Source organism: Pseudoalteromonas sp. MB41, assembly GCF_020966275.1.
Lineage (GTDB): Bacteria > Pseudomonadota > Gammaproteobacteria > Enterobacterales > Alteromonadaceae > Pseudoalteromonas > Pseudoalteromonas lipolytica.
In genome coordinates this window covers 1-57,671 of the sequence record NZ_JAJJZF010000022.1, presented here as the reverse complement: position 1 = coordinate 57,671, position 57,671 = coordinate 1, and the positions used below count along the sequence as shown (strand labels likewise).

48 protein-coding genes, 1 other RNA gene and 1 pseudogene (1 of these 50 running past the window's edge) are annotated in these 57,671 nt (G+C 41.5%); 19 read left to right on the top strand and 31 right to left on the bottom strand.

Going from position 1 to position 57,671, the window contains the following annotated elements:
• Positions 1 to 906: the 5' end (the start) of a TonB-dependent receptor gene (locus LPA49_RS17460; protein ID WP_036969673.1), read on the bottom strand. Its footprint begins 1,734 nt before the window's first position; the window shows 906 of its 2,640 coding nt (coding positions 1-906); it begins with the start codon at positions 904 to 906; its stop codon lies beyond the left edge, outside the window.
• A 1,004-nt stretch (positions 907 to 1,910) separates the two neighbouring features.
• Between LPA49_RS17460 and LPA49_RS17455 the strand changes: the two genes are divergently transcribed.
• Complete coding sequence (locus LPA49_RS17455) at positions 1,911 to 2,111, top strand: hypothetical protein (RefSeq protein ID WP_075594278.1); 201 nt, start codon at positions 1,911 to 1,913, stop codon at positions 2,109 to 2,111.
• A gap of 250 nt (positions 2,112 to 2,361) precedes the next feature.
• A complete protein-coding gene (locus tag LPA49_RS17450; RefSeq protein WP_074988610.1) occupies positions 2,362 to 3,741 on the top strand; it encodes an alpha-amylase family glycosyl hydrolase in 1,380 nt (459 codons plus the stop codon).
• A gap of 369 nt (positions 3,742 to 4,110) precedes the next feature.
• Here LPA49_RS17450 and LPA49_RS17445 read toward each other — a convergent pair.
• Positions 4,111 to 4,674: pseudogene (locus LPA49_RS17445) on the bottom strand (cytochrome b); the annotation flags it as partial.
• 579 nt (positions 4,675 to 5,253) lie between these two features.
• Positions 5,254 to 5,385, bottom strand: coding sequence for a TniQ family protein (locus tag LPA49_RS17440; RefSeq protein WP_230237351.1), 132 nt, complete (start codon positions 5,383 to 5,385; stop codon positions 5,254 to 5,256).
• A 181-nt stretch (positions 5,386 to 5,566) separates the two neighbouring features.
• On the opposite strand from LPA49_RS17440, the gene LPA49_RS17435 reads away from it, so the two are divergent.
• The 3 genes from LPA49_RS17435 to LPA49_RS17425 are packed head-to-tail and all read left to right on the top strand — an operon-like array spanning position 5,567 to position 7,336.
• Complete coding sequence (locus LPA49_RS17435; RefSeq protein ID WP_230237349.1) at positions 5,567 to 5,845, top strand: hypothetical protein; 279 nt, start codon at positions 5,567 to 5,569, stop codon at positions 5,843 to 5,845.
• A 13-nt stretch (positions 5,846 to 5,858) separates the two neighbouring features.
• Entirely contained in the window at positions 5,859 to 6,515 is a 657-nt protein-coding gene (locus LPA49_RS17430) for a site-specific DNA-methyltransferase (protein ID WP_230237347.1), read from the top strand.
• 56 nt (positions 6,516 to 6,571) lie between these two features.
• A complete protein-coding gene (locus LPA49_RS17425) occupies positions 6,572 to 7,336 on the top strand; it encodes an ATP-binding protein (protein WP_175078938.1) in 765 nt (254 codons plus the stop codon).
• 2 nt (positions 7,337 to 7,338) lie between these two features.
• Here LPA49_RS17425 and LPA49_RS17420 read toward each other — a convergent pair whose 3' ends face one another.
• Positions 7,339 to 7,641: a helix-turn-helix domain-containing protein gene (locus LPA49_RS17420; RefSeq protein WP_230237345.1), complete on the bottom strand. Its 303-nt coding sequence runs from the start codon at positions 7,639 to 7,641 to the stop codon at positions 7,339 to 7,341.
• Between the two features lie 182 nt (positions 7,642 to 7,823).
• Between LPA49_RS17420 and LPA49_RS17415 the strand changes: the two genes are divergently transcribed.
• Both LPA49_RS17415 and LPA49_RS17410 read left to right on the top strand, forming a co-directional pair.
• Positions 7,824 to 9,596: an AAA family ATPase gene (locus tag LPA49_RS17415; RefSeq protein WP_230237343.1), complete on the top strand. Its 1,773-nt coding sequence runs from the start codon at positions 7,824 to 7,826 to the stop codon at positions 9,594 to 9,596.
• On the top strand, positions 9,589 to 10,815 hold the full coding sequence (locus tag LPA49_RS17410; RefSeq protein ID WP_230237341.1) for an HNH endonuclease: 1,227 nt from the start codon (positions 9,589 to 9,591) through the stop codon (positions 10,813 to 10,815). Before LPA49_RS17415 ends, LPA49_RS17410 begins: the two co-directional genes overlap by 8 nt.
• A gap of 334 nt (positions 10,816 to 11,149) precedes the next feature.
• Here the strand turns inward: LPA49_RS17410 and LPA49_RS17405 are convergent, their stop codons facing one another.
• The 3 genes from LPA49_RS17405 to LPA49_RS17395 all read right to left on the bottom strand — a co-directional run bounded on the left by LPA49_RS17405 (position 11,150) and on the right by LPA49_RS17395 (position 13,198).
• Complete coding sequence (locus tag LPA49_RS17405) at positions 11,150 to 11,647, bottom strand: zinc-ribbon domain containing protein (RefSeq protein WP_074988615.1); 498 nt, start codon at positions 11,645 to 11,647, stop codon at positions 11,150 to 11,152.
• A 454-nt stretch (positions 11,648 to 12,101) separates the two neighbouring features.
• An RNA gene (gene ffs / locus LPA49_RS17400) (signal recognition particle sRNA small type) lies at positions 12,102 to 12,198 on the bottom strand.
• A 136-nt stretch (positions 12,199 to 12,334) separates the two neighbouring features.
• Positions 12,335 to 13,198, bottom strand: a complete 864-nt coding sequence (locus LPA49_RS17395) for a DUF3014 domain-containing protein (RefSeq protein ID WP_036969689.1) — start codon at positions 13,196 to 13,198, stop codon at positions 12,335 to 12,337.
• A gap of 139 nt (positions 13,199 to 13,337) precedes the next feature.
• Between LPA49_RS17395 and LPA49_RS17390 the strand changes: the two genes are divergently transcribed.
• Positions 13,338 to 14,483, top strand: a complete 1,146-nt coding sequence (locus tag LPA49_RS17390; RefSeq protein ID WP_036971648.1) for a patatin-like phospholipase family protein — start codon at positions 13,338 to 13,340, stop codon at positions 14,481 to 14,483.
• An 8-nt stretch (positions 14,484 to 14,491) separates the two neighbouring features.
• Here the strand turns inward: LPA49_RS17390 and LPA49_RS17385 are convergent, their stop codons facing one another.
• Positions 14,492 to 16,465, bottom strand: coding sequence for a monovalent cation:proton antiporter family protein (locus tag LPA49_RS17385; protein WP_074988616.1), 1,974 nt, complete (start codon positions 16,463 to 16,465; stop codon positions 14,492 to 14,494).
• Positions 16,466 to 16,604: 139 nt separating this feature from the next.
• Between LPA49_RS17385 and LPA49_RS17380 the strand changes: the two genes are divergently transcribed.
• Complete coding sequence (locus tag LPA49_RS17380) at positions 16,605 to 17,501, top strand: GGDEF domain-containing protein (protein WP_230237339.1); 897 nt, start codon at positions 16,605 to 16,607, stop codon at positions 17,499 to 17,501.
• A gap of 51 nt (positions 17,502 to 17,552) precedes the next feature.
• Here LPA49_RS17380 and LPA49_RS17375 read toward each other — a convergent pair whose 3' ends face one another.
• The 6 genes from LPA49_RS17375 to lpxB all read right to left on the bottom strand — a co-directional run bounded on the left by LPA49_RS17375 (position 17,553) and on the right by lpxB (position 25,510).
• Complete coding sequence (locus tag LPA49_RS17375) at positions 17,553 to 17,909, bottom strand: hypothetical protein (RefSeq protein WP_036969693.1); 357 nt, start codon at positions 17,907 to 17,909, stop codon at positions 17,553 to 17,555.
• The gene (gene tilS, locus LPA49_RS17370) at positions 17,902 to 19,212 is read right to left on the bottom strand and encodes a tRNA lysidine(34) synthetase TilS (RefSeq protein ID WP_230237337.1); all 1,311 of its coding nucleotides are present in this window, start codon (positions 19,210 to 19,212) and stop codon (positions 17,902 to 17,904) included. The genes LPA49_RS17375 and tilS overlap by 8 nt, the downstream gene beginning before the upstream one ends.
• An 81-nt stretch (positions 19,213 to 19,293) precedes the next feature.
• On the bottom strand, positions 19,294 to 20,250 hold the full coding sequence (accA, locus tag LPA49_RS17365) for an acetyl-CoA carboxylase carboxyl transferase subunit alpha (protein ID WP_036969697.1): 957 nt from the start codon (positions 20,248 to 20,250) through the stop codon (positions 19,294 to 19,296).
• 16 nt (positions 20,251 to 20,266) lie between these two features.
• On the bottom strand, positions 20,267 to 23,758 hold the full coding sequence (gene dnaE / locus LPA49_RS17360) for a DNA polymerase III subunit alpha (RefSeq protein ID WP_074988618.1): 3,492 nt from the start codon (positions 23,756 to 23,758) through the stop codon (positions 20,267 to 20,269).
• Positions 23,758 to 24,363 carry a ribonuclease HII gene (rnhB, locus tag LPA49_RS17355; protein WP_075594266.1) on the bottom strand — a complete coding sequence of 202 codons (606 nt, stop codon included), beginning with the start codon at positions 24,361 to 24,363 and terminating at the stop codon, positions 23,758 to 23,760. The genes dnaE and rnhB overlap by 1 nt, the downstream gene beginning before the upstream one ends.
• The gene (lpxB, locus tag LPA49_RS17350; protein WP_036969702.1) at positions 24,353 to 25,510 is read right to left on the bottom strand and encodes a lipid-A-disaccharide synthase; all 1,158 of its coding nucleotides are present in this window, start codon (positions 25,508 to 25,510) and stop codon (positions 24,353 to 24,355) included. Before lpxB ends, rnhB begins: the two co-directional genes overlap by 11 nt.
• A gap of 423 nt (positions 25,511 to 25,933) precedes the next feature.
• Between lpxB and LPA49_RS17345 the strand changes: the two genes are divergently transcribed.
• Genes LPA49_RS17345 through cydC form a run of 5 tightly spaced genes read left to right on the top strand, consistent with a single transcriptional unit; the run spans position 25,934 to position 32,300 of the window.
• Entirely contained in the window at positions 25,934 to 27,520 is a 1,587-nt protein-coding gene (locus tag LPA49_RS17345) for a cytochrome ubiquinol oxidase subunit I (RefSeq protein WP_036969704.1), read from the top strand.
• The gene (cydB, locus tag LPA49_RS17340; RefSeq protein ID WP_206770737.1) at positions 27,517 to 28,656 is read left to right on the top strand and encodes a cytochrome d ubiquinol oxidase subunit II; all 1,140 of its coding nucleotides are present in this window, start codon (positions 27,517 to 27,519) and stop codon (positions 28,654 to 28,656) included. Before LPA49_RS17345 ends, cydB begins: the two co-directional genes overlap by 4 nt.
• 12 nt (positions 28,657 to 28,668) lie before the next feature.
• Complete coding sequence (gene cydX / locus LPA49_RS17335; RefSeq protein ID WP_036969707.1) at positions 28,669 to 28,821, top strand: cytochrome bd-I oxidase subunit CydX; 153 nt, start codon at positions 28,669 to 28,671, stop codon at positions 28,819 to 28,821.
• Positions 28,811 to 30,571 (top strand): thiol reductant ABC exporter subunit CydD, encoded by a 1,761-nt coding sequence (cydD, locus tag LPA49_RS17330; protein ID WP_230237335.1) that lies wholly within the window; start codon positions 28,811 to 28,813, stop codon positions 30,569 to 30,571. The genes cydX and cydD overlap by 11 nt, the downstream gene beginning before the upstream one ends.
• On the top strand, positions 30,564 to 32,300 hold the full coding sequence (gene cydC / locus LPA49_RS17325; RefSeq protein ID WP_199524587.1) for a thiol reductant ABC exporter subunit CydC: 1,737 nt from the start codon (positions 30,564 to 30,566) through the stop codon (positions 32,298 to 32,300). The genes cydD and cydC overlap by 8 nt, the downstream gene beginning before the upstream one ends.
• Here the strand turns inward: cydC and LPA49_RS17320 are convergent.
• From LPA49_RS17320 to rpsB, 14 genes are all read right to left on the bottom strand, one after another.
• Positions 32,297 to 32,671, bottom strand: a complete 375-nt coding sequence (locus LPA49_RS17320; RefSeq protein ID WP_143474501.1) for a septal ring lytic transglycosylase RlpA family protein — start codon at positions 32,669 to 32,671, stop codon at positions 32,297 to 32,299. The genes cydC and LPA49_RS17320 overlap by 4 nt on opposite strands.
• 103 nt (positions 32,672 to 32,774) lie before the next feature.
• The gene (gene lpxA, locus LPA49_RS17315; RefSeq protein ID WP_199524569.1) at positions 32,775 to 33,545 is read right to left on the bottom strand and encodes an acyl-ACP--UDP-N-acetylglucosamine O-acyltransferase; all 771 of its coding nucleotides are present in this window, start codon (positions 33,543 to 33,545) and stop codon (positions 32,775 to 32,777) included.
• A gap of 2 nt (positions 33,546 to 33,547) precedes the next feature.
• On the bottom strand, positions 33,548 to 34,000 hold the full coding sequence (fabZ, locus tag LPA49_RS17310; protein WP_036969715.1) for a 3-hydroxyacyl-ACP dehydratase FabZ: 453 nt from the start codon (positions 33,998 to 34,000) through the stop codon (positions 33,548 to 33,550).
• A gap of 10 nt (positions 34,001 to 34,010) precedes the next feature.
• Positions 34,011 to 35,051 (bottom strand): UDP-3-O-(3-hydroxymyristoyl)glucosamine N-acyltransferase, encoded by a 1,041-nt coding sequence (gene lpxD / locus LPA49_RS17305; RefSeq protein ID WP_230237333.1) that lies wholly within the window; start codon positions 35,049 to 35,051, stop codon positions 34,011 to 34,013.
• Positions 35,052 to 35,060: 9 nt separating this feature from the next.
• Positions 35,061 to 35,579 (bottom strand): OmpH family outer membrane protein, encoded by a 519-nt coding sequence (locus LPA49_RS17300; RefSeq protein ID WP_036969722.1) that lies wholly within the window; start codon positions 35,577 to 35,579, stop codon positions 35,061 to 35,063.
• A gap of 11 nt (positions 35,580 to 35,590) precedes the next feature.
• Positions 35,591 to 38,062, bottom strand: a complete 2,472-nt coding sequence (gene bamA, locus LPA49_RS17295; RefSeq protein ID WP_065979794.1) for an outer membrane protein assembly factor BamA — start codon at positions 38,060 to 38,062, stop codon at positions 35,591 to 35,593.
• Between the two features lie 106 nt (positions 38,063 to 38,168).
• Positions 38,169 to 39,521 carry a sigma E protease regulator RseP gene (gene rseP / locus LPA49_RS17290; RefSeq protein ID WP_036969731.1) on the bottom strand — a complete coding sequence of 451 codons (1,353 nt, stop codon included), beginning with the start codon at positions 39,519 to 39,521 and terminating at the stop codon, positions 38,169 to 38,171.
• Between the two features lies 1 nt (position 39,522).
• Complete coding sequence (gene ispC, locus LPA49_RS17285) at positions 39,523 to 40,722, bottom strand: 1-deoxy-D-xylulose-5-phosphate reductoisomerase (protein ID WP_036969732.1); 1,200 nt, start codon at positions 40,720 to 40,722, stop codon at positions 39,523 to 39,525.
• Entirely contained in the window at positions 40,719 to 41,585 is an 867-nt protein-coding gene (locus LPA49_RS17280) for a phosphatidate cytidylyltransferase (protein ID WP_036969733.1), read from the bottom strand. Before LPA49_RS17280 ends, ispC begins: the two co-directional genes overlap by 4 nt.
• 22 nt (positions 41,586 to 41,607) lie before the next feature.
• Entirely contained in the window at positions 41,608 to 42,387 is a 780-nt protein-coding gene (locus LPA49_RS17275; RefSeq protein ID WP_036969734.1) for an isoprenyl transferase, read from the bottom strand.
• Positions 42,388 to 42,445: 58 nt separating this feature from the next.
• On the bottom strand, positions 42,446 to 43,003 hold the full coding sequence (gene frr, locus LPA49_RS17270) for a ribosome recycling factor (protein ID WP_036969745.1): 558 nt from the start codon (positions 43,001 to 43,003) through the stop codon (positions 42,446 to 42,448).
• Between the two features lie 14 nt (positions 43,004 to 43,017).
• Positions 43,018 to 43,767 (bottom strand): UMP kinase, encoded by a 750-nt coding sequence (gene pyrH, locus LPA49_RS17265; protein WP_036969747.1) that lies wholly within the window; start codon positions 43,765 to 43,767, stop codon positions 43,018 to 43,020.
• Between the two features lie 153 nt (positions 43,768 to 43,920).
• On the bottom strand, positions 43,921 to 44,772 hold the full coding sequence (gene tsf, locus LPA49_RS17260) for a translation elongation factor Ts (RefSeq protein WP_036969749.1): 852 nt from the start codon (positions 44,770 to 44,772) through the stop codon (positions 43,921 to 43,923).
• Positions 44,773 to 44,877: 105 nt separating this feature from the next.
• Positions 44,878 to 45,606: a 30S ribosomal protein S2 gene (rpsB, locus tag LPA49_RS17255; protein ID WP_036969753.1), complete on the bottom strand. Its 729-nt coding sequence runs from the start codon at positions 45,604 to 45,606 to the stop codon at positions 44,878 to 44,880.
• Positions 45,607 to 45,854: 248 nt separating this feature from the next.
• On the opposite strand from rpsB, the gene map reads away from it, so the two are divergent.
• The 5 genes from map to LPA49_RS17230 all read left to right on the top strand — a co-directional run bounded on the left by map (position 45,855) and on the right by LPA49_RS17230 (position 54,550).
• Complete coding sequence (gene map / locus LPA49_RS17250; protein WP_227006846.1) at positions 45,855 to 46,664, top strand: type I methionyl aminopeptidase; 810 nt, start codon at positions 45,855 to 45,857, stop codon at positions 46,662 to 46,664.
• A 12-nt stretch (positions 46,665 to 46,676) separates the two neighbouring features.
• Entirely contained in the window at positions 46,677 to 49,295 is a 2,619-nt protein-coding gene (glnD, locus tag LPA49_RS17245) for a [protein-PII] uridylyltransferase (protein ID WP_036969758.1), read from the top strand.
• 9 nt (positions 49,296 to 49,304) lie between these two features.
• Positions 49,305 to 50,132, top strand: coding sequence for a 2,3,4,5-tetrahydropyridine-2,6-dicarboxylate N-succinyltransferase (dapD, locus tag LPA49_RS17240; protein WP_036969760.1), 828 nt, complete (start codon positions 49,305 to 49,307; stop codon positions 50,130 to 50,132).
• A gap of 240 nt (positions 50,133 to 50,372) precedes the next feature.
• On the top strand, positions 50,373 to 53,483 hold the full coding sequence (locus tag LPA49_RS17235) for an efflux RND transporter permease subunit (protein WP_118844128.1): 3,111 nt from the start codon (positions 50,373 to 50,375) through the stop codon (positions 53,481 to 53,483).
• Positions 53,480 to 54,550: an efflux RND transporter periplasmic adaptor subunit gene (locus LPA49_RS17230; protein WP_230237330.1), complete on the top strand. Its 1,071-nt coding sequence runs from the start codon at positions 53,480 to 53,482 to the stop codon at positions 54,548 to 54,550. Before LPA49_RS17235 ends, LPA49_RS17230 begins: the two co-directional genes overlap by 4 nt.
• Before the next feature lie 62 nt (positions 54,551 to 54,612).
• Here LPA49_RS17230 and LPA49_RS17225 read toward each other — a convergent pair whose 3' ends face one another.
• From LPA49_RS17225 to tnpA, 3 genes are all read right to left on the bottom strand, one after another.
• Positions 54,613 to 56,568 (bottom strand): methyl-accepting chemotaxis protein, encoded by a 1,956-nt coding sequence (locus tag LPA49_RS17225; RefSeq protein ID WP_230237328.1) that lies wholly within the window; start codon positions 56,566 to 56,568, stop codon positions 54,613 to 54,615.
• A gap of 166 nt (positions 56,569 to 56,734) precedes the next feature.
• On the bottom strand, positions 56,735 to 57,313 hold the full coding sequence (locus LPA49_RS17220; RefSeq protein WP_182396220.1) for a hypothetical protein: 579 nt from the start codon (positions 57,311 to 57,313) through the stop codon (positions 56,735 to 56,737).
• 124 nt (positions 57,314 to 57,437) lie between these two features.
• The coding region (gene tnpA / locus LPA49_RS17215) for an IS200/IS605 family transposase (RefSeq protein WP_230235610.1) at positions 57,438 to 57,671 on the bottom strand (234 nt) is incomplete at its 5' end.

The following is a 57,671-nucleotide window of genomic DNA, read 5'->3' as shown; positions in this document are numbered from 1 at the left end:
CGATGAATATAAATTGTTAAATACAAAATCCAGATTATCATTTGCAGCATATTGCAGCGTCACGGTTGCGGTGTCTAAATCACTGTCACTAGCATAACGGTTGTAACCCACAGCACCCGGATAAAACTCAGCATTGCCGTCTTGGTTTGCATCAGTACTACGGTAGCCAAAACGTACTTCTTTACTGTCACGTTGCGTCGCTGTTTCTTTGTGAATAAAACCCACATTGAAGCCAAAGTCTTGTGCTTCATTTTTCCACGAGTATAAACCCGATAAATACGGTTTTGTTTCATCAGCATTTTCAAAATGGAAAGCCTTTACTGATAACGCGGCATAATTTGCCTCGCTATCCAACGGCTTACGTGTTTTAACAACAACGGTTCCACCAATTGAGCCTTCGTCAATGTCAGCTTCAGCCGATTTATATACTTCAAGCGTATCAACAAGCTCTGCAGGTAATAACGAATAGTTAAAACCTCGTGATGGGCGCGTGATTGAGGCTGAAGCTGTCGCTGATGCCACGTTTTGCCCGTTCAACAACGTAATATTTAAATGAGGTGCAGTACCACGGATACTTACTCTGTCGCTTTCGCCACCCAAGTCTTTTTCAACCTGAACACCTGGAATACGCTGAAGTGCGTCTGCGACCGTTTGATCTGGAAACTTACCGATGTCTTCTGCAGACACAGCATCAACTACGCTATTTGAAAAGCGCTTCATATTGATACTTTTTTCAACGGAAGCCGCATACCCACGAACTTCTATTTGTTCAATGTCTTCTTTGGTGACTTTCTTTTTATCAGCTTGTTCATCGGCTGCGAAAACCGATGCTGAAGCCCCTAAAACAAGTGATGGAACGAGCGCTTTTTTAATACAAATAGCTAACGCAGAGAATTTTTTATTCATGAAACTGTAACCCTATCGTTTTTTATAAAGTGAGAGATTTTGTGACTACAAACTACATAAATGCTCTTTAGAACAACAAACGGTAACAACTTTATTGTTACATTGCGGCTACAATATTCGTAATAAACTTTAAAATCAAGATATTTTATTCTTTATATTTATTTTTTTAAAAATATAAAATTCTATAAAAGGGACTAAAAGTGTTTAGCTGAATTTTTGCCACATTATTTTTTATCCATTAATCAACGTTATAGAAAACGAGAAAAGGCTATATCGCTTAACACCCCCTGATGAATACGCCTTTATAACGCCTAAAACAGAGAAATTCGCGCTCGGGTTGCTGTTATTGGGTAACCAAAAAGTGCTGATGAGACAGTGGGTATACACACCTCCTAAAAAGAGTATGCTTAACTCATAACTCAGTAAATACAGTACACAGAAAACTGATTGCAAGGGCCGTTGTCACCATAGTACCGCCCCTTTACTTCGGCACTTATCGGCTTTCGCTCTCTGTGCTCGCCGTAATGTATAAATACCTAAACATAAACTTTAACTTTTTGTTCGATTACAAAAAGCGTTTTATCAGCCTTAAAAAATGCCCGATAACATAGTTGCAACCGCCTCTTTTAAAACGCTTGCTAGCTTACTCTGTATGCCATTCACTAAACACATAGCCATTAAATACACAAAACGTATTGAACAAATCTTTTAGTAAAAATCAAGCTAAAACAATGAGATACTAAGCTTGTTAGTTAATTCAATTAAATATGCAGCCTACCTATTACTGTTTTTAGATAAATAACAGCTTATTTTTCAATGCATTATTTTGCGAATATAAAACAGGTTTTTGAACGTTTTTTACCACTGACGCATTAACATTTAGACATAAATTGACGAGATAAAAATGATGAGCCATAGTCATTCAACCCATGCTTTAATCCAAAACAGTAAAACACTCTCAATAAGCAGTGTCATTGCATAAAAAAATAAGGAGGGAGAATGTTATGAGCCGTAAATCAAAATTAATTTACCGTATTATGTTGGCCTCTAAACTTCGTAGCCGTAACAAAGAAATTTCACTGGAAAAACTCAAACAAGATTGCTGCCTGAGCGAGTTTGAATTATTAACCATTATGAAAGAGCTTGAAATCAAACAGCTCGTCAGCTGGGATCCCAATAAATCTGCATTTTTCATCTCTGCTTAATTTCCCTAGATCACATAACGGCTATCAGTGCTTAATATTAGCTAGCCGTTTTGTTTATTGATAAAGGCACCCCTAAATAAACTTAACCATTCCAGAAAACATCAAAAAATAACTACGAAAACACAGCAAATACATCACTTAATCGATTATGTAAATTAAAAGTGAATACGTATGCACTTTATTGTTGCACCGCGATTTGAAGTATATATTTTAATCACATGCTGTTATTCAACTGTGTTTAAGGAATCACATGAATTCATTTCTGCAAAAAAGTTTACTAATACTCACACTGTGTGTGCTCACTGCCTGTACGCAAACCACGTCAACATCCCATGTTTACGAGCCAAAGCCCTATGTAAAGATCACTCACCCCGACTGGTCAAAAAATGCGGTAATGTATCAACTAAACACCCGTCAATTTACGCCCGAAGGCACCTTTAACGCAGCTAAAAAGCAGTTACCTCGTTTAAAAGAGTTAGGTGTCGACATAATCTGGTTAATGCCCGTACACCCAATTGGCGAAGAAAACCGTAAAGGCACTCTCGGCAGCCCATATTCAGTCAAAGACTACAGAAAAGTAAACCCTGAACTGGGCACCCTTGATGACTTAAAAACCTTTGTAAGTGAAGCGCATAACATGGGCATGTACGTTATTTTAGATTGGGTGGCGAATCACAGTGCATGGGATAACTGGCTGCGCTATGAGCACCCTGATTGGTACGAGCGTGACTACCAAGGACAATTTAGACCAACGCCTTGGTGGGATTGGTCTGACATAATCGACTTCGATTACTCAAAACCTGCGCTGCGTGAATACATGACAGAGTCTATGAAGTTCTGGGTAAAAGAAGTCGGTGTAGATGGCTATCGTTGTGACGTAGCCGGTTTCGTTCCCGTTGATTTTTGGAATAATGTACGTCGCGAACTCGATGAAATAAAACCCGTATTAATGCTAGCAGAATGGGAGTCTCGTGATTTACACGCTGAAGCCTTTGATATGACCTATGCGTGGTCATGGTCAGAACACATGCACAAAATAGTTAATGGCCATGCCGATGTGAGCGCTCTGTTTGTTTACTATTCTTGGAACGAAAGCGCATTCCCTGTAGAGGCTTATAGGCTTGTAGGGGTTGCCAATCACGACTCGAATGCATGGGAAGGGACTATGTTTGAAACCTACGGTGACGCACTTGAAGCGGTCATTACGTTATCGGTCGTAGGTGAAGGTTTCCCAATGATTTATAACGGTCAAGAAGCAGGAAACGATAGACGACTCGCCTTTTTTGAGCGCGATCCGATTAAGTGGCAACCCCACCCAATCGGTGATTTATATAAATCACTATTTGCACTCAAACATCGTAACGAAGCCCTGTGGAATGGCCAATTTGGTGGGCGTATGGTACACGTACCAAACACGGCTCCAAAACACGTTCTTAGCTTCGTACGCGCAAAAGGCGATGAAAAAGTCTTTGCAGTATTTAACCTATCCAAAGAACCGCAAACAGTGAACTTTAAAGAACCATTATTTATCGGTGAATATAAAGAGGCGCTATCGGGGAAAACGGTTAACTTTACCAACGACACAACGTTAAGTTTGCCCGCTTGGGGGTTTAAGGTGTTCGAAAAATAACGACCTTAGGTACATAACAGCTCTCTTAATTAAGAGGGCTGTTTTAAGGTTCAAAAACAAGGTGTTGATAAAATAAGTTTCGCTCTTTAAAACTTGGTTGTCATAGCTTCTGTTATGCCTTGGCTGTTATGCATCGCTGATTTAGCCGTGCTAAAAATAAATTAAAGCACAGCGGTTTCGCAATAAAATCAACGATAAAGTGACTAAAAAGGCCAACTATAATTTGTAAACGTTGGCAATGTAGAGCGAGCCAACGGGCCGACTTAAATGACTTATTGCATCGTTACATTAAGCTCACACGCATGAGCAGACCTTGATAATTGTGATACCAGACCTTAAAGCTCCACCATTTTGGCTTTTGTAATGTGTTTATTTTTTAGAAAACAACATACGTTTAAAAGTGTTATCTGCCAAAACATAATGGTGAAATAATGCAGCCGCAGCATGTAAGCCTATTAAGTAATACCCAACCTCACCTGCTGTTTCGTGTATTTCTTTTATGGTTTTACCAAGCTCTTTGTTTTCACTTGCCAATGGGGGGAGCTCTACACCAAAAAATGGCACAGGTTTACCTGCCATACTCAAGATTAACCAACCCGCTATCGGCATAGTAAACATAAAGACATACAGCAAAACGTGTACACATTTAGCAAGTGTACTTTGCCACTTTGCAGGCTCAGGCTGAATAGCAGGTAACGAGCCACTCGCCAAGCGCACAATTACCCTCACACACACTAAAACTAAAACAGATAAACCCAACATAAAATGCCACATTTTAAAGGCATCACGGGTTTCAGTGCCTTTTTCAAATAACTCACGTAGTTCAATACTGCCAAAAACAGTGACAATTAATATAAACATTAGCCAGTGCAAGGCAATAGAGAGTGTATTGTAATGAGTTGTTGTATTTTTAAAATTCATAATGCCTCTTTTGTAAAAAACGCATTCAGATAAGTGCTCTTTTTATGCGTAATAAATGTGCAGAATTAGCCTAGCGTATACTCATCCTTGTTTTCATGTTCTAAAACATAAAATGAGTTACTTTTAACTTTTTTGTTTACTACTTTCTTGCTTACTACTTTGCTTGCACTTAACTGTAATTTATTAAACTTAAAATAAACTTATGTATGTTATTAAAATTAAATATCGAGGATAAAAACGATAACCTAAAGTGATCGTTTTAAAAAATAACGTGCGTTTAAGAGCTATAAACAACTGAGGTGAAGCAAACAAAGGGGACGATTCAAACAAGCATTCAATGCATACAGATATGTTATAAGTACTAAGTAGCTCAAGAGGAATTGTCAGTTCATTTCGGCTCGCTGCTGCTAGGTTGCCAAATTTAAAGTTATTGCGCCGCCATGTAAGCATAAGAACATTAGCATTGTTTGTATCTGCTAATTGAGCTGCTAACTTAAGTGCTCATATTCTAAAGCTGCTCGCTTACCTAGCATGATAAACATCGACCTTGCTAAACAACCCACCTTCAGGCTCATGATCTTGCTCTGTAAGCTATTGCCATAAAATATCAGCAAGCTCACTATAGCCATCGTATGAATTCTCTCTCGCAAGCCTTGGTAAATAGCTTTCAAGCGCCTCATCTGGATAAGGTTTTGTTTGAACTAAGAAATGCATCTCCATCATAAACTAAGAAAATCTTAGTTTATGTTAAATAAATTAGATCGTTAAATCACTCGTACTTCACAAAAGTACAATATCTGATACTGTAAGGAGTATACGGCATTTCTAAAGGATGTATTAATGGCCTTTAACATCATAAAAACTCAAATTTAAAAATACAGAGCTAACTTATAAGGAGATTCTTATGGCTTGTAACTGCTGTGGCAAAGCTTTAAATAGCGGTATGGTTCAAAAAAAAGATTCATCAACTGGTCAAAAATTTAAATCATGCCCTCATTGCTCAGAGGCAAATACTTCTGAACATATATTCCATCCATATCCGGCTTCTTTTGGGATTACTCCTGCTCGTAAAACAGCTCGCAATCCTGATGGATATCAAAGTTATTGCATTGATTGTCGACGATTAAAAAAGGGCGTTGCTTCGAAAGCTTTTCACAATGGCCGCTTGTGCAGCACACTTTAACTAAAGAGACTTAATGCAAGTATATAAAGATGATGCGGTAAATTGGTTATCAACACTTTCAACCGAAAGTGTTGACCTTTTAATTACTGACCCACCCTACGAATCACTAGAAAAACATCGAAAAATAGGAACAACCACTCGCCTAAAAGTAAGTAAATCATCAAGTAATCAATGGTTCGACATATTTCCAAATAATCGTTTTGAAGAACTACTAGTTGAAATATACAGAGTACTAAAAAAAGGTTCACATTTTTATCTATTCTGCGATCAGGAAACAATGTTTTATATTAAGCCCATAGCTGAAAAAGTTGGTTTCAAGTTTTGGAAACCAATAATTTGGGATAAAGTGACTATTGGAATGGGTTACCATTACAGAGCTAGACACGAATATATTCTTTTTTTCGAGAAAGGTAAGCGCAAGTTAAATGATCTAAGCGTTCCAGATATCCTCACGTGTAAAAGAGTATACAGGGGCTACCCTACTGAAAAACCAGTTAAGTTAATTGAAACGCTTATCTCTCAAAGCAGTAATGAAAATGAAATCGTCGCTGACCCTTTTTTTGGCTCAGGAGCTACTTTAGTTGCAGCCAATAACTTAAATCGACAAGCTATCGGATGTGATATTTCAGAATCTGCTCATCAACATTTCTTTGATAGAAAAAATATATGATAAGTAATACTTCAAAATGCTTATCCACATAACACGATTAAACACGGTGCTGTCATTTGATTATTAATAAAAACTGGAATTTACAAAATGCTTTTGATGCAATTAATGCTGTTTATTATCCAGGAGGACTCCAGAGTGGACCACAAAGAAATAGAAAGATTGAAAGCTGGGGGCAGCTTGTTGGAAAAGAACAGGCTATTGCTCAATTAGACTCACTGCTTCAAGAGCATGGTACATTAAGCAAGCTTTCCAAAGCCATTAGAATGAGTCCTAGATCAATAAACCAACTTCGAAAATTTTTTGAGTCACTACCAGATCAATTTGAGCAAACAACACAATCAGAAAACTACCAATTCATTGAAGGAAAAAAGTGCCTACTTGAAGAAGATTTAACGCATGAGTTTAAAGAAGTTAAAGGGTTAAGCCCTACAAATTCCATACAGAACCAAGTAGATGAATATATAATTGCTTTTTTAAATAGTTCGGGTGGCAGCATATTTTGGGGCATATGTGACGATGGTGTTGTTAAATGCCTTAAATTAAACACTCATCAAAAGGATGAAATAAATAAAGTAATCAATGCAAAAATCAATGTCATTCAACCATCCATTGATCCCACTAAGATTAGAATTATTTTTCATTTGGTTTTAGGAGTTGAATCTGGATTTGTATTAGAAGTAAACGTTCCAAAATCTAATAACCCTAAGCTCTTTTTTAATTCTTCAGGTAAAACTTGGGTTAGAGTGAATGGTTGTAAACAAAAACTTCAAGGGTTAGCGTTGCAAGATTACATAATTGAACGCATGCAACCAAGCTTTTGATTTTATTTTTTTGATAAAACTATACCTAAGATGCTTTTTTGATCTTCTAGACTTAACTTCCCAAATTCACATATCAATTTAGCCAAAACATCTTCTTCACAATAAAAATAAGCTACTGGCACATCTAGCTCTTTAGCAATGCGTTTCATAGTTAAAAAATCTGGAGCATGTTTGCCCTTTTCGTATTGGTTCATGCGAGCACTAGCCGTGTTTGGCTCCATGCCTAACGCCATACCTAGCTGTTGCTGAGTAAGACCTGCTGCTTTTCTTGCAGATTTTAGGCGTGAAGGTGTTGGAGTTTCCATGAGAACCTTAGCAATAAATTATATTATGCTAAGATTCTCTTAGTATCTAACCCATAAGTGTACTAAGGATATTTTAGTTTCACTTAAATTTATACTTTAATCTAACTTTTTCACTTTTCTTCTTTAAAAAATGCTTAGGATCTAGCAGTCTATGTCTATCATAAAAATTGTAGCTTTCTCATATGGAACTTGTTTGTATATACATTGATGAATATAAAGGTATTAAAGATCTCTTCGTAAATCTGAATCAAAAATTCATCTGTGATTTCGATAAACCTCATATTCATGTAAAAAAACAGCATTGTAAATTTAAAGAAAAATATTATCGTGGACAAAATATAAAACTAATAATTGGCAAAAATGGGGCAGGTAAAACATCAATTTTAGAGTTTATTGAAGGAGCCTTCAACGAAATCGTTGGTATTGGTACAGCTGTTTTCTGGAATGACATTGACTCAAAGTACTATATAAAAAACAACTCTTTATCAGAAATATTCCTTAATGACAACCCTATTAATGAGTACGAATCAAACAACAGGTCTAGTCTACTTTTTATAACCAACCTTTTTGACTTAAATAAATTTACTTTCAATGAACACAGTAAAGAAAAAAAGAATGTACTAAAGTTATCTTCAAATAAATTCCTTGAAAAAAGAGTCGCAAAGAAAAAAATTCTTATGGCTGAGGTTGCTAGGGAATTAAAGTATGCTGAATATTTCAACTATAAAAAAAGTGTAATTGGAGCACCTTTATCATTTAGGTTCCACATTTACCCCTCAAGTAAAAATTACCTTGAACAAGCAGTAAATAAGCTAACTAATGAGAATGTTTCTAAATTATTGAAAAATCGTTATTTTCATCATTTAGTAATGGAGGAAGCTGATAAGAATAAAGAAAGAGCCTTAGAAAATAACGAAATAACATTCTCGATAAATAATATTTCTAGAGAGCACCAAATAACTGGGACTGTAATAAAAAAATCTTTAACCAAGTACTTACTATCAAATATAAAAAATGACAGGCATAGCGATGATGTATTTTGGTATATACACAACTTTTTGATAAGTGACTTCTTAAAAAAAGCCTCTTTAAAAATAAGTGATCCAAATGATAGGGCGTGGTTTTATATAAATATCATTTTCCTAGCTTCACATTCAAATGAAAGAGTACCTGAAATTATTAAATATCATATTGATGAAAATAACCTCCTCGATAAAAATGATGCAGTTGAAGATGTAGTTTATGAGTCCGAAAGCTTTAGAAATGAACTAGAAGAAATGACTCAATCATTACTAGATAAAAATATAAGCATACTATCTGATACCAAATATATTTATTTCGATATTGATGACAGTCATCTAATAGCTGAAATCTCTGAAAAATTTAACGATTTAAATTACTTTACTGGTGATAACTTTACATATGGTTGGTATGGTCTGAGTTCGGGTGAGGAGGCAAGATTAAAGCTACAATCTCGTATTTTCACTGGCATACAACAACTAATATCACGAGGCTATTCAAATATTCAGTTACTTGTAGATGAAATAGATGCCTACCTTCACCCAGAGTGGCAAAGAAAAGTTGTTAGTGAGGTTATTGATATAATAAACCACTTTAAAGACCACAATGGAATGAAACGAGCAACTATAAATACAATTTTGACAACACACTCTCCTATCATACTAAGTGACTTTCTACCCGATGATATAGTTTCAATTACTAAGATTGATGGCAAAATAACACAGGAAAAATCAAATGGTTTCGGCACCAGAATTAACGACTTATACCTCGATGGTATGCACTTGGATTCTACATTTGGCGAATTAGCCAGAGAAACTATCGAGCAACTATTTTTAGCTAAGAAATATAAAAAAATTAGCTCCCTTGATAGGTACCTAATAAAACAAATACCAGATAAAGACATTCAAGAAATGTTCCTGAAAAAAAATGATTAAAATTACTCCAGTAAAATGTCCAGACCTCACAGCTCAATACAAAAAGTTTGTTGTCGAAGAAAATTTGGTTCCTAATATTGATAAGCTAGCGAAGTCAATACATGATAAAGAAGTTCGCAAAAGGCTAATTACTTATTTCTCAAAAAATAAGCTAGAAAGCATTACATTTGAGGGAGCCCAAAATTTACACTTAGTTATCACTGATATTTATGAAAAATTTCCTGAGCTTTTAGAATATTACTGCCCTGAACTCTTTCTGATAAATCTTAAACTAAATTATAACTTACAAGAAATTGAAGCTTTAAACCTTACTGAGGCAAAAGAAACAGCCAAAATTAATGTTTTATTTAAAACGACATTAAAAGATCTAAGTGACTTTTTCATTAATAATCCAAGCAACTTCCTAGAGAAATCTCTTAAGATCAACCGTAGAGTCAACAGAAAAGCATCAGAAAAAAGAGATGCATTAGTAGAGTTAAGTAATTTAAAGCATGGTAAAACAAGCTTATCTAAAGGATTAAAAGTTATACCTAAATGGGTAATAGAGTTTTCAAAAGCATTTAAATACCACATTATGGCTCAAAAATTTGGTTACGAACTGATTAAAGAATTGAAAATTTCGGTGTGTCCATATTGTAATCAAGAAGACATTACCTCTATTTTTGAGAATGATGCTAGGTACCGTCCAGCATTCGATCATTTCTATCCGAAATCAAAGTTTCCATTTCTAGCAACTACACTTTCAAACTTAATTCCAGCTGGTGAACGTTGTAATGAGAGGTACAAAGCTTCAGTATCTACTTTGGGCTATGCAAACCCTTATGAAAAATCAATAGATTATCAAAAGCCTTTCTTCAAATTTAATATAGCTAACCCTAATTTTTATGATAAAAACCTTGAATTAAAAGATGTTGAAGTTGAATTGATCATAAGAGATGAGTCTATTAAGAAAAATTCTAAACTGTTTAAATTAGAAACAATTTATAACGAAGACAAATTTAAAAATGAATTTTTAAAAGTAAAAAAGAAGTATAACTTTATCAAAGAGTGTGGGGATAAGTTTCTAGACTTAGTGCACTTGAATGAGAATGATCATGAAGAAATAGACTTGCACTTTGGTATTAATATTAAAGCTTCACCCCGAAATGAAAATTTACAAGTACTCAAAGTAGATTCTCTCAACATGATTGCCAAAAGTAAAATCAAACTAAATGAATGATGGTATAGGCTATATAGTTCAGTACTACAGTGTAGATTTTCACTTCCTCAAAAACTGACTAATATGCATTCGGTCAGTAAACCCGCTATAAACGGATCTTCATCTTGGGCGCTTTCAGGTTTATAAAGTGAGTAGCGCTCAACTTCGCTTGCTGTAGTTTCTGCAACGGGCAAGATAAATAGGTTTGGTACATCAGGAAACAGTACTCCAAATGCTTGGTTGTGAGGGTTTTGTACTTTTCATTAATGCATAAGTAAATACATAAAGTACAGGTAATCAACGGCGGCTCACTGAGTTGTGTGACGCTGCAATTAGGAGCAAGTGATTTACATTGTTAGCTTTCTATATCAATATTCAGCTTGTTTTTATCTCGTATATACCCCAGCTTATAAAGCTCAATAGCTATTTGCTTGAGCTCCCTATTCTGGGGTGGCGTTCTTGCTTTTAAAGTAATAAGTTTTTGATATCGCTTATGCATAAATCGGACGCCTTGATCTTTTTTTCTACATTCAATACACCTTGTGCAGTGGGCGTCGATCCAAAATCCCAGCTCTTCAAACCAGTGCTTCTGCTCTTGCGCAAAGAAAATGAAAGGCCTGCAACATACGTCACACATTTCTTCAATGTCTACATAAATCTTGCGGGGGTAAATAGCAAAATTCTGCTTAGAAGTGTCTGCAAAAATCGCTGTTTCAGCAAAGTAATTAAGGCTTGAGTAACGCCAATGTGCACTTTCAATTGCGCATGCAGGCACTTCATCTGATGATATAACTGGGCGATCGCCATATCTTGGGTGAGTAACATAGCTCGGAATGCTATCTTTCTTCGTCATAAGCCTAGAAGTGCTAATTAAGTAGGATCAGGTTTTTCATTTTGCACATAGCCGATAACTTAATCAACATTAGCTCTATGATACGCTTTCGCAAAAGTGCCGTTTTCAATTATAGCGGTATAGTGGTTTTGATCACCCAAGATAGCTTGTTTCTTGTTTATGCCGCATCAAAGAGTTAATAAACAGCTCTACATAAGGTGAATTAGAGGGGATTTTTATACTCATCGAAAGCAGATTCAACTAAACAGCTAGATTTATTTTTTGTTTATAACTTACTGGAGGATTTAACAGGCGGTGTTTATTTTTTTTGTACATGTGAATGAGTTATTTAGTACTTAGTTAAGTTCTATTTAGTTAAGTACTACTTAGTTAGGTACAAAGCCATGTCACTTTATACTTTCAATTTATGTCATTTTTTACTTCAAACGACACCCAATAAGAATTTGGGTGGCAGTCTTACCAGCCACATCTCGGCACACACGTCACACGCTGTGGCTGCTCCCTTCCGGGCCTGACCAGGTTCACCTGCTAGTGTTGCGAGAGGACCAATAAGACTACCATTGAGGGCCTTGTTTGGCGCGGGAGGGATTATCTCTACTTTTGGCTCGTTATTCAAGGGGTATTCGAAAAAGAAAGTGCGATTGCATACTTGGTATACAATCGCACTGTATTTAGGGGCTTTTATGTTTACTTTTCAAGTTCAGCTTTTATGTTACGCAATGCTGCTTTTACTTTTTTCATATTTTCTGGGCCCATACGCAATAATTGTTTTTGCGCATCGGGTAAGTTTTCCCATTCTGAATAAGCATATTGATAAGTCACTGAGTTACGCACTAACGGCATATCACCTTTGGGTTCTGGGGTATCGAGTAGTACATCAATCGCTTCTTCAAGTGTTTGCGTAAAGGCATCACCTTGATAACCAATTTCTGCGTATGCTTCATTAATAAGCGGTTTGTATTCGTCATAAATACGAATCGCTTGTGCAGCACTTAAGCTGGTAAATAATTTTACATACGGGGTGTAACGCTCATAACTATTTGGGTCAATCGTTAAAATATCCCCTTCGATAACCATGAATGACTCTTTAGGGCGCTCAACGGGCGCATGGCTCAATGCAACTTTGCCTTTGGCTAGGTTATCAACATAAACCACACCACGGCGAATAAGATCATCGGTCACCATTAAACTCATGACTTGATCTGTTAATAATTCGTCCATACGAGCCACAACGACCTCATCACTGTCGTTTAATGTAGGCAGAGGCTTAACCTCTGGCTCAGGTTCAACAGCTCGTTGCTCTGGGCGTTCAACCGCAACAGGGTCTGGGGTTGGCTCTGTTACTTCGGGTTCCGGCGCTGGCTCGTTATATTCAGCCATTGGCGTTTCTTCGATAACAACGTCTTCGACTACTTGCGTCGGTTTGTCGTCTGGCTGTAAAAAAATAAACGCCGCAACACAGGCTACAATAATAACAATAACAACTGCAAAAATGAGATTGTTATTCCCAGGACGCTTTTCTAATTCGGTATCTGACGAATGCTCTGACATACACACTCCCTTAATATAAAAAACAGACAAAAAAACACGACAAAATTAATATTACCAGTAAGGTAAACTTTGCTTCTTCTAGCTTAAAGACTTACAGTTGATAAATAAAGTAAAGACGCACAACGATTTAAATGCAACCATGAGCAGTAAGTTAAAAAAAACACAACACTCAAAAATCGCTTTATTATTAACAGGTGGTGGTGCCCGAGCGGCTTATCAAGTGGGTGTGCTTAAAGCCATCACACAAAGTATGCCTCGTACTGCGCCTTTACCTTTTACCATTATTAATGGGACATCAGCCGGCGCAATTAATTCCGCTGCGCTTGCCTGTTATGCTTCTTGTGCTCACTTAGCAAGTAAAAAGCTTGAATGGGTATGGCGCAACTTTTCCACCTCGCAAGTTTATAAAAGTGATTTTTTAAGTGTATTTTCACACCTCACTCGCAATATTTTAACGAGCTTTCAGTCTGAACATATTAACCACCCACCCGCAAGCTTGTTAAATAATCAACCGTTAAGAAAGCTGCTTAACGAGATACTCGATTTAGCACGCATTGAGCGTAATCTTCACAAAAACTACCTTGATGCGGTATCAATCACAGCCTCTAGTTATACAACGGGTGACTCTGTGGCGTTTTTTCAGTCGTTAACCCAACAGCCTTGGCAGCGAGCCAAACGCGAGGGACAAGCGACCCGCATTAATGTTGAACACTTAATGGCATCCAGTGCCATTCCAATGGTGTTTCCAAGTGTTAATGTGTACAACCATTACTTTGGCGATGGTTCAATTCACCAATTGTCGCCGTTAAGTCCTTCTGTGCATCTAGGGGCTGAAAAAATATTTATTATTGGTGTCGATGCACCCAAAGAGTTGCACCCACCTGGTTATCAACCCCACTATCCGGGACTGTCTAATATTGCAGGTCACCTGTTAGATAGTGTTTTTACCGACACATTGCAGTCTGATTTAGAACGTTTACAGCGTATTAATCGTACGCTTGGGTTATTACCAGCGCGTGACAAGCACCAAGAACTGAAACAAATTGAAACCTGTATTATCAATCCATCGCAAAACTTTAATATGATTGCTGCGCAGTATTACGACGATATGCCATTAGCAATTAAAGTGTTGCTGCGCATGATCGGGGTGAAAAAACGTTCTCAATCAAGTTTAACGAGTTACTTGTTATTCGAAAAACGTTACACCCAAAAATTGATCGAGATTGGTTATCAAGATGGGCTTAAAAAACTGCCCGAAATACGGAAATTTTTAGAATTAGAGTAACTGACCCGTTACTCTAATCCATCAAGTAAAAAGCGTTCAACGCGCTCTACTCTGCGTGGTTTGCCTTGCAATACCAAAATATCACCGGCGAGCAATACCGTTTGCTCAGAGGGCGATTCTATTTCACGGTCTTGACGACGTAATGCACGAACTGATACTCGGCGCTGCTCAAGCTTAAGTTCGCTTATCATGTGATTCACAGCGAATGCGTGTTCAGGTAAAGCGATAACATGTAAGTACTCTAATCGGTCTGAGCTGCTTTCTTCGCTGTCGAGCTTATCACCGGTAAAAAATCCATTTAAAAACTGATAACGATTGCGGCGCTCTTTGCTCACTCTGCGAATAATACGGGTCATTGGTACACCCGACATATACAGTACGTGTGATACTAGCATTAAACTTGCTTCAAGGGTTTCTGGTACTACTTCTGTGACACCTAACTCTTTTAGGGTTTCGAGCTGAGAGTCGTCACGCATACGTACGAGTATCTTAACGGTGGGTGCAATTTGCTTTATCGCATCTACCACGACTTGCGTCTGCTCAAAGTCTGTAAACGTTATGATCACTAAACGAGCGCGTTCAACCCCTGCAGATTTTAAAATATCTTTTTGTTTTACATGACCAAATATAATTGGCTCACCTGCGGCTTTTGCTTCTTGCAATAAAATGGGATTGCTTTCTATTGCAACGTAATCAATGGCTTCGGGCTTTAAAAAGCGAGCGATTGTTTGCCCTACCCGTGAAAACCCACATATAACAACATGGTTATGATACAAGGGGCTGCTATTAGCAGGCTGTTGCCAATACTGCCCTGGCTGAGAAAGCAAACCCAAACGCTTTAGTAAAACAGGTGTTTTTTCAATAAGGTAAGGGGTCAGTGCCATAGACAACACGCCTACCGCAATTAAAAATGAGGCTTGCTCTGAGCTTATCAATAAATGCTGTGAAGCGAGTGCAATCAACACAAAGCCAAATTCGCCCATTTGCCACAGCATAATACCTGCTGCAACGGCATCTTGCTTTCGCTCGCCTATAAGCTGTGCAGAAATAGCCAGAACCGCAATTTTAAAAAATAATAAACCGACTAATACCGCAATGATCCAATACCAACTTTGCAGCACATACAAAATATCTAATTGCATTCCTACGGTAACAAAAAACAGCCCCATTAAAATATCGCGAAACGGTCTAATATCGGCTTCTAATTGGTGACGGTACTGGCTTTCACCGAGCATCATACCGGCCAAAAACGCTCCCAGCGCCATAGAAAGACCAAACAAATACGTTAAACCGGCTGCAAACAATGCCACTAACAATGTGGTGAGCACAAAGAGTTCGTCGGTTCTAACAAGCGCTATTTCTCTAAAGACTTTAGGCAGTACCCACTTGCCTATTGCCCATAACAAAATACACACAAAAGCACCTTTGGTTAATGCAAAGGCAAGTGCGCCAACAATTTCATCAGAGCCACTTTGAGCAAGTAAGGGGTAAATAATAAGTAAGGGCACGACAGCAATATCTTGAAACAACAACACGCCAATTGCTAACTGACCACGCCGCTGATTTAACTCACCTGATTCTTTGAGTAACTTCACGACCACTGCCGTTGATGATAAAGCCATTAAGCTCGCAATCGTAAAGCTATTAAGTAAGCTGTACTCAAGTAACAGTAAAATCAACATGAACACTAGGCTTGTGATCACCACTTGCAGTGACCCTAAGCCAAATACAATATTGCGCATTGCCATTAAGCGCGGCACTGAAAACTCAAGCCCTAAACTAAACAGTAAAAAAACAATGCCTAGCTCAGCTACAAAGTGCATTTCGTGGCTTTGTGCCATCCAGCCAATACCATGACTCCCCGCTAATAAACCCGTTGCGAGGTACGCCAGAATAGGAGGTAAGCCAATTCGCTTGAAAAACCAAACAAAAATGACCGCAGCTACGAGTAACCCAAAGGCTTGAATCAGCACATTTTGCAAGCAATTACCTCCTTCTACTTAATGATAAAGCCGAACCCTCGTTTAAATATAGCAACCATATGTTTTTCAGCCAGTTTAAAAAAGTGGCACAAATTTCGCTTTATTAAGGAGTATCTAACACTCCGGGGGGAGAACAATCATGGAAAATGTCCATATTTTGACGCAGCGAGTGTCTGCAAGAGGCGACTTTATGCCGTTTTCGGCAGAACGTTACCGAATAAGTGAACAGCACAATACACATGACTTAGTGGCAAAATTACAAACGACCCTGTCGATTGAGGGGATTTTGACTATTTTTGCCGAGCATGCAAAACAGCTCATCAATTTGTCTGGGTTGCAGTTTCAATCGGCTTTGGGTGTGTCTGAAAGTGTCGACAGCGATACCACGCACACTCCCTACTCGTTTGATTTAGATTTAGAAAGTGAGCGTTTAGGTCAGCTAATTTATTTTAGCCAATTTCCTATGGGGCAAGCTATCGAAACCAAACTACAGCAATTACATGCTGCGCTTGTTTACCCGCTTCGTAATGCAATTATGTACACACGTGTATTACGCTTGGCAACAAAAGATGCACTAACGGGGTTAAATAACCGTAGTCAATTTAATGACAGCTTGGCACAAAGACTAGAGCGTTGTCGCCGTCAGCATCGTCCATTTAGCTTAATGTTGCTCGATTTAGACAACTTTAAACAAGTGAACGACAATTTCGGTCATAAAATTGGCGACGACGTACTACAAGAATTTGCTAACGTTTTACGTAACTGTGTACGAGGCACAGATTCAATTTTTCGCTTTGGTGGCGATGAATTTGCGCTGTTAATTGACGACCCTGAATTTACCACTAACAAAGTCATCGCAGATCGCGTTATGCGTTTAGTCTCGCAATCAAGCTTAATGTCCCAATACGCTGTAACATCGAGCATAGGGTTTACGCTTGCGAATAACCAAGACTGCGAAAATGAAGTGTTTGCCCGTGCAGATAAAGGCCTATACCGTGCTAAAGCCGCGGGTAGAAACTGCGCAAAAGCGTACTAAAAGTCACATTTTTAAAGCGCAAAACAATTCGCAAATATCGTTACGAAAAGCCTAGCTTCCCCCGCTAGGCTTTTTTGTAGCCAATTTATAACCGAGTAATACCAACCAAAAACCTGCAAAAAAACCGCTCAGTAAATAAAGTAAAGCTGCCATGGTCGTTAGTGGCGACACAACAACGAGAGCGAGGGGTGTTAACACCCCTAAAATAAAAAACACGCCGCCTTTGCCTGACCAATACCCCAACAGCAATAACGAGCACGCAACGCCCCCCGCTAGCGCATAAAACAAGGTACTCATTTCAAGCTCAGCAAACGAGAAACCGGCAATAACCGCAACTATAATCGACACAATAAAACCCAGCGGTGCTTTATTGACTAGCGATAAACCAACATGAGCCTGTTCACTCATTTTCACTCTCCCAAAAAATGCCTTCATCTGAACTGTGCGTAGCACTGATAAAATAGCCAACCACTTGAACAAGCTGATCATTATAAAAAATAAGCGGCACTTGTGCACGAACCCAAGGAGCGACCTTCGCATCTTTAAACCAATGTTTGAGCGTATTTGACCCCGGCTTTTTAAGTGGCTTTATGCGCGCTTGCGGGCAATTAAACACCACTTTCACCTGCTCATCAGCCGTTGGCAATCGAATTCCTTTACCTGTTTTAAGTCTTAAAGTTCGGCCATCCGATAAGGTTACGGTTTCAAGATTTATGTCGCATGATTTGGGTATTGGCTGTTCTGTAACGAAATACCAGTAATGTTGATGGCGACGAACTTGTCCGCTCGCTAAACAGATTTTTAATTGGGCATCGGCCTGTGCGTTTAAGCCCTGTTCAATAATTTGCTTAAGCTGATTTTCAGAGGGCATTTGATGTGTAAATTGCTTGAGCCACGCGCGCACAAGGTTTGCTTTACGCGTATCAGAAAAATCTTTAATCGCACAACAGCTTAAACCGCCGTGTTTATTTTGACAGTGTGCAAGGTCTGTTTCTGTGTATTCATCTAACAGTGATTGTTGCTGCTGTAATAAGCGAATACTGCGCGCAGCACTTTTCTCAAAGCCCTGAAAGCGGTCGTTTAAAACGGGGATCACCTGATGACGTAAAAAATTACGGTCAAAGCGCTCGTCGCTGTTTGAGTCATCTGTAATATGTTGAATTCCAAGCTGTTCAGCAAATAGCTCTATTTGCTGGCGAGTCACATTAAGCAAGGGTCTAAAGCAAACACGCCCAGATGACAACACTCTTTGTTGTTGCATTGCACTTAACCCTTGCAAGCCTGAACCACGCTTTAGGCGCAAAAAGAACGTTTCAAGCTGATCATTTAAATGCTGACCTAGTAACAACACGCTGCCTTTTGGACTATGCGTATCGAGCGCATCATAGCGTGCGTCTCGGGCTTGCGCCTCGAGGCTGGTTCGTGCTTGTGTTTCAATGTTCACTTTTATTGCTTTAAATGGCACTGCAAGAGAGCGGCTTAACGTTTCACAAAATGATTGCCACTGCCCTGCATATTCACTCAAGCCATGATTTACATACACAGCATCTACACTCAGTGCCGTATTTTCACGGTGTAATTCAGCCATTAAATGCAAAAGCACCACAGAGTCGACACCACCAGACAAGGCAACAGTATACGCCTTGTGCCCCTTTGTAATTAAAGGCTCAAGTTCTTTACGAAAATCGGTATAAAGTGGCAAAGTTAACATCGACTGGCACGCTTAAAATAAATTGCGTTGTATTATAAAACAAAAAAAGCCGCAAAAGCGGCTTTTTCATCATTATGCTAATTAGCAATAACCAAACGACATTAAACGTTTGTAACGCTGATCAAGCATTTCATCAAGTGACAAGCCTTGTAAATCAGCTAAATCGCGCTTTAGTTGATTTTTAAGGTTACGCGCCATTGCATCGTAGTTACGATGTGCGCCACCCAGTGGCTCTTCAATCACGTTGTTGATTAAATCTAGTTCTTTAACACGTGCAGCTGTTACACCCATTGCTTCTGCAGCGATAGGCGCTTTATCTGCACTCTTCCAAAGGATTGATGCACAACCCTCTGGTGAAATTACTGAGTAAGTGCTGTACTGCAACATGTTTACGCGGTCACCCACGCCTATTGCCAATGCCCCACCCGAACCACCTTCACCAATAACAGTACAGATCGTCGGTACTTTTAATGCAGCCATCACTTTAAGATTACGTGCAATCGCTTCTGATTGACCACGTTCTTCTGCGCCAACACCTGGGTATGCTCCCGGCGTGTCGATAAATGTCATGATAGGCATTTTGAAACGCTCAGCCATTTCCATTAAACGTAATGCTTTACGGTAGCCTTCTGGTTTTGGCATACCAAAGTTACGTTTGATTTTTTCAGCTGTATCACGCCCTTTTTGCTGACCAATAACCATGACTGGTTGGCCTTCAAAACGCGCTACACCGCCTAAAATAGCGGGATCGTTAGCAAAAGTACGGTCACCTGCTAGTTCGTCAAATTCCGTGAAAATGCGCTCGATGTAATCACGAGTATAAGGACGCAACGGATGACGGGCTAACTGTGAAACCTGCCAAGCACCTAACTCAGAGAAAATTTTCTCTTTCATTTCAGCGCTTTTTTCTTTTAATCGACTGACTTCCTCTTCTAATCCAAGGTCTAATTCGCCAGCGCGGCTTACATTTTGTAACTCTTCAATTTTTGCTTCTAATTCTGCGATTGGAAGCTCAAAATCAAGATAATTGAGGCTCATGCTCTAAACTACCTAATTAATTAAATTCTAGTTCTACATCTTGCGCCGCCATCAGTGATAACTTGTGAATTAAGTCATCACTAGGCGTAACACACCATTCGGTTCCTAACGTAATCTCAGCCAACGCATCAGGACGTTGATAGAATACTTTAATAGGACACGTGCCAAACTTATAAGGTTCAAGCACTTTTTGTAAATTATCGAAGAAGTTCGCCTCGATCTGCACCATATTCAGCGTCATTTTAATCGCTTTTATACGCTTTTCTCGCGCTTGAGCAATGGTGCATATGTCTCTGGCGGTCATTGTAATGCCACCGGAGAAGTTATCAAAGCTGACCTGTCCAGATATTACCAAGATATTGTTAACTTGCAGCATATCTTGGTACATTTCAAACTGTTCTGGGAATAAGCGTACATCAATACGGGCACTCTTGTCATCTAAAGTTACAAGACCCCAACGATTTCCCTTTTTATTTATGAGCGTACGCGCCGCAATGACTAAGCCTGCAGCGGTTGACTGCACATCGCGATTCGTTGGCTGCAAATCAACCAAACGCCCCGAAGTATAATATTTAAGCTCTTTTCGGTACTGATTAATCGGGTGGCCCGTTAAATACAGCCCTAACGTTTCTTTTTCACCGTCTAACCATTCGTTATCCGTAAGGTCTGGGGCTTTAATAAAGGCTTGTTCAACTTCGTCTGGCTCTGTGGCTAATAAACCAAATAAATCAGCCTGACCAAGCGACTCCGCTTTATGGTGCTGGTCTGCCGCTCGCATGGCATCTTTTAAACTAGCTAACAATGTTGCACGACCAGGCTGGGTTTTATCAGGGCCTAACTGATCCAGCGCCCCCGCATAAATAAGTTTTTCTACTACGCGTTTATTTAAACGTTTTAAATCAACGCGAGCACAAAAATCAAATAAGTCTTTAAACGGGCCGCCTTCTTTACGCGCTTCTAAAATGGCTTCTACTGGGGCTTCACCCACCCCTTTAATCGCACCAATACCGTAAACGATTTGGCCTTTTAAGTTAACCGTAAACTTGTACTCACCCGCATTTACATCAGGCGGCAGCAAGGTTAACTTCATGTTTTCACATTCGTCGACCAAGGTAACAATTTTATCGGTGTTATCCATATCAGCCGACATTACGGCCGCCATAAACTCGGCCGGATAATGCGTTTTCATCCACAGAGTTTGATACGACACCAATGCATAAGCAGCAGAGTGAGATTTGTTAAAGCCGTAACCTGCGAACTTTTCGACCAAGTCGAAGATTTTTATCGCTAGTTCGCCGTCAATACCGTTCTTTTCTGCACCTTCTTCGAAGGTTGAACGCTGCTTGGCCATTTCTTCAGGTTTTTTCTTACCCATTGCACGGCGAAGCATGTCTGCGCCACCAAGGGTATACCCTGCCAGTACCTGAGCAATCTGCATTACCTGCTCTTGATACAGGATGATGCCGTAGGTCGGCTCTAATATTGGCTGTAAGCTTTCATGTTGCCATTGTACATCGGGGTACGATATTTCTTCACGCCCATGCTTACGGTCGATAAAGTTATCTACCATGCCTGATTGCAGTGGACCCGGTCGGAATAATGCCACGAGTGCAATCATATCCTCAAAGCAGTCGGGTTTTAGACGACGAATAAGGTCTTTCATGCCGCGCGATTCTAGCTGGAAAACCGCGGTCGTCTCAGCGCGGAGCAATAAGTCAATGCTGGGTTTATCATCAAGCGGGATAGCATTGATATCAACGGGGTCTTTACCTTCGCGCGCTAAACGCTCGTTGGTCATGTCGAGCGCCCATTGCAAGATGGTTAATGTTCTTAAACCTAAGAAGTCGAACTTAACCAAGCCTGCGGTTTCAACGTCATTCTTGTCAAATTGAGTTACCGGGAACTTGCCTTCATCGTCGCAATAAAGTGCAGCAAAATCGGTGATCGTGGTGGGTGAAATTACCACCCCCCCTGCGTGTTTACCGGCATTACGTGTACACCCTTCAAGAATGCGACACATGTCGATAAGCTCTTTTACTTCTTCGTCACCGTCATAGGCTTCTTGTAAACGCGGCTCTACATCAAACGCTTTCGCAAGCGTCATACCGGGGTCGCCAGGGACTAGTTTTGATATGCGATCGACAAACCCATAAGGGTGGCCAAGTACACGCCCCACATCACGAATAACCGCTTTTGCAGCCATGGTCCCAAAGGTGATAATTTGCGATACCGCGTCGCGGCCATACAATGCCGATACGTGATCAATCACTTCATCACGTCTGTCCATACAGAAGTCAACGTCAAAGTCGGGCATGGATACACGTTCAGGGTTCAAGAAACGTTCGAATAGTAAGTCAAATTCAAGCGGATCTAAGTCGGTAATTTTAAGTGCATATGCAACCAACGAGCCCGCACCCGAGCCACGTCCTGGTCCCACTGGAATATTGTTATCCTTACTCCACTGGATGAACTCCATTACGATTAAGAAGTAACCCGGGAACCCCATTTGGTTAATTACATCGAGCTCGATTTGTAAGCGCTCATCGTATTCTACGCGCTTTTCTTTTCGCTCTTCTTCATCGGGGAATAAAAACTGCAATCGCTCTTCAAGACCATCTTTCGATACTTTAACTAAGAATTCATCGATTTTGAGCGAGCCCGTTGGGTAATCGGGTAAGAAATAGGTGCCCAACTGTACGGTTACGTTACAGCGTTTTGCAATTTCAACGGTGTTTTCGAGCGCTTCAGGAATATCACTAAAGAGCTCAGCCATTTGCTCAGCTGTTTTTAGGTATTGCTGATCAGAAAAACGTTTTGGTCGGCGCTTATCTTCAAGGGTGTAACCATCATGAATTGCAACACGAATTTCGTGGGCTTCGAAGTTTTCAGGTTTTAAAAACACCACCTCGTTAGTGGCCACCACGGGCAGTTGTTCTTGGCTTGCTAATTCTACCGCTAAATGAAGGTAATCTTCTTCAAACGGGCGCTCAGTCCGAATAAGCTCAATATAATAGTGGTCACTAAAGTGTTGCTTATAGAAACTCACCACCGACTCAATCAGGCCGGCATTGCCTTTAAGTAATGCTTTGCCTAAATCGCCATCTTTTGCGCCTGATAAAATTATGAGGCCATTTTTGAGCCCCACCAGCCATTCACGGTCAATCACGGGACGATGAAAAACATGCCCGCGTTGATACGCTTTAGAGATTAATAACGTGAGGTTTTTATAGCCTTCGTTATCTTTGGCTAAAATAGTTATTCGGCATGGTTCATCTTCGAATTCTGGGCTTCGTAACCAAAAATCAGCTCCCACAATTGGCTTAATTCCAGCGCCATGTGCAGCCCCATAAAAACGCACCAAACCACATAAGTTCATCTGGTCTGTTATGGCCAGCGCTGGCATTTGTAGCTCTTCTGCTTTGGCAACGATTGGTTTTGTTTTTGCGAGGCCATCCACCATTGAAAAATCAGAATGAACACGTAAATGAACAAATTGCGGCGCAGGCATTAGCGTTGCTCTCCTTTTAACGCCAAAATGCGCTGCACAGGTTTAAAGCTTTTGCGATGCTCATTAATAGCACCATACTGTTCTAGTGCAGCAAAATGCGCTTTGGTAGGGTAACCTTTATGTCCTGCGAAGCCGTATTCTGGATAGCGTTTATCGAGTTCAATCATTTCGTCGTCTCGGGCCACTTTCGCAAGAATTGATGCAGCCGAAATCTCTTCCACTAAGCTGTCGCCTTTAACTACCGCTTGCGCAGGTATGGTTAATTGGCTAGGAACGCGATTACCGTCAATAAATACAAACTCAGGTTTTACACTGAGTCCTTCAACCGCACGGCTCATTGCCAGCATAGTGGCATGTAAAATATTAAGCTCGTCAATCTCGCTTGGGCTACAACGACCAATGGCATAACACAGGGCTTTTTCTTTAATTTCTGCAGCTAAAAGTTGGCGTTTTTTATCCGATAATTTTTTTGAGTCGGCTAGTCCCACAATCGGTTTTGTAGGGTCGAGGATCACCGCGGCGGTTACTACGTCACCAACGAGCGGGCCACGTCCTACTTCATCAACACCGGCAATATAATTTACATGTGGTCGATCAATCTGCATTTAGTAACTCCGCGACTGCTGTTGCAGCTTGTTCGTTGGCATTTAACCTAATTTCTTTATGAATCGCTAAAAAGCGTGCTTTTAGTTCACTATTATCTGAATTTAACATAGGTGTGAGTGCATTTGTTAAATTATCAACATTACATTCTGTTTGTAGGTACTCGGGGACAAGCTCTTCATCGGCCAGTAAATTCGGTAGCGAAAAGTACTTGATGTTAAAGGTAAACAGCGTTTTAAATATCCAATAGCTCATTGGCTTTATTTTATACCCTACTACCATTGGCTTTTTATAGAGCATGCCTTCTAATGTCGCGGTCCCTGAGGCAAGTAAAATCGCATCGGCAGCTTGCATAGCAAGATTTGACTGGCCATCGAGTAACTGTAATTTTAAATGAGGGGCTGTTTTTTCTAGAATGTCACAAAACTGAGTTTTTCGTTTTTCGTTAACGAGTGGTACCACTATTTTCAGTGCTGGGTTTTCTGCCTGTAGTTTAGCGGCGGTCTGAATGTAAGTGTCACTCAAAAGACCCACTTCTGAGCCTCGGCTGCCCGGTAAAAGCGCCAATACTTTGTCTGAATCTGATAAACCGAGTGCATTACGCGCTTTGCTCTGATCATGCTCCAGCGCAATATCATCAGCCAGCGTATGACCAACAAATGTGCAAGGCACGTTGTGTTTGTCATAAAATGCTTTTTCGAATGGTAATAAAGCCAACACTAAATTAGTTGCTGCGCTGATTTTATGAATACGCTTTTCACGCCACGCCCAAACAGAGGGGCTCACATATTGAATTGTTTTGATACCCGCTTCTTTTAGCGGCTTTTCAACACGTAAATTAAAGTCTGGCGCATCGATACCAATAAACACATCAGGCGGATTATCTATAAAATGTTGCACGAGCTGTTTGCGAATTTTTAATAAGCGCGGTAAGCGCCCCAACACTTCAACCAGCCCCATTACCGACAACTCATCCATATCGAATAACGTTGTACAACCCGCAGCTTGCATACGCGGCCCTGCAATTCCTTCAAAAATAGCATCTGGGAAACGTACTTTAAGTGCTTTAATGAGCCCTTCACCTAAAATATCACCTGATAACTCACCTGCCACCAAGGCAATACGTAACGGCTTTGTTTGTTCTTTCATTCGTTGATAATTCGCAACTTTCTGCACTAATAAAAATGAGTTTACCGTGTTTTAGCAATCGGATAAATGTCACAGAGTTAATAAATACTAGAAATTAAAATTGCGATTAAAAGTTGCTCTAAAAGCCGTTTATAAAATAGATAAAAACAATGCCAGCACAGGGGGCTACTCACTTTTGAGTAAGTCAAAGGGGTTGAATTAGTAATTAATTACTTTCTTAAACTATAGATTAATCATTTGAAATATTTAGTTTTTATCTCTAATCTGTAGAATTAACGAACAATCGCTATCATATTAATTTCCTATTTTCTATTGACTAAAATAGATACAAGGTTAATATTCACGAAGTTTCAGTAATTACTGAAACTTTGAAAGCTATTTTTTTTGTCGTGTCTACCGCACCCTTTAATAAGGAGCTAAACAATGATAGATGAAACATTTGTGGATCTATCGCGATTGCAATTTGCAATTACTGCCCTCTTTCACTTTCTATTTGTACCACTCACTATAGGTATGACGTGGATTTTGGTGATCATGGAATCCGTTTATGTGATGACAGGTCGTGAAATTTACCGTGATATGACTAAATTTTGGGGTAAGTTGTTTGGTATAAACTTTGCGATTGGTGTGGCTACTGGTCTCACTATGGAGTTTGAGTTTGGTACTAACTGGTCTTATTACTCTCACTATGTGGGTGATATTTTTGGCGCTCCTCTGGCTATTGAAGGGTTGATGGCGTTCTTTTTAGAATCGACCTTTGTCGGCATGTTTTTCCTTGGTTGGGAGCGACTCACAAAACGCCAACACCTTGCAGCGACCTTTTTAATGGCTTTAGGCACCAACCTTTCGGCATTATGGATTTTGATTGCCAATGGTTGGATGCAGAACCCTGTGGGCGCAGAGTTTAACTATCAAACCATGCGCATGGAAATGACCAGCTTTGCGGAGCTAGTATTCAACCCCGTCGCACAGGTTAAATTTATTCATACGGTGTCTGCCGGTTATGTCGCGGCTTCAATGTTCGTACTCGGCATCAGTAGTTGGTACATACTCAAAGGTCGTGATTTGGCCTTTGCGAAACGTTCATTCTCTGTTGCATCAGGTTTTGGCCTTGCCTCTATTTTATGCGTTATTTTACTAGGAGATGAGTCTGGTTATGAAGTAGGCGAAGTGCAAAAAGTTAAACTGGCTACAATCGAGGCTGAATGGCACACAGAAGAAGCGCCCGCAGCATTTACACTGGTAGGTATTCCTGACTCTGAACAGCAAGTCACCCATGCTGCGGTTAAAATACCTTATGCGCTGGGCATTATTGCGACACGTTCGATTGATGAACAAGTCACGGGTATCAAAGATTTAGAAAAACAACACGAAACACGTATTCGTAACGGTATGCAAGCATACGAGTATCTCGAAAAATTGCGTGGTGGTGATGACTCCGCCGAGAACATTGCCAAGTTCGATACACTGAAAGCTGACCTCGGTTATGGTCTGTTGCTTAAACGCTACACTCCTAATGTGGTTGATGCCACAGAAGCGCAAATTCAGAAAGCGGTGAAAGACTCATTTCCGAAAGTGGGGCCCATGTTTTGGTCATTTAGGATAATGGTTGGCTGCGGTGTGATTATGTTAGGGGTCTTTGTACTGGCCTTTTACTATAACGCCAAACGCGTTATAGAGCATAAGCGTTGGTTACTCTGGGCCGCCGTGTGGAGTATTCCATTACCTTGGATTGCTATTGAGTTCGGTTGGATTGTTGCTGAATATGGACGTCAACCATGGGCTATTTCAGAAATATTACCCACATTTTTAGCAACCTCCTCGTTAACGGTAAATGATTTGCTGATCAGCATTACGGGCTTTATTGTATTTTACACCGGTCTAGCAACCGTTGAAGGTTGGTTGATGCTGCGCTTTGTTAAACAAGGGCCTAGCTCTTTGCACACAGGTAAATATCATCACGAACTCATTAAAGAAGACTCGCTAGCAGGCCAAGGAGTACAGTCATGATCTTTGATTACGAAACACTAAAATTAATCTGGTGGGTATTAATCGGTGTGCTCCTGATTGGCTTTGCTGTTACCGATGGCATGGATATGGGGGTAGCTATTTTGCTCCGCCTTGTTGGCAAAACAGATGTCGAGCGCCGAACCGTTATAAATACCATCGGGGCTCACTGGGATGGTAACCAAGTGTGGTTTATTACCGCTGGGGGTGCATTATTCGCTGCATGGCCTATGGTGTATGCTGCTGCATTCTCAGGCTTTTATTTTGCAATGATGTTGGTCTTATTTGCGCTGTTTTTCAGACCACTTGGGTTTGATTATCGCTCAAAAATTGAGTCAGCTCGTTGGCGAAATAACTGGGATTGGGGCTTGTTTGCAGGCAGTTTTATTCCTGCACTCGTATTTGGGGTTGCTTTTGGTAACTTGCTACAAGGTGTGCCTTATCATATTGACGATTTATTACGTGTAAGCTATCAGGGCTCATTCTTTGCTTTACTTAATCCATTTGCCATTGTTGCTGGCTTAATAAGTGTGCTTATGTTGGTTGGTCATGCGGGTATGTGGCTGCAACTTCGTACCGATGCAGACGTAGCCAAACGCTCAGCACAATATGGCCGATATGCACTTATGGCGTTTATTGTATTGTTTGCCTTAGCAGGTGTTTGGATATCGCAAATTGACGGTTATACAATCGTCAGCATGGGCGACACTCAAGGCTATGCGAACCCACTGGCTAAAAAAGTAACGCAGGCACCAGGTGCATGGCTTGATAACTATACAAAAATGCCACTAACGATGCTTTTCCCAGCGCTAACATTTGTGATGGCGGCACTGGCTATTGTGTTATCTAAATTACAAAAGCCTGCGTTAGCACTTGTTTCATCAAGCATCATGTTGGCTGGAGTTATTTTAACAGCAGGCATGTCAATGTTCCCGTTTATTATGCCATCAAGCAACAACCCTAATATTAGTCTTACTATGTGGGATGCGGTTTCGAGCCATATGACCCTCAATGTTATGTTTGTTGTTGCCATTATTTTTGTTCCTTTAATTTTAACTTACACGACCTGGTGTTATGTGAAGATGTGGCGAAAAGTCACTATCGCTGAAATCGAAAACAACACTCACGGTAGCTATTAAGGAGATTAAATTATGTGGTATTTTGCCTGGATATTAGGTGTTCTATTAGCCTGTACACTTGGGGTAATTAACGTGATGTGGTACGAATTTCATCAACATAAAGATTCTATCGCTGATGATGAGCTAGAGCTGTACGCGAGACTCAAAAACAACGATGACAACTAAACCCCGACCAAATCGCGCGCAGCAGCAAACGCTGCGCGCTTTTTTAAAGCAGTATAGTCAGTCCGCTTCTGGGCTGCTTAAATTAAGCATTAGTCTGGGCACTTTCAATGCCCTGTTAATGATTGCCTCTTGTTACCTTCTTGCAAACGCGGTTCATCAAGTCATGTTTGAACAAGCAAACTTGCAAGCTGTAAGCCCTTTATTATGGCCTCTTGCTGGGCTAATTTTAGTTCGTGCTTTGTTGGTTGCGCTAAGTGAACGCGTGAGTAACCTTGCCGCGTTAAAAATAAAAAACGTGATGCGAAATACATTGCTAGAAAAGCTCAGCAAACTTGGGCCAGCCTACAGTGAACAAAAAGGTCACGGCGCTACACTTAATACTTTACACAATGGTGTTGAAGCACTGCATCAATATTACGCCAACTATATTCCAAGTGTGGCTTACAGTGCACTTATTCCATTTGCGATATTAGTGGTGATTTTTCCAACCGATTACAAAGCGGGCCTCATTTTCCTATTAACAGCCCCGCTTATCCCATTTTTTATGATTTTAGTGGGCCATAAGGCTGAACAGTTAAACCAAGAGCGTTGGCAACAGCTAGCGGTACTAGGAAATTACTTTTTTGACAGATTACAAGGACTGACTCAACTCAAGCTCTTTAATGCAACCAAGCGTGAGCTAAATAGCATAAGTCAGATTTCTGATGATTACCGTGGTGCGACCATGGGGGTGTTAAAAGTCGCCTTTTTATCATCTTTCGCCCTTGAGTTTTTAGCCACCATTAGTGTTGCCCTTGTTGCCGTTATTATTGGCTTTAGGCTGTTTTTTGGCACGCTCGACTTTGCCACCGGTTTTGTGGTGTTATTACTGGCTCCTGAGTTTTATTTACCGCTTAGGCAAATGGGCACCCACTACCATGCAAAGCTTGAAGGTATCAGCGCTGCTGCTGATATGGTCGAGATTATTAATCACAGTGAAGCAGGTGAACACACGGGTACATCCCCTCTCCCATTACCACTTGAAGACATAAAACTAACCGCTCTCAGCTATCACTACCCCGAAACAAACGAAGGGGTGACAGATATCAATTTAACATTACCTAACACGGGTTTAATTGCATTTGTTGGCGAAAGTGGCTCAGGGAAAAGTACTTTATTTGACTGCCTGTTAGGTTTTCATCATCACGCTAACCGCGCCATTAACATCAACGGACAACCCTTAAGTGACACGGCTTTAAGTGATTGGCATGCACAGCTTGCATGGATCCCTCAACACGCCACTTTATTTTACCGAAGTGTTGCCGACAACCTGCGTCTAGCCAAACCTGATGCATGCCAAGATGAGCTCATTGAAGCCGCCAGTAAAGCGGGCGCACTTGAATTTATTAACGCTTTACCACATGGCTTTGATACCTTACTGGGTGAGCAAGGTGAAGGCCTCTCCGGTGGGCAAAAACAGCGCATAGCGCTTGCCCGTGCATTTTTAAAAGATGCCCCAGTTCTACTACTCGATGAACCTACAGCACATTTAGACAGCCAAACAGAACAGCTTATCAACCAAGCAATCTGTGAATATGCGAAAAATCATTTAGTCTTGGTCATTGCTCACAGACTTAATACGGTAAAGCACGCTGATACCCTTTACGTAATGCAGCAAGGCAGCATTGTAGAATCGGGCCGTTATAAACAACTGGTCAACGACGCGGGGCTATTTGCAAAACTGGTAAGTCGAGGTGAAGCCCATGCATAATTTTGTACGCTTACTTAAACTATGCAAACCGCATGCTGGCATGCTGTTACTGGGGGCTTTTTTAGCAAGCTTAACCGTGCTGGCTAATGTGGGTTTACTGGCTATTTCAGGCTGGTTTTTGGCCGCGATGGCTGCCGCTGGCATTGCCGGTGTGCAGATGAACTATTTTACTCCAGCAGGCGTGATCCGCTTTTTAGCGATTGTGCGAACCGCATCGCGTTATGGCGAGCGAATGATTACACATAACGCGACATTTTTATTATTGAGCGAGATTCGCGTAAAAATGTTCGCAACACTGAGTCGGCTCAATAATGTCGATTTAGCAATGAGCCGCAGTGCCGATTTAGTCAATCGATTACAAAACGATGTCGACGCGCTCGATAAGTTTTACTTAAATGTGCTGCTACCAATCATCGTTGCGCTTTTTACTATCCCAATTGTGCTGGCGTTTATGGCAGCGTATAACGCCGACGTTGCATTGCTATGCTTTATTTCATTAATGGTTATAGGGGTGCTACTCCCGGCTTTACTAAGCCGTAAACTTCATAAAGAAGCGCATGTCGAAACACAACTTAGTGCAGAATTAAGAGCTGAACTTGCCGATACATTAAAAGGGGCAAGAGAGCTTGCTGTATATCAAGCACAAAACGCTCAACTCACGCATTGTGATTCTTTAAGCCAACAATACAATGCTCAGCTTTATAGCCGCCATAAAGCGGTTGCAAACAGCAATGGTTTAAGCACCTTAGTTATTCAACTGACTATGCTGACAAGTGTGTTTATGATTATTCCATTGGTTTCTCTGGGCACCATGAAAAACGTTGAACTGGCTATGCTGGCATTATTTGTTCTAGCAAGCTTTGAAACTGTACTCACCCTGCCTACAGCGTTTATAGAATTACCTCTGACCTTAAGCGCCGCAGAGCGCCTGTTCGTACTTGAAGACAATCACAGCAAAGCCAATACACAGCAAAATGAAATAGACAATCAATCAGCGCTCGGTCTTACGTTAAGTAATGTCAGTTATCAATACGCTGGAAGCACACATAAGGCACTTAATAACATCAACGTGTCTGTCTGTGCTGCAAGCAAGGTTGCGCTGGTTGGTGCCAGTGGCAGTGGTAAAACCACGCTTGTTAATTTACTCACCGGTCTTTGGCCACTGCAATCAGGCTCTTTAAAGCTGACCACAGACGAGCACAGTTTTGAGCTTGAGAGCATGACACCTTCAGCACGCTTTAAACAACTGACAATTGTTGCGCAGCAGCATCATATTTTTGATGGCACTCTGCGTGAAAACCTACTCTATGCAGCGCCTGATGCAACAGATGAAATGCTTATTCAAGCCTGCGAACAAGCAGAACTCAGCTCTTGGCTTAACAATTTAAAGGCTGGGCTCAATACCCGTTTAGGCATAGCAGGTAGAAAGCTGTCGCACGGTCAATCACGCCGTATTGCAATTGCTCAAGCCATATTAAGGCACGGTAATTTAGTCATTCTTGACGAACCGACAGAAAGCTTAGATAACCACACTAAATACCATTTGCTTAATACACTTGAGACAGTTTGGGCAGATAAAACGATGCTCACTATTACCCATGACCCAGCCATGCTTAGCCGGGTTGATAAGGTCATTTGGTTAGAGCAAGGGAAAATAAGAGCAGTGGCCACTCATGCAGAGTTGCTTGCAAACGAAGCTGATTATGTTGAGCTGATCACGCGCTTTTAATCGAGCTGCTCAACGGTAACGTCAATCACACCGTGCTTTAAGGAAGCAATTTCTGAAAACGCCTGCTTAGATAAATCAATAATGCGACCGCGAATAAATGGGCCGCGGTCGTTAATGGTAACAATCACACTTTTGTTGTTGGCAAGGTTCGTCACTTTGACCCGTTTGCCAAACCTAAGTGTTTTATGAGCAGCACTCAAGGCTTGTTGATTAAAAGCCTCCCCGCTTGCTGTCGTTCGACCATGGTACTTGTCAGCGTAATAACTCGCTTTACCTTTTTCTATCGCGCCCTTTGGTACGGAAGGTGCGCTACTACAGCCACTCATTAGCAAGGTCGCTAACACTAAAATAAAGAGTTTGTTCATATTGATTGTCCTTTTTAATCAATAAATTTAGCAAATCCTTGCTTAGTAAAACCTGAACTACAGATACAAAAAAGCCACCTGTCGGTGGCTTTTCGTCTATCGCTATTGATTAGCGAATGATTCCGCGCTCAGAACTTTTCACAAAGTCGATCATAAGCTGAACGGCTGGGTATTTTGCTGCATCTTCGCTGAGTTCAGCGATTGCCTCTTCTACACCTAGGCTCTTACGGTAAAGTGTTTTATACGCACGGCGTGTTGCCATTATTTCATCACTATCAAAGCCACGACGTTTCATGCCTTCTGTATTGATAGCAACGGGTCCTGCTGGGGTACCAATCGTTGTAACAAACGGAGGAACATCTTTGTTAACGCCTGAATACATGCCAACAAATGCATGTGCACCCACTTTACAAAATTGATGAATACCCGAGTTACCAGCAAGGATAACCCAATCACCAATGTGTACATGGCCTGCAACAGATGCATTATTAGCAAAAATAACGTTATCGCCAATAACGGCATCATGCGCAACATGGGTGTACGCCATAAACAAGTTATTGCTACCAATTTTAGTAACGCCTTGGTCTTGGATAGTACCACGGTGGATTGTTGCACATTCACGAATTACGTTGTTATCACCGATAATTAACGTAGTTGGCTCATTAGCATATTTTTTGTCTTGGCAAGCTTCACCAACCGATGCAAATTGAAAAATATGGTTACCAGAACCTATTGTCGATGGGCCTTTAACAACCACATGAGACTCAATGATACAGTTATCACCAATTTCTACATCATTACCAATGTAGCTGTATGGGCCAACTGAAACATTATTTCCAAGCTTCGCACCTGGTTCGATTATCGCCGTAGGATGGATCACTGTTAAAACTCTCTTCTCGCACACATGATTTCGGCAGTACACACTACTTTGCCGTCAACTTTTGCTTCTGCTGCAAATTTCCATATATTGCGGCGCTCTTTTACAAACTCTACATGCAAATGCATCGTATCGCCAGGTAAAACGGGTTGCTTGAATCGCGCATTATCAATCGCAGCAAATAAATAAAGTTCATTTTCGCTACGGTTTTCAACTGTTTTAAAACCAAGTAAACCAGTCGCTTGAGCCATTGCTTCTAAAATCAACACACCTGGGAAGATTGGTTGATTAGGAAAATGTCCCGTAAAAATAGGTTCATTCACTGTTACATTTTTAATAGCATGTAACGACTCGCCTGGCGTGTAATCTAGTACACGGTCAACAAGCAACATCGGATAACGATGCGGAAGTAAACTCAAGATATCTTGGATATCAAGACTATTTAATTCATTTGCCAAAATAGCTTCCTTATTTGTCTTCAATATTGAGTGACTTTGTCAGTGACTCAAGTGCTTTAATGCGGTCTTTCATATCACCTAAATTACGGATATGGGCGATACTGCGTCGCCATTCTTTATTGGTTAGATGCGGTAAACCAGATGAGTAGATCCCAGGTTCAGTAATTGCCTTTGTCACCATACTCATGCCCGTGATTATAGCACCATCGCATACGCTAATGTGACCATTAATTGCGACCATGCCACCAATCTGACAATTCTTACCAATCACGGTACTGCCAGCAAAAACAGTGCAACCAGCAACGGCTGTACCTGAACCGATCTCGACATTATGCGCTATTTGACATTGATTATCGATAATTACATTACTATGGATGAGTGTGTCGTCAAGTGCACCACGGTCAATGGTGGTCGATGCCCCAACTTCTACTTTATCACCTATAATAACGCGACCCAGCTGCGGAATTTTCACCCACTCGCCACGCTCATTTGCATAGCCAAACCCGTCACTGCCGACCACGGTATTCGCCTGAAATAAGCAGTCACTGCCAATTTCAACGTCGTGGTAAATAGTGACATTAGCCCAAAGTTTAGTGCCTTGACCTATTTTTGCATTTTCGCCAATGAAACAACCTGGGCCAATTTGCACATCATTTGCAATCACGGCACCGGCTTCAATCACGACGTTAGCAGCAATCGCGACATTATCACCAATTGAGGCTGAATCGTGAATGACTGCACTCGGATGAACACCCGTCGTAGCAGCGCGTGGCGTCGTGTCCATTAATTGAGCTAGCTTGGCGTAGCACACGTACGGGTTAGCAACAATAATCTTGTTACCCGCAAAATACTCAGCGTCGGCAGGTGATAAGATCACCGCACTGGCTTGTGTATCATCTAATTGCGAGCGATATTTCTTGTTCGCTAAAAATGCAATATGCCCAGTACGGGCATTTGCAAGTGTTGATATTTTTTTAATCTCTGTAGCGCCATCACCCTGAAGTTCGGCGCCCAGAAGATCCGCAATCTGCGAAAGCGTGTAGTTTTGCATATATGGTTTCTATTGCTTACTTACTTTTTCAACTACTTTATCTGATAAATCAGATACTGTTTTAGAGTTAACGTAAATTGTGGTTTCTTTCACTTTTACTTCGTCAAACTTGCCAGCTTTAGCAACTTCTTCAATTGCATCTAAGATTAGCTTTTGTACTTTCGCTAATTCTTGGTTTTGACGCATTTTGATTTCTTGCTCTAAAGGACGGCCTTTTTCTGCAAGTTGTTGTTGCATACCTTGAATCTTAGTACGTAATTCTTCTTTTTGCTTGTCGCTCATTGTCGTTGCTTCACGCTTGAACTTTTCAGCTTCAAAACGGATATCACCTTGCAGCTTTTCAAGCTCCTGACGACGCTCTGAGAATTCAGCTTCAAGTGTTTGTTCAACTTTCGCCATTTGAGGGATTTGTTTATAGATTTCTTGCATGTCTACAATCCCTACCTTGTGCGCAAAAGCATTAGTAGATAGGCCCATAGACAATGTAGCAAGAAGTGCAAACGCTGTTGATTTAAATGATTTTTTCACAAAAAACTCCTTTAGAATGTATTACTAATATTAAAGCTGATGGTCTTCGTATCGTCATCTTCTTCTTTTTGCAATGGATACGCAAAACTGATCAGCATTGGACCCATTGGAGAGATCCATTGTAGTGATAGACCGGTTGACACCCTAAAGCGCATAGGATCTGAATAATCCTCTAGTTTAGCGCGTTGATCAGGTAACAAGTTTTGATAACGGTCAATGTTAAACTCTGTATCCCATACGTTCGCAGCATCCACGAAGAAGCTTGTACGTACAGAGCTGGTGTTTTCTTCATCTAAGAAAGGCGTAGGAACAATAAGCTCCATACCTGCAACCGCTTTGGCATTACCACCAATACGGCCTTGTGGTATTAATACATCAAATTCTGATGCGCCACCAATACTGCCTGTTGTTGTGCCATCTGGCAGTGGTGTGCCCGGAATGCTTTGTGGCTGACGAGACACCGCGCGCGGTAGAATTGTATTACGGTCAAAACCACGCAGTTCCATCTCGGTGATACGGAAGAACTCTTGGAAAGGCAGCGTTTGGTCATAGCCATTTGTCGTGCCATAACCATTACCATAAGCAAGGGCTGCACGCGTTGAGAATACCCAACGATGGTCATTACTGATTGGCCAGTAAAAACGTGAATCATAATTTAACTTAAAGTAGGTTAAATCTGAATTCGGCGTTGTACCAGTTAAGTTAAGTGACTGACGCGAACCCGCTGTTGGGAATAAACCACGGTTTACAGTAACACGCGACCACCCTGCACTCAGCTCAAACTTGGTAAAGTCGAAACCAGCATCTGGATTCTCTGGGTCTAAGAAGGTTTCACGCATTACACGTGTTTGCTCATATTCTGCAATATCAGACAGTTCTTCTTGAATCCAACGGAAACCAAAGTTAATACGGTTCACCGCATCAATTGGGAAACCAATATTGGTACCAATACCATAACTCTTCGATTTATAGTCGATAAGACTAAATTTGCTCGCATCATAGTTGCTATAGAAGATACTGCTTCCTTGCGATACACCATCTGGCGTAAAGTAAGGGTCGGTATACGACAAGCTGATACGCTCAGAACCACGTGAGGTATTAATGTTAAAGCCAATTTGGTTACCGGTGCCTAAGAAGTTTGATTCACTCACACCAATATTAAATTGCAGACCCAAGTATGAACCATACGCAAGGCCCGCATTAAAGCTACCAGCAGATTGTTCTTTAACCGTAAAGTCTACATCAACTTGGTCGTCAACACCGGGAACTGGCACCACATTAAAATCAACACTTTCCATGTATGGAAGACGTTGAATTTGTAATTTTGAACGCTCAAGATTTTGATTTGAAAGCCATGCACCTTCAAGCTGTGTCATCTCACGACGAACAACTTCATCCGCAGTATTTTGGTTACCACCAACAATGATTCGGCGAACATACACACGCTTACCTGGATTAACAGACAGTGTCAGTTGCACTTCTTTCTTTTCATCATCAATCTCAGGAATGGTGCGCACTTCTGCGTTCGCATAACCAAAACGTGCTAAGTAGCTTTTGATAAATTCTTCAGATGACGTAACCACTGAACCATTATAAAGCTCACCAGTTTTTAGCGGTATAACACTCTTAATTAGCTCTTCTCGACCTAATAAATCACCGATGAAGTCAAAACCCTTTACGGTGTATTTTACACCTTCGCTAATATTAGCTGTTACATAAACAGAATCGCGCTCAGGGCTAACCGATACCTGTGTTGAATCGATATTAAAACGCAGGTAACCACGGTCTAAGTAGTAACTACGAATTTTCTCTAAATCGCCTTCGATAGTTTGCTTTTGATAACGGTCACTCGACATAAACTTCCACCACGGCAAGTCTTGTTGTGACTCAGCAAGTTTTAGCAATTCTTCGTCAGAGAATAATTCGTTACCCACGAGGTTTATTTGACGAATTGACGCGGCGTCACCTTCATCAAACTTAAATAATAATTTTACACGGTTACGTGGCAGCTTTGTGATGCTAACTTCCACTTTTGCATTGTATTTACCAATACTGTGGAAAAACTCAACTAAGCCTTTTTCAATGTTATCAAGTACCGTTTTATCAAGCGGCTCACCAGTACGAATATCTTGCTGGTCTAGCGACTCGTTTAACTGCTCATCTTTGATGTCTTTGTTACCATCAAACTCAATGAGGCTAATCGTAGGGCGCTCAGTTACTCGAAAAATGACGTTATTACCGTCACGTAACGCTTTAATATTGTCAAAGTGACCAGAGCGATAGAGAGCCTTTATGGTTCTTGAAATTGTGTACTCATCAATATTATCGCCCACGTTGATCGGAATATGGGTTAGCGCTGCACCTAGAGCAACACGTTGTAAACCTTCAACTTTTAAATCTTCTACAATAAAGGAGTTTTGGCCTAGGGCTGCAAAGCTTGCACCTAATAAACTTGAAACTGCCAAATGTTTTTTTATAGCCATTTTGTTATCTTTATCCTTTACAACTGTATTACCGCTCAACACCTTATAAATTAAACTTTTGCGGTGTTTTACAATCGTGTTCAAATTGGAATTTTTCACTTATTTGTTATAAACGCGATACATCATTGAACAAAGCGAAACATGTTAAAAATATGAGTAGCAAGGCACCCACTTTAAAACCAAATTCTTGCGTCTTTTCAGAGACCGGCTTTTTGCGAAAAAGTTCAATTATGTAATACATTAAGTGCCCACCATCAAGCACTGGCAACGGTAATAAGTTAAATACGCCAAGGTTTACACTGATCAAAGCTAAAAAGCTTAAAAATGCAACCAAGCCATAGCTTACGCTAGTTCCCGCTCCAACTGCAATGCCTACAGGGCCACTTAAATTTTTAACCGAGACTTGACCTGTAATTAAATTACCAATCATGTCAAAACTTAGGGTGATTAAACGCCATGTTTCTTGTATGCCCAGCACAATACTATCGACAGGGCCATAATGTCTAGTTTCAATATAATTTTCTGGCCATGCTTCAACTACAGGAGCCACACCCAAAAAGCCCTGCGCTACACCATCTGCATTGGTTCTGCTCTGAGGTGTCACAGTCAACTTTCTTATACTATCTTGCCTTTGTACACTAAATTGTAAGGATTTGTTAGGTGATTGCTGAATAACTGAAACTAACTGGGTCCAACTGCTGATATTTTCGCCATTCACAGCCACAATTGTGTCATTAACCTGTAAACCAGCCAGCTCAGCGGCTGAGTCTTTAGTGATTTGCGCAACGGTTAATGTTGCTTCAGGTCTAAAGGGCACAATACCGATTGAGGTCAATGGTGGGACATCTTGCTGATCAAGTTTCCAACCATCTAGATTTAAAGTGCGGACATGTTTTTGGTAATTCTGATCACGTAATGTGACGACCACACTTTGCTCACCTAAACGGCTCATTAATGAGAATGTGGCATCTTGCCAAGTGCTGATATCATCTTCACCAATTTTGATAATTTGCTGATTAGGTTCGATCTTAGCCGCTGCAGCACGACTGCCCTCGGTTACAGACCCCACCACAGGCTTTAATGATTGCACACCGACCATGTACATTACAGCAAGTGCAAAAATAGCGAACAAAAAATTGGCCATAGGACCTGCTGCTACAATCGCAATTCGCGCTTTCACTGACTTAGCATTAAATGATAAATGACGCTCTTCAGCAGGTACTTCATCGACACGCTCATCCAGCATTTTAACGTAGCCACCAAGGGGAATAGCAGCAATAACATATTCTGTTTTGTGTTTGTCGTACCACTTAATCAGTGGTTTACCGAAACCTATTGAGAAACGTAGCACTTTTACACCCGCTTTACGGGCTACCCAAAAATGCCCATACTCATGGACAGTCACTAAAATACCCAGTGCCAAGATAAACGAACCAAGGTTCCAGAAAAAATCAAACATGTTAGTTCAGACCCCTTTTTATAAACTCACTCGCTTTGATACGTGCAGCTTCATCACACGCTAAAATCTCTTCCAGCGTGTGTACGTTCACATCTTCAGTCGCGTTGAGTGTCTGTGAGTTTATACGGTAAATATCAGTGAAACCGATTTGCCCATTTAAAAATGCAGCAACGGCAATCTCATTCGCAGCATTGACTGTTGTTGTTGCACCCTGTCCCATTTCACACGCATCAATCGCCAGTTTAAGGTTAGGGTAACGAGCATAATCAGGTTTGGTAAATGTAAAATCAGCAATCTGAGAAAAATCAAGCGGCTTAACCCCTGCATCAACACGTTCAGGAAACGCCAGTGCATGCGCTATCGGTGTACGCATATCAGGATTTCCCATTTGCGCAAGCACCGAACCATCTTGATATTGCACCATAGAATGAATGATACTTTGTGGGTGGATCACCACTTCAATATCGCTGGCATGGCAATTAAACAGCCATTTAGCCTCGATAAACTCAAGCCCTTTATTCATCATGGTTGCTGAGTCGACTGAGATTTTTTGTCCCATAGACCAATTTGGGTGCGCAACAGCTTCTGCCACAGTGACCGATGACAAACTCTTTAAGTCACGTGTCAAAAATGGCCCACCAGAACCTGTCAGTAATATTTTACTCACGCCGTTGTCCGACAGTAACCCCACTGAGGCTTGCAGTTTTGCTGGCATACATTGAAAAATAGCATTATGTTCGCTGTCAATCGGCAACAAGGTTGCACCGTGTTGTTTTACTTTATCAATAAACAACTGACCCGACATAACTAACGATTCTTTATTGGCAAGCAGTACTTTTTTACCTGCTTCAACCGCACTTAACGTGGGTAATAGACCTGCCGCGCCGACAATGGCCGACATAACTGTATCAACATCAACATGCGCCGACAGCTCACTCATAGCAGTGACACCCGCGAGCACAGCTGTTGTACAAGCGGTATTAGCTAACAACGATTTTAATTTATTTGCAGCGTTCTCATCCGCCATCACTGCAAATTTAGGCTGATGCGTAATACACAACTCTGCCATTTTTTCTGCATTTTGCCCCGCGGTTAATGCAAAAACAGCAAAACGATCTGTATTTCTAGAAACAACGTCTAAGGTGCTTAAACCGATTGAGCCAGTTGCGCCAAGTACGACAAGCTGTTCTATTTTGCTCATAAACTTAACGTCCATGCATAACAAAGCACAAAAATAGGCGCTGCAGCTGTTAAACTGTCAATACGGTCCAAAATGCCGCCATGACCGGGTAGGCATGAGCCACTGTCTTTTAAGCCGACTTCACGTTTAAACATACTTTCTAATAAATCACCGACTGCTGAAAACAAGGCGATAAACGCGGTCATTACGGCGTAGATTGGCCATACTGCCATGTCTACATTGGTAAAGTGACAAAACGCCAAAACAAAAATAACCGCGGCAACAATGCCCCCCAATAGACCTTCAATCGTCTTATTTGGGCTGACTTTCGGCATGAGCTTGCGTTTACCTAGGTTTTTTCCGGTGAAATAAGCGCCGATGTCTGCGCTCCATACAATACCTAGCACGACTAAAATAAGCACTGATCCAAAATGCGTCGACTCGGTATACCCTGCACTTCTTAAGGTATTGAGCGCAAGCCACAACGGTACTAAAGTAAGGAATCCTGCAATCGCGCGCATGAGAATGCCTTCATTCCATGCTTTTGCCATGGCTGGGTAGCGCCATACTAAGTACGTCGCAACAATCCACCATGCAAATGAAAGGGTAAATAAATAGTTCGCGTCACCAACAAGCTGACCATTTTGCCACAACGCTTCAATAGGCCAATGCCAATTGAAAAGAGCAAGAATGACCGCCGTGGCTGCCACAAATGAAAAACGTTTAATTTTATCGCACAGGCCCATAAAAGCTGACCATTCCCACGCACCAAGTAAAACAATACCAGCGGCGATATAACTAAATAATGTTAGTGGGGTATAAAAAACCAGTACAAGTGCAAGCGGTGCCAGCACCAGCGAGGTTAAAATTCGTTGTTTAAGCAATGTGTGTACCTTCAACTAGTAATTAGGTCTCGGCGAGTAATTGTTTTATTTGTTCGCCGGTACAACCAAATCGTCGCTCTCTGGCAACGTAACATGCGACAGCATCAGCAAAAGCAGCTTCATTGAAGTCTGGCCAAAGCGTATCGGTAAAGTAAAGCTCAGCATAGGCAGCTTGCCATAAAAGAAAATTACTAATGCGTAAATCACCACCTGTGCGGATCATTAAATCAAGCTCACCTTGACCTGCCATACTCATGTGTTCATTCATGAGGTCTTCTGTAATCTCTTCAGCTGCTAATTCACCCGCAGCGACTTTTTTCGCAAGTGCGGTTGCTGCGTTGGTTATATCCCAACGACCGCCATAGTTAGCTGCAACATTTAATTGTAGACCCGTATTATTACGAGTTAATTCATGGGCTGCATCAACTTTGTTTCGCAAACTTTCTGAAAAGCGCGATAAATCACCAATAATAGTGAGCTTTACATTATTCTTATGAAGTTTTTTAACTTCTTTGCCCAGTACGAATAAAAACAGTTCCATGAGTGTATTTACTTCGTCTTCTGGACGTCGCCAATTTTCACTACTAAATGCGAATAGTGTTAACGACTGTATACCTAAGCGAGTACAAAATTGCACTGATTGACGAACCGCATCAACGCCCTTTTTATGCCCATATACACGTGGGCGATTTTTCGCTTGCGCCCAACGACCGTTGCCATCCATGATTATAGCGACATGCTTAGGCAAACTTTGCTGGGAAATTTTATCAGCGTTAAGAACCATAAATATCGAGTATTCCATAAAAAAACGCCGTCTAGTATACCCCAGACGGCGTTTCAAAACTAATAAATTTAGTTGCTTAGATTTCCATCAACTCTGCTTCTTTCGCAGCCAGCTGTGTATCCATCTCTTTGATGAATTTGTCCGTTAGCTTTTGAATTTCATCTTCAGCTTGGCGCGCTTCATCTTCAGAAATATCTTTATCTTTCAATAAGCTCTTAATATCGCCATTAGCATCACGACGAATATTACGAATGGCAACACGGCCACCTTCAACTTCACCACGCACAATTTTGATAAGGTCTTTACGACGCTCTTCTGTGAGTGGAGGAAGTGGTACACGGATTACAGTACCTGCTGACATAGGGTTTAAACCTAGGTCAGATGCCATAATTGCTTTTTCTACCGCTTGTGCAAGCGACTTATCAAACACACTAATTGCAAGAGTACGAGAATCTTCAATCGTCACATTTGCAACTTGGTTTAATGGCGTGTCTGCACCGTAGTAAGACACTTGAATGCCGTCTAGTAATGCTGGGTGAGCACGACCTGTACGAATTTTAGATAATTGACTGCCTAGTGCCGCAACACTTTTTTGCATGCGCTCTGACGCATCTTTTTTGATATCGTTAATCACGGTTCAATCCTAATCTATTTAACAATTTCATCTGAGGCTTGTGAAGAGATAAGCGTTCCTTCATCTTCGCCCATAATAACACGCTTAAGCGCGCCTGATTTATTCATATTAAAAACGCTTAAAGGCATTTTGTGGTCACGTGCAAGTGTGAATGCCGCCAAATCCATCACCTTTAACTCTTTTTCGATGATCTCATTGTAGCTTAAGTGGCGATATAGTGTAGCTTCTGGGTTTTTAACTGGGTCATCAGAATAAACACCATCTACTTTCGTTGCTTTGATCACGGTGTCAGCTTCAATTTCAATACCACGTAAACACGCAGCAGAATCTGTTGTAAAGAATGGATTACCTGTGCCCGCAGCAAAAATAACAACACGGCCAGATTTTAATAAGCTAATCGCTTCAGCCCAGTTGTATGCATCACACACACCATTAAGTGGAATAGCAGACATTAGACGACAATTAACAAATGCACGGTGAAGCGCATCACGCATCGCTAAACCATTCATTACAGTCGCTAACATACCCATGTGGTCACCTACAACGCGGTTCATACCCGCTTCGGCTAATGAACCACCACGCAAGAAGTTACCGCCACCGATAACTAAACCTACTTCTACGTCGAGCTCTACAAGTTCTTTAATTTCTTGCGCCATACGGTCAAGTACTTTCGGGTCGATGCCGAAGCCTTCGTCTCCCATTAATGCTTCACCGCTAAGTTTAAGAAGAACACGTCTAAAAATAGGTTTACGATTGATAGTCATAGTATTTGGGCCAGCCTTAATAATGAGATAAAAAATAACCGCGCTTATGGTTACACATAAAACGCGGTTATTTTAAAGAATTTTCGTCAGTGACGCAAAAGCTAATAGCAGATTAATTTCATCTAATTATCGTTGCGTCACTTACGTTGAAAATTACTCGCCTTTTGCAGCAGCGATTTGTGCAGCAACTTCAGCAGCGAAATCTTCTTCTTTACGCTCGATACCTTCACCAACTTCTAAACGGATGAAGTTAGTAACAGTTGCGCCTTTCTCTTTAAGAATTTCACCAACAGTTTTCTTAGGTTCCATGATGAAAGCTTGACCAGTAAGAGAGATCTCACCAGTGAATTTCTTCATACGACCAACAACCATTTTCTCAGCGATTTCAGCAGGCTTGCCTTCGTTCATCGCGATGTCGATTTGAACTGCTTTTTCTTTTTCAACAACGTCAGCTGGAACGTCTTCTGGGTTTACGAACTCAGGCTTAGACGCAGCAACGTGCATTGCAACGTGCTTAAGTGTTTCTTCGTCAGCATCACCTACTACAACAACACCGATACGGTCGCCGTGGCGGTATGCAGATAGTTTTTCACCGTCGATGTACTCAACGCGACGAACGTTGATGTTTTCACCGATTTTAGCAACAAGTGCAACACGTGTTTCTTCGAACTGTGCTTTAAGTGCATCGATGTCTGCTTTTGATTCAACAGCAGCATCTAAAACTTCGTTAGCAAAACCAAGGAAGTTTGAGTCTTTAGCAACGAAGTCAGTTTGACAGTTAACTTCAAGAAGTGCAGCGAAACCGTTGCCTTCTTTGATAAGGATTGTACCTTCAGCAGCGATGTTACCCGCTTTTTTAGCAGCCTTTGCAGCACCGCTCTTACGCATGTTTTCGATCGCTAACTCAATGTCACCGTTAGTTTCAGTTAACGCTTTTTTACAATCCATCATGCCAGCGCCAGTACGCTCGCGTAATTCTTTAACTAGGGCAGCAGTTACAGCCATTAGAATATCCTCAATTGAATTCTGTTATTAGGGAAGCGGTATAGGCCGCTTTACAAGAATAACAAGTCTTCACCTTAAGTAAGATGAAGACTTGATGACAGCTAATTATTCAGCTTCTACGAAGTCGTCTTTCTCAGCTTGAGCAACGATGTTGTTCTCACGACCTTCAGTGATCGCAGCTGCAACAGCACTTGTGTAAAGGTTGATAGCACGGATCGCATCGTCGTTACCAGGTACGATGTAATCAACACCGTCTGGGTTAGAGTTAGTATCAACGATAGCAACAACTGGAATACCTAGGTTGTTAGCTTCACGGATAGCGATGTGCTCGTGGTCTGCATCGATAACGAAAAGTGCGTCAGGAAGACCGCCCATATCTTTGATACCACCAAGGCTCTTTTCAAGCTTTTCCATTTCACGAGTAAGCATTAACGCTTCTTTCTTAGTTAATTTCTCGAAAGTACCGTCTTGGCTTTGTGCTTCAAGGTCTTTAAGACGCTTGATTGATTGGCGAACTGTTTTCCAGTTAGTCAACATACCACCTAACCAACGGTGGTTTACGTAGAACTGATCGCTTTGAAGAGCTGCTTCTTTAACTGCTTCGCTTGCTGCGCGCTTAGTACCAACGAAAAGTACTTTACCTTTGTTAGAAGCTGCGTTCGATAAGAACTTAAGTGCTTCGTTGAACATTGGTACAGTTTGCTCTAGGTTGATGATATGTACACGGTTACGAGCGCCGAAGATGAAAGGCTTCATCTTAGGATTCCAGTAACGTGCTTGGTGACCAAAGTGAACACCAGCTTGAAGCATATCGCGCATTGAAACGTTTGCCATTTGTAAATTCCTCTAATAGTTTAGGGTTAGGCCTCCACATATCCCATAGCACCAACACCTAAGTTAATTTGTAACTTATGTGCACCCAAGTGTATGTGACGATACGTGTGTGTGTTAAAATAAAATTGTGTTTGTCTTAAATACAAAAAATCAGTAAAGAATTTATTTGTAAAAAGACGGCGCGCTTTATACCATATTAAAATTGAAAACTCAACATTCAGTGCAAAAATTGTGCACTGAAAAATGACCTGAAAAACAACTTTGGAGCCTCAATGAGTGCTGTGATCAAGACCCCTGAAGAAATCGAAAAAATGCGTGTTGCCGGGCGCTTAGCCGCTGAGGTACTCGAAATGATAGAACCGCATGTGGTGCCTGGTGTAACCACAGATGAATTGAATACAATTTGCCACGATTACATCGTTAATGTGCAAGACGCGATTCCAGCGCCGCTAAACTATCACGGTTTCCCTAAATCAATCTGCACCTCAGTGAATCATGTTATTTGTCACGGTATTCCTAACGACAAACCTCTCAAAGAAGGTGACAGCGTTAATATCGATGTAACCGTAATTAAAGATGGCTTTCATGGTGATACCTCAAAGATGTTCCATGTAGGCACACCCAATATTCAAGGCAAACGCCTTGCTGATATAACCCAAGAAAGCCTTTACCTTGCCATAAAAATGGTAAAACCAGGTGTTCGCTTAGGTGACATTGGTGCCGCGATTCAAAAGTACGCAGAAAGCTTTAATTATTCGATTGTACGTGAATATTGTGGTCATGGTATCGGCGCTGAGTTCCACGAAGAACCTCAAGTAATGCACTACGGCAAACCAGGTACAGGCGAGGTGTTAAAAGCAGGAATGTGTTTAACAATTGAGCCAATGGTGAACGCAGGAAAACGCCAATGTAAGTTATTAAAAGATAACTGGACTGTCGTTACAAAAGACCGTTCATTGTCTGCTCAGTGGGAACACACACTGTTAGTGACTGAAAATGGTGTTGAAATTTTAACGCTCCGATCAGATGATACTATCGACAGGATCATCGAACACTAGGAGCCAGCCCCTGTGGCATTACCCAACAAAGTAAAAAAGTTGCTCAGCCAAGCTGAGCAACTTAGCGATTATCGCGACTGTTCTGGTTATTTTTATAAGTGGCTACAGAACGAATTTTCTAAACAACCCGTCAGCAACTTAATCAATGCCCGCGCTGAGTTTATTGACCGCTTATTGATTAAACTGTTTCACGACTTTGACCTTGCCCACGAAAGTGATTTAGCACTTATTGCTGTCGGTGGTTATGGGCGTGGCGAGCTACACCCCTACTCCGATATTGACTTTATGCTGCTGGTTAGTGAACAACCAAGTGACGCTGTATGCGAAAAAATTGGCCAGTTCGTGACGATGCTATGGGACCTCAATCTCGAAATTGGTCACAGTGTTCGCACTATTGAACAAGCACTGGAGCAAAAACGCGAAGACGTTACTTTTGCCACCAGCTTACTCGAAAGCCGTTTAATATTTGGCAATCACATTGAGTTTGAAAAACTCAAAATGCACTTAATCGACACGCCAATTTGGCGCTCTGATGAATTCTTTTTGGCAAAAGTACAAGAACAACAATTACGCCATAAAAAATGCCATGGAACAGCCTATAATCTTGAGCCTAACATTAAAGAAAACCCAGGTGGCTTGCGCGATTTACAAACCATTATTTGGGTCGCAAAAAAGCACTTTAGGGCTGAAACATTACAAGAACTCATTAATCATGGTTACCTCACTCATGAAGAATACCAAGAACTCTCAGAGTGTTTAGAAAACCTGTGGAATATCCGCTTTGCCTTGCACATCGCTGCGGGACGTTCTGAAAACCGTTTATTGTTTGATCACCAGCCTCATGCTGCCGAAATTTTAGGTTTTGGTAGCGACGGTAAAGCGTCGGTCGAGCGCATGATGAAACGTTTATTTCGCATTATGAGCCGTGTACGAGAGCTTAACCAAATGTTGCTGTCTTACTTTGAGCAAAGCATTTTGCCAGGTGCAGGCGAGTTACCCGTTGTAGAGCTTGACCGGAACTTTGAGCGTATTGGTCATCAGATTCGGGTTAAAAACCCTTCTGTATTTTTCCGTCGCGACCAACTCTTTGTGTTGTTTGAGCACATTGCCGACAACCCCGAAATTACGCATATTTACCCAAGCACGATTCGTACAATGCGCCAAGTACGTCGCCGTTTATTAGGTGATTTACAAGATTACGCGGCGTGTCGTGAAGCATTCTTACGGTTAATTAAACACCCTAATGGCATGGGCCGAGCATTCACGCTCATGCACAAACACGGCATTATTGCGGCTTACTTACCGCAGTGGCGAAATATATTCGGACAAATGCAATTTGACTTATTCCACGCCTACACTGTGGATGAGCACACGCATAAGCTTATTAATAATATTTACAAATATTTTGATAAGTCTCGAGTCAGTGAGTTTCCTCTGTGCAGTGAAATCGTCACCCGCATGGATAAACCTGAACTGTTATATTTAGCCGGTATTTTTCACGATATTGCCAAAGGACGTGGTGGCGATCACTCAGAGCTTGGCTCGGTCGATGCCTTAGCGTTTGCCAAACTGCACCGTTTTCCTGCATCAGATGGTAAACTTATTGCGTGGTTGGTTGGCAATCACTTACTTATGTCGGTCACCGCGCAACGCAAAGACATTAACGACCCTGATGTAATTAAAGATTTTGCCAGCAAGGTGAAAAATGAACGCCAGCTCGATTATTTATATTGTTTAACACTGGCTGATATCCGTGCTACAAATGATAACTTGTGGAATGATTGGAAAAACACCCTACTGCGAGAGCTGTATTTACACACCCAGCGCGCACTGCGCTTGGGACTTGAAAATCCAATGGACCAACGAGATCAAATTCGAGACAAAAAGCGCCAAGCAAAACAGCGCTTGCTTAATCTTGGCTGTAACGAGGATCAGATTGATTTAATTTGGAGTCGCTTTAAAGCTAATTATTTTACCGCTTTTAGCGAGCAGCAGATTTCATGGCACACAGAGCACCTGTTAAACAGTGCAGACTTAAGCCAACCCAGTGTCATGGTGTCTGACACAGCAATGCATGGTGGCACACAGGTATTTGCTTACAGCCCCTATTCTGGTGGCTTATTTGCACGCCTTGTGAGTGTTATAGGCTCTAAAAAAGCACAGATCCAACATGCGCAAGTGTTAACGACCAAAGACGGTTATGTGCTGTTTAGCTTTGTTATTTTAGAAGTGAATGGCGACCCTATTGCCAGTGGTCGTGCACAGTCTATTAAGCGTGCATTGGATCTCGCGATTAATGATCCTAAAAAGAAAATTCGCTTTAAAAAGAATCGTTCGCAGCGCTTTAAAGACTTTAATATTAAACCAAAAATTGTGCTTAGACCGCATGCACGAAAAGACCGCAGTCTAATTGAAATTCAAGCAGTGGATATTCCGGGCTTACTCACCAAAATAGCCGAAGTATTCCAAGCACATTTACTGCATATTCATGCTGCACGTATCACCACAGTGGGCGAACGCGCAGAAGATTTCTTCGTGGTATCGAATAATGAATACCAAGCATTAACAGACGAAGAACAAGCAAAAATTCATCAAGCATTGCGTAAAAAACTCAACGCAGAAACCGAATAAGAGGATCTTATGTCAGATTTAAAAACCATGATCGAAAACGCCTGGGAAAACCGCGATAGTATCAGCCCAAGCACAGTATCAAGCGAAGTAAAACAGGCCATTATTGATGCGCTTGAACTGCTTGATAGCGGCGCGGCTCGTGTTGCTGAAAAAATCAGTGGTGAGTGGGTTGTTCATCAGTGGTTGAAAAAAGCAGTACTGCTGTCATTCCGTATTCGTGATAACCAACCAATGAACGATGGTGTTAATCAATTCTACGATAAAGTACCACTAAAATTTAGCGACTATACGCCAGAGCAATTCCAACAAGGCGGCATGCGCGTAGTCCCTAACGCTGTGGCGCGCAAAGGCAGCTTTGTTGGTAAAAACGTGGTGCTTATGCCTTCTTACGTCAACATTGGTGCTTACGTTGACGAGGGCACCATGGTCGATACTTGGGCAACCGTTGGCTCGTGCGCACAAATTGGTAAAAACGTTCATTTATCAGGAGGCGTAGGCATTGGTGGTGTACTTGAGCCACTTCAAGCAAACCCAACCATTATCGAAGACAACTGCTTTATTGGCGCACGCTCTGAAATTGTTGAAGGCGTTGTTGTTGAAGAAGGCGCCGTTATTTCAATGGGTGTATACATCAGCCAAAGTACGCGCATTTATGACCGTGAAACCGGCGAGGTTCACTACGGCCGTGTACCAGCGGGTGCTGTTGTTGTACCGGGTTCACTGCCTTCTAAAGATGGTTCGCACAGCCTATACGCTGCCATCATCGTAAAAAAAGTAGATCAACAAACGCGCGAAAAAGTAGGCATTAATGCACTGCTTCGCTCGATTGATGAGTAATCAGTGATTTTACACAGTCTGTTATGACTAAAAAGCGCTTTCCTTAATGAGGAATAGCGCTTTTTTATACCTGTTAATTTTCATCAACTTTATTAAATTGTTACATCTTATTTCAAAAACACACTTTATCGCGTATTTACAGCAACCCAGCGTCTACTTTGACATACATTCCATTAAACTTACTGGCACTTTTTTTACGTCGCATTACAATGCACACAAATTGATTTTGGAACACACACAATGAATTTGACGCGCAGTTCACTGAAGAACCCAGCGAGTGTTATTGTCATCTTAGTACTGATTATGTTGTTTGGCATGTTGAGTATTTTCAAGCTGCCAATTCAACTTACACCCGATATTGAACAACCGCAAATCACTATTTTTTCAGGTTGGCGCCAAGCCGCACCAGAAGAAATAGAATCCGTGATTATTGAGCCGCTCGAAAACGCAGTAAAAAACACACCTGGCGCTTTGGAGGTAAATACCAATATCAACCGAGGTAATGGCTCGATCACCCTTACTTTTGCAGTCGGGCAAAATATGCAGCAAGCCATGCTCGATGTACTCACAAGTCTAAACCAAGCACCGCCACTCCCCTTAGATGCATTCGACCCTGTGGTATTTGCAGGCGGCAATAATGGCGAAGCCGCTGCCACTTTGTTAGTGACTCCCACGCACTACAACGCCGATAGCTTAGATCTTGATATGGCACAGTTTCAAAAACAAATCGACGAATTTGTTGAGCCACGTTTAGCCCGTATTCCCGGTGTTGCCCGCGTTGATTTAGCCAGTGAACGACCAAAAGAGTTGCGCATCACCTTTGATCCTCACAAAGCCGCAGCCCTTGGCGTAAGCCTTGACCAAATCAGTAACGTATTAGCTAGTTCACGCGATACCTCAGGAGGCCTTGCTAATGTCGGACGCCGTCAATATACCGTGCGCTTTACGGGTCAGTATGATTTGTCGAGCATGGCACAAATGCGCGTTGGTTATTCTGGCGACAGGCCAATTTACCTTGGCGATATTGCACGCGTAGAACGCACTTTTTCTGACCGTTTAGGCATGAGTGGCCGAAATGGTAAACCGGCGTATTACATTCGAATTTCGCGCGCCAACGAAGCCAATACTGTCGCACTTCTTGATGACATAAATTTAGCGATTAAAGAGCTAAACGAAGGTCCTCTTGCTGAAAATGGCTTATCGATTGAGTTAAGCTTTGATGCCTCAGTGCATATTCGTAACGCCTTATCATTAGTGAAAAGTAACTTAGGATTAGGTGTACTTTTATCATGCTTGATCTTATGGTTGTTTTTCCGCGGGTTAAAAGCCACGTTTGTGATTGCCGCTACAATCCCGGTGTCGTTGATGGTGGCGTTTTTAGCCCTTAATATTTTTGAACGCAGCTTAAATGTTATTTCCCTTGCCGGCCTAGCCTTTGCTGTCGGCTTAGTTTTAGATGCTGCTATCATAGTCCAAGAAAATATAGCCCGACTCAGAAGCGAAGGCTTTGATACTAAAAAAGCGGCATTAAAAGGAGCTGCGCAAGTCACCGGTGCCTTATTTGCGTCAACCACCACCAGCGTTGCTATTTTTCTCCCTATTCTCTTTATGGCAGGCATTGAAGGTCAGCTGTTTTCAGACCTTGCACTCACCCTCTCTATCGCGGTCATTGCCTCAATGGTCTGTGCCATTACACTCATTCCATTAGCGAACCATGTTTGGCCTGACACTGAACTAAAACCCGATCCTTATCGAGCTTATTGGCAAAAACTAACTAACTTTATCATGGCACTCACTAACACCCGCACTAAGCAACTGCTCTGGATTGCCTCGTTATTAGGCGGCTCATTAATTGCCACCATGACTATGCTGCCAAAAACTGACTTTATGCCCAGAGCGCCAACTGATGGCTTTTTCTTTAACTTGAATACCCCACCGGGTGGCAATGTGCAATTTATGGAAGAAGAGTTATTAATGCGTATCAAAAAACGCTTAATGCCTTACTACACTGGTGAGAAAGAGCCAGGAATAAAAGACTTTAACTTTTATGCATTTGGTTCCAACGCTGGCGGATTTATTTATTCGGCTGATCCACAACGCGTTGAAGAATTGATGAAAGTTGCTCGAGAAGAAATTTTCATCGACTTACCCGACACGCAGGTATTCTTCTTTCGAGGTTCTATGATCCAAGTCGCTAATGGGGGAGATGGCCGAGATATCAATATTGATCTAACCGGTCCGAACATGGATGACCTGATTTCAGGTGCTAATGTCGCCTTGCAAGCAGTCACAGAAGCAATGCCAAATGCCACAGCAAGACCACAACCGCGTTTAGATATGGCCGAACCAGAGCTCAGGCTTACACCTAACGACCGCCGTATTACTCAAGCAGGGCTAACTCGCCGTGATGTTTCACAAGCGGTACAGGCTTATACAGGCGGCTTATTTGTTAACGAATACTTTGACGGCAACGAGCGCATGAATGTAATTTTGCGAGGCACTCCATGGCAAACCCCTGAAGAACTAAAAGCCTTGCCCATTGTTACACCGCTCTCGGGCATTCAAACTCTGGGCGAGCTTGCCCAAATTAAACGCACTGTTGGCCCTACACAATTACGCCGTGTTAACGGACGTCGCACAGTGAGTATTGTCGTCACACCACCTGCCGATATGAGTTTGCAACAAGCACAAGCTATTTTAGCCGAACACGTTATGCCAAAAGTACGTGCCAGCTTACCCGAAAGTGCTGGCGCGATTTTGGCTGGCAACGCACAAAAAATGAATTCAGCTATGCAAGAGATGACTCTCAACTTTTTACTAGCCTTGTTTATTTTATTCCTGCTGATGACAGCATTATTTAAATCTGCAAAAGACAGTGTCTTGGTACTGTTAGTTATGCCACTGGCGATAGCTGGCGGGGTACTGGCCTTGTTTGTGCTGAATTTATTCACTTTCCAATCACTCGATTTATTGACCATGATTGGCTTTATCATTTTGCTGGGATTAGTGGTCAATAATGCAATTTTATTGGTCGACCAAACGCGTGTTGCGATGTCTGCTGGGCTTAATCGAGAGGCTGCAGTTCGCCAAGCAGTGCTACTTAGAGCACGCCCCGTTTATTTAAGTACCTTAACGAGTTTATTTGGCATGTTACCGCTGATGTTAATGCCCGGTGTTGGCTCAGAGATTTATCGCGGTCTTGCGACCGTCATTGTAGGCGGCATGGCTATTAGCGCGCTATTTACGCTTATTTTAATGCCGAGTTTATTGCAGCTTGGCAGGCAATTACCACCAATAAACAATAATCAACAACCCGAAAAAACGCCTTTAAGCTTGGTATCGAATCAATGAGTGATAAAACGATGATAAAAAATATACGTATTGTAACCGCGGTATTATGTGCCTTCGCCTTTCATGCTTTCGCGGTCGTTCCTGTCACGGTCGATACAGTGAGTAAAGCACAGCTAAGCAGTGAAATTGAAGTAAGTGGCACTTTATACGGCAAAGACGATGTCACGCTTACCGCAGGAATTAGTGGACGTTTACTCTATGTGGTAGAGCCCGGCACTTTGGTCAACCAAGGTGATACGCTAGTGCGCATGGACACTTTACCACTGGAACTTGAAAAAGCCCGTCAGCAAGAAATGCTTAACCGTGCAAAAATAAACCTGCGTTTATACGAACAAGAGTTAGCCCGTTTACAAAAACTCGCTAAAGCGAGCAGTGCAGCGGCAAGCCAAGTTGATGGAATGCAAAATAAACACGACCTCGCTTTGTCTGATATTGCCCTTGCTGAGGTAGAGTTAAAGGTAATCGACGATAAACTATCCCGTGCGACCATCAGCGCCCCCTTTTCAGGTGTTATCAGCGAGCGCTATAAACATGCTGGACGTGAAATAAACCGCGCCGATGAATTAGTCACCTTACTCGATATCACTCATTTAGAAGTGCGTTTATATGTCCCTGTTAAATACCTTAAGTTTTTACATAAAGACATTGCACTGCCGGTCAAAGCAGGCGATTTATCAGCACCTGAAACAACAACCGCTAAAATTACAGCAGTGATCCCATCCACAGACCCGCGTTCACAAACGGTCGAAGTACGTGCCGCATTGCACGTATCTCAAGAGCAAGTATGGGCGATAGGTCAACTTGTCGATGTTACTGTTCCATTAACAAGTAAAGGCGATGTGTTATTAGTGAACCGAGATGCCCTTATTTTACGTAAAAATGGCACGCATATCGTAAAGATTGATAACGCCAGTACAGCAGCACAAATTCCCGTTATCGTTGGCAGTGGCAAGGGTCAGCTTGTTGAGGTAAGTCCCCTCACTCCTGCGTCTCTTAGTGCGGGCGATAAAGTGGCAATAAGGGGGGCTGAACAATTGCAAACGGGCCAAAAGGTTGATGTACAATAAAGCCCGAATGAAAAATGAGTAAAGTATAAAGCCAGTGTCACTGGCTTTATACTCCTAGGCTTTTAACTGACTTTAAATTGCTTCACAATTTGGTCTAGCTCAAGCGCTGTTTGCGCTAAGCCATCAGCAATCGCTGCTGCGCGCTCTGCACCATCCATCGTTTCATGTGCTTTTTCGTTAACATGTTGAACACTTTCACTTATTTGCATACTCACGACATTTTGTTCTTCAGACGCACTGGCAATTTGTACATTCATATCTTTAATTGTGCCCACCGATTGTGAAATTTGCTCGAGGACTTCACCGGTTTGCTCAGTTTTCTCTGCGGTTTGCTCCACATTTTGCATATTCATTTTCATCGAATCGACTGAGCGCTTCGCTTCATTCTGTAAATTAGAAATCATCACTTGAATTTCTTCAGTACTTTGTTGTGTCCGACTTGCTAAAGAGCGCACTTCATCTGCAACCACTGCAAAACCGCGTCCTTGCTCTCCAGCTCTGGCAGCTTCGATGGCCGCATTTAATGCTAATAAGTTAGTTTGGTCAGCAATACCTCTTATCACATCTAAAATGGAGCCCACTGACTCAGTTTCTGCTTCTAAGTTTTCAATCGTTTTGCTCACGCTCATCATGGTCTCAACCAACTCGCCCATTGCGTGATGCGTTTGTGAAACTACTTGCGTGCCCGTCAGTACTTCATTATCGGCTTTTGTTGCTGCATCAGCAGCCATTTGTGCACTTTGCGTAATCTCATTAATGGTTGCTGACATTTCATGCATTGCAGTGGCTGTTTGTGTTAATTGGTCAGATTGATGCTCTGCACCTGTTTTAGAACTCGCCGTTATCGTTGTTAAATCTTGTGATGTGCGCGAAACTTGCGTGGTAGATTCACTGATCTGAGTCAGCATTTCGTTAAGCTTTGACACCATTTCGCGCATCGCTAAGTAAATTCCTGTTTCATTTCCATGCTGACTAAAACGATAGGTTAAATCACCTTCAGCTATCGATTGCACAATGGTTGCTATTTCGCTCGGCTCCCCGCCAATAGGCGCTTTTATTAAACGCGAGATAAAGATACTTAAGAAAATGCCCACAGTAATAATTATGATGGCAAAGACTAAAATGGTGGTAATCGCATTTTCACTGCTGGCTTGTATCATGGGACCAATTTCATCTTGGCGGTTTTGGCTGGCGAGTTTAATACGTTCAATTTCCTCAGCTATTTGCGGGCCTACTTTATCAAGTGTCCCGCTAATTATATTATTACGCTCTGTAATCAAGGACTTTACTAGCTCAAGCCCTGTAATATAGTCATTCGTTCTGGTTTTGAAATCAGACAATAATGTCTGCTCTTTTGTATCAAAAAGGCCCGCTGACAATTGCTGAGTTTTAGCTTGAACGCTCTTAAATTCTTTCATTGTTCTGTCAAAATCAGCCAGCGAGTTGCTGACTAAAAACTTTGCAGCATACAATCGCCCAAGTAATAACGACTCTTGCAATTGTGCACTTAAAAATAATGCTGCGCTGTTTTCTTTGTTTTTACTCAGCAGCATAATTTCTGTTAAGGCCTCACGCATAAACGGCCCGTTTCCATCGAGCTTATTTTCGACTACATCATTGCGTTTTTCTACTAACTTAACGATGTCTTCAAAAGCATTCTTATAATTACTTGCTCCTTTTTCTATCGCTGTCATTGCTTTTACTTTCTCGGCATCAGTAAACTGTTTTTTGCTCTGAGTGATTAATTCACTGAGTAAATTATGACGCTCGTTAAAATCGGAAATGGCTTGAGGTTCTTGATCTTTCAAATATTTGAGTGCATTTAAGCGTAAAGTTAATACGTTTGATTGGACTCGTCCCGTGATATTGCTATCGCGTGCATTTACGCGATAATCAACAAAATTATCATAGCCTGAGTTAAGCGCTAACAAGGCAACTATACTGACTACCCCTAGCAGAACAATCATTGCGCCAAATGCAAGATACAGCTGTGTATTTAACCTGAACTTCGTAAACATAATGTTCTCTCTGTTTAATTGCAGTACCCTATGCGTGATGGCTTCCTTACTAAAAATCTCATTAAGTATAGGAAACAACAGTGAGAATGATATGTTATGAGGGGAAATAGGGGGAATTTAAGAAATATCTGATATGTAAGTAAAAATCGTCCTAATTATTCTAGTTTTATAAACAATTAAACCCCTCTAAGGAAATCTGTTTAGTTTGCTCATCGACATTACTTTTTTGATAGATCTGTAAACTATCTTGATGAACTTTAAAACTAAATTCACCTGCCCACGGTAATGAAGCAACCGGGATCTGGCGATAAAAACCATAACGGTCATAGCAAATATATGAAATATGATGGTAAACATCTGTAAAAACGCCATAGTCAGCTGTAAATACACTAATATGCTGTTGCTGCTTAAAATACTTTGCCTGTGTCCCTGCAACAAGGTACCAAAAACACAGACTCACCATAACCACAAGTTGAAGCCCTGCGACAATGAATAATAAAAGATGTCGTCTAGCGGTTGGTTGAGTCTCTAGCGCTGCTCTGCCTGTGTCACACCTGTTATTTTTGAGTAATAAATAAATGCCCGTTATGACCATAAACAGCTTAATAATGAGTAACGCAACGCCTATTTGATACATCATTTTTGGGCTATGCCATTGAATGCCAAATACAGGAGGTACAAAAAGGCTATCGATAAGCGGCAATAAAATAAGTAATGAGGCTATGATTAGGCTTTTATTCTTCATTGTTTTCTACCGTGTTGTTTCATAACGCAAATACACTATATAGGCTTTTTCTTTTTAACAAAAGTAAAAGATCCACCTTCTAAAGAAGGTGGCTTTGCATTAGCCCCCTAGAAGGGGGCGTTGTTTACTGGAGTGTTAACTGCGCCTGCTCTTGCACCTCTTCCTTTTCTTGGTGCCTGACATACCGCCTTATTATTTCTTCATTTATCCCTACAGTATCTACGAAGTACCCTCTCTGCCAAAAATGGTTTCCCCATAACTTGTTTTTCCTTAAGTATGGATATTTGCTAAATAGCTTTAACGCTATTTTTCCCTTTAAAGCACCCATTAATTTCGAGACTGATAACTTCGGCGGTAT

Bases quoted from the DNA above. Each gene is read 5' to 3' on its own strand.
- LPA49_RS17455 (WP_075594278.1), top strand. From the start codon at position 1,911: ATGAGCCGTAAATCAAAATTAATTTACCGTATTATGTTGGCCTCTAAA.
- LPA49_RS17450 (WP_074988610.1), top strand. From the start codon at position 2,362: ATGAATTCATTTCTGCAAAAAAGTTTACTAATACTCACACTGTGTGTG.
- LPA49_RS17440 (WP_230237351.1), bottom strand. From the start codon at position 5,385: ATGATGGAGATGCATTTCTTAGTTCAAACAAAACCTTATCCAGATGAG.
- LPA49_RS17435 (WP_230237349.1), top strand. From the start codon at position 5,567: ATGGCTTGTAACTGCTGTGGCAAAGCTTTAAATAGCGGTATGGTTCAA.
- LPA49_RS17430 (WP_230237347.1), top strand. From the start codon at position 5,859: ATGCAAGTATATAAAGATGATGCGGTAAATTGGTTATCAACACTTTCA.
- LPA49_RS17420 (WP_230237345.1), bottom strand. From the start codon at position 7,641: ATGGAAACTCCAACACCTTCACGCCTAAAATCTGCAAGAAAAGCAGCA.
- LPA49_RS17415 (WP_230237343.1), top strand. From the start codon at position 7,824: ATGGAACTTGTTTGTATATACATTGATGAATATAAAGGTATTAAAGAT.
- LPA49_RS17410 (WP_230237341.1), top strand. From the start codon at position 9,589: ATGATTAAAATTACTCCAGTAAAATGTCCAGACCTCACAGCTCAATAC.
- LPA49_RS17405 (WP_074988615.1), bottom strand. From the start codon at position 11,647: ATGACGAAGAAAGATAGCATTCCGAGCTATGTTACTCACCCAAGATAT.
- LPA49_RS17395 (WP_036969689.1), bottom strand. From the start codon at position 13,198: ATGTCAGAGCATTCGTCAGATACCGAATTAGAAAAGCGTCCTGGGAAT.
- LPA49_RS17390 (WP_036971648.1), top strand. From the start codon at position 13,338: ATGAGCAGTAAGTTAAAAAAAACACAACACTCAAAAATCGCTTTATTA.
- LPA49_RS17380 (WP_230237339.1), top strand. From the start codon at position 16,605: ATGGAAAATGTCCATATTTTGACGCAGCGAGTGTCTGCAAGAGGCGAC.
- LPA49_RS17375 (WP_036969693.1), bottom strand. From the start codon at position 17,909: ATGAGTGAACAGGCTCATGTTGGTTTATCGCTAGTCAATAAAGCACCG.
- tilS (WP_230237337.1), bottom strand. From the start codon at position 19,212: ATGTTAACTTTGCCACTTTATACCGATTTTCGTAAAGAACTTGAGCCT.
- accA (WP_036969697.1), bottom strand. From the start codon at position 20,250: ATGAGCCTCAATTATCTTGATTTTGAGCTTCCAATCGCAGAATTAGAA.
- dnaE (WP_074988618.1), bottom strand. From the start codon at position 23,758: ATGCCTGCGCCGCAATTTGTTCATTTACGTGTTCATTCTGATTTTTCA.
- rnhB (WP_075594266.1), bottom strand. From the start codon at position 24,363: ATGCAGATTGATCGACCACATGTAAATTATATTGCCGGTGTTGATGAA.
- lpxB (WP_036969702.1), bottom strand. From the start codon at position 25,510: ATGAAAGAACAAACAAAGCCGTTACGTATTGCCTTGGTGGCAGGTGAG.
- LPA49_RS17345 (WP_036969704.1), top strand. From the start codon at position 25,934: ATGATAGATGAAACATTTGTGGATCTATCGCGATTGCAATTTGCAATT.
- cydB (WP_206770737.1), top strand. From the start codon at position 27,517: ATGATCTTTGATTACGAAACACTAAAATTAATCTGGTGGGTATTAATC.
- cydX (WP_036969707.1), top strand. From the start codon at position 28,669: ATGTGGTATTTTGCCTGGATATTAGGTGTTCTATTAGCCTGTACACTT.
- cydD (WP_230237335.1), top strand. From the start codon at position 28,811: ATGACAACTAAACCCCGACCAAATCGCGCGCAGCAGCAAACGCTGCGC.
- cydC (WP_199524587.1), top strand. From the start codon at position 30,564: ATGCATAATTTTGTACGCTTACTTAAACTATGCAAACCGCATGCTGGC.
- lpxD (WP_230237333.1), bottom strand. From the start codon at position 35,051: ATGCAAAACTACACGCTTTCGCAGATTGCGGATCTTCTGGGCGCCGAA.
- bamA (WP_065979794.1), bottom strand. From the start codon at position 38,062: ATGGCTATAAAAAAACATTTGGCAGTTTCAAGTTTATTAGGTGCAAGC.
- rseP (WP_036969731.1), bottom strand. From the start codon at position 39,521: ATGTTTGATTTTTTCTGGAACCTTGGTTCGTTTATCTTGGCACTGGGT.
- ispC (WP_036969732.1), bottom strand. From the start codon at position 40,722: ATGAGCAAAATAGAACAGCTTGTCGTACTTGGCGCAACTGGCTCAATC.
- LPA49_RS17275 (WP_036969734.1), bottom strand. From the start codon at position 42,387: ATGGAATACTCGATATTTATGGTTCTTAACGCTGATAAAATTTCCCAG.
- pyrH (WP_036969747.1), bottom strand. From the start codon at position 43,767: ATGACTATCAATCGTAAACCTATTTTTAGACGTGTTCTTCTTAAACTT.
- tsf (WP_036969749.1), bottom strand. From the start codon at position 44,772: ATGGCTGTAACTGCTGCCCTAGTTAAAGAATTACGCGAGCGTACTGGC.
- rpsB (WP_036969753.1), bottom strand. From the start codon at position 45,606: ATGGCAAACGTTTCAATGCGCGATATGCTTCAAGCTGGTGTTCACTTT.
- dapD (WP_036969760.1), top strand. From the start codon at position 49,305: ATGTCAGATTTAAAAACCATGATCGAAAACGCCTGGGAAAACCGCGAT.
- LPA49_RS17235 (WP_118844128.1), top strand. From the start codon at position 50,373: ATGAATTTGACGCGCAGTTCACTGAAGAACCCAGCGAGTGTTATTGTC.
- LPA49_RS17230 (WP_230237330.1), top strand. From the start codon at position 53,480: ATGAGTGATAAAACGATGATAAAAAATATACGTATTGTAACCGCGGTA.
- LPA49_RS17225 (WP_230237328.1), bottom strand. From the start codon at position 56,568: ATGTTTACGAAGTTCAGGTTAAATACACAGCTGTATCTTGCATTTGGC.
- LPA49_RS17220 (WP_182396220.1), bottom strand. From the start codon at position 57,313: ATGAAGAATAAAAGCCTAATCATAGCCTCATTACTTATTTTATTGCCG.